Source organism: uncultured Desulfovibrio sp. (assembly GCF_944324935.1).
Classification (GTDB): domain Bacteria; phylum Desulfobacterota; class Desulfovibrionia; order Desulfovibrionales; family Desulfovibrionaceae; genus Desulfovibrio.
Window position 1 is genome coordinate 1 of record NZ_CALUYG010000014.1, and the last position, 57,671, is coordinate 57,671.

41 protein-coding genes (1 of these 41 running past the window's edge) are annotated in these 57,671 nt (G+C 62.2%); 37 read left to right on the plus strand and 4 right to left on the minus strand.

Annotated elements, in window-relative coordinates:
• The first annotated feature begins 240 nt into the window (after window positions 1-240).
• The 28 genes from Q0J54_RS04765 to Q0J54_RS04900 all read left to right on the plus strand — a co-directional run bounded on the left by Q0J54_RS04765 (window position 241) and on the right by Q0J54_RS04900 (window position 37,898).
• Window positions 241-1,638: a DUF6402 family protein gene (locus tag Q0J54_RS04765; RefSeq protein WP_296304286.1), complete on the plus strand. Its 1,398-nt coding sequence runs from the start codon at window positions 241-243 to the stop codon at window positions 1,636-1,638.
• A gap of 401 nt (window positions 1,639-2,039) precedes the next feature.
• Window positions 2,040-2,468: a hypothetical protein gene (locus tag Q0J54_RS04770; protein ID WP_296304287.1), complete on the plus strand. Its 429-nt coding sequence runs from the start codon at window positions 2,040-2,042 to the stop codon at window positions 2,466-2,468.
• 170 nt (window positions 2,469-2,638) lie between these two features.
• Complete coding sequence (locus Q0J54_RS04775) at window positions 2,639-2,959, plus strand: PAAR domain-containing protein (protein ID WP_296304288.1); 321 nt, start codon at window positions 2,639-2,641, stop codon at window positions 2,957-2,959.
• 404 nt (window positions 2,960-3,363) lie between these two features.
• Complete coding sequence (locus tag Q0J54_RS04780; RefSeq protein ID WP_296304289.1) at window positions 3,364-3,624, plus strand: hypothetical protein; 261 nt, start codon at window positions 3,364-3,366, stop codon at window positions 3,622-3,624.
• A 121-nt stretch (window positions 3,625-3,745) separates the two neighbouring features.
• Entirely contained in the window at window positions 3,746-4,654 is a 909-nt protein-coding gene (locus tag Q0J54_RS04785; protein WP_296304290.1) for a tlde1 domain-containing protein, read from the plus strand.
• Window positions 4,644-4,997, plus strand: coding sequence for a hypothetical protein (locus Q0J54_RS04790; RefSeq protein WP_296304291.1), 354 nt, complete (start codon window positions 4,644-4,646; stop codon window positions 4,995-4,997). The genes Q0J54_RS04785 and Q0J54_RS04790 overlap by 11 nt, the downstream gene beginning before the upstream one ends.
• 444 nt (window positions 4,998-5,441) lie before the next feature.
• A complete protein-coding gene (locus Q0J54_RS04795) occupies window positions 5,442-7,475 on the plus strand; it encodes a type VI secretion system Vgr family protein (protein WP_296304292.1) in 2,034 nt (677 codons plus the stop codon).
• A gap of 1 nt (window position 7,476) precedes the next feature.
• Window positions 7,477-8,382 carry a DUF4123 domain-containing protein gene (locus Q0J54_RS04800; RefSeq protein WP_296304293.1) on the plus strand — a complete coding sequence of 302 codons (906 nt, stop codon included), beginning with the start codon at window positions 7,477-7,479 and terminating at the stop codon, window positions 8,380-8,382.
• A complete protein-coding gene (locus Q0J54_RS04805; protein WP_296304294.1) occupies window positions 8,379-11,114 on the plus strand; it encodes a toxin VasX in 2,736 nt (911 codons plus the stop codon). Before Q0J54_RS04800 ends, Q0J54_RS04805 begins: the two co-directional genes overlap by 4 nt.
• A 47-nt stretch (window positions 11,115-11,161) precedes the next feature.
• On the plus strand, window positions 11,162-12,886 hold the full coding sequence (locus Q0J54_RS04810) for a hypothetical protein (RefSeq protein WP_296304295.1): 1,725 nt from the start codon (window positions 11,162-11,164) through the stop codon (window positions 12,884-12,886).
• A gap of 21 nt (window positions 12,887-12,907) precedes the next feature.
• A complete protein-coding gene (locus Q0J54_RS04815; RefSeq protein ID WP_296304296.1) occupies window positions 12,908-14,605 on the plus strand; it encodes a hypothetical protein in 1,698 nt (565 codons plus the stop codon).
• Between the two features lie 663 nt (window positions 14,606-15,268).
• Entirely contained in the window at window positions 15,269-16,807 is a 1,539-nt protein-coding gene (gene tssA / locus Q0J54_RS04820; protein ID WP_296304297.1) for a type VI secretion system protein TssA, read from the plus strand.
• A 16-nt stretch (window positions 16,808-16,823) separates the two neighbouring features.
• Window positions 16,824-17,393, plus strand: a complete 570-nt coding sequence (gene tssB / locus Q0J54_RS04825) for a type VI secretion system contractile sheath small subunit (protein ID WP_296304298.1) — start codon at window positions 16,824-16,826, stop codon at window positions 17,391-17,393.
• A gap of 26 nt (window positions 17,394-17,419) precedes the next feature.
• A complete protein-coding gene (gene tssC, locus Q0J54_RS04830; protein ID WP_296304299.1) occupies window positions 17,420-18,895 on the plus strand; it encodes a type VI secretion system contractile sheath large subunit in 1,476 nt (491 codons plus the stop codon).
• Between the two features lies 1 nt (window position 18,896).
• A complete protein-coding gene (gene tssE / locus Q0J54_RS04835; RefSeq protein ID WP_296304300.1) occupies window positions 18,897-19,289 on the plus strand; it encodes a type VI secretion system baseplate subunit TssE in 393 nt (130 codons plus the stop codon).
• Window positions 19,286-21,046, plus strand: a complete 1,761-nt coding sequence (tssF, locus tag Q0J54_RS04840; protein WP_296304301.1) for a type VI secretion system baseplate subunit TssF — start codon at window positions 19,286-19,288, stop codon at window positions 21,044-21,046. Before tssE ends, tssF (Q0J54_RS04840) begins: the two co-directional genes overlap by 4 nt.
• Window positions 21,046-22,068, plus strand: coding sequence for a type VI secretion system baseplate subunit TssG (gene tssG / locus Q0J54_RS04845; protein WP_296304337.1), 1,023 nt, complete (start codon window positions 21,046-21,048; stop codon window positions 22,066-22,068). The genes tssF (Q0J54_RS04840) and tssG (Q0J54_RS04845) overlap by 1 nt, the downstream gene beginning before the upstream one ends.
• Entirely contained in the window at window positions 22,062-24,725 is a 2,664-nt protein-coding gene (tssH, locus tag Q0J54_RS04850; RefSeq protein WP_296304302.1) for a type VI secretion system ATPase TssH, read from the plus strand. The genes tssG (Q0J54_RS04845) and tssH (Q0J54_RS04850) overlap by 7 nt, the downstream gene beginning before the upstream one ends.
• On the plus strand, window positions 24,722-26,200 hold the full coding sequence (locus Q0J54_RS04855; protein ID WP_296304303.1) for a sigma-54-dependent Fis family transcriptional regulator: 1,479 nt from the start codon (window positions 24,722-24,724) through the stop codon (window positions 26,198-26,200). Before tssH (Q0J54_RS04850) ends, Q0J54_RS04855 begins: the two co-directional genes overlap by 4 nt.
• Before the next feature lie 40 nt (window positions 26,201-26,240).
• Window positions 26,241-27,557, plus strand: a complete 1,317-nt coding sequence (gene tagH, locus Q0J54_RS04860; protein WP_296304304.1) for a type VI secretion system-associated FHA domain protein TagH — start codon at window positions 26,241-26,243, stop codon at window positions 27,555-27,557.
• On the plus strand, window positions 27,554-28,213 hold the full coding sequence (tssJ, locus tag Q0J54_RS04865; RefSeq protein WP_296304305.1) for a type VI secretion system lipoprotein TssJ: 660 nt from the start codon (window positions 27,554-27,556) through the stop codon (window positions 28,211-28,213). The genes tagH and tssJ overlap by 4 nt, the downstream gene beginning before the upstream one ends.
• 9 nt (window positions 28,214-28,222) lie before the next feature.
• The gene (gene tssK / locus Q0J54_RS04870; protein ID WP_296304306.1) at window positions 28,223-29,554 is read left to right on the plus strand and encodes a type VI secretion system baseplate subunit TssK; all 1,332 of its coding nucleotides are present in this window, start codon (window positions 28,223-28,225) and stop codon (window positions 29,552-29,554) included.
• Window positions 29,555-29,557: 3 nt separating this feature from the next.
• Entirely contained in the window at window positions 29,558-30,457 is a 900-nt protein-coding gene (icmH, locus tag Q0J54_RS04875; protein ID WP_296304307.1) for a type IVB secretion system protein IcmH/DotU, read from the plus strand.
• The gene (tssM, locus tag Q0J54_RS04880) at window positions 30,454-33,999 is read left to right on the plus strand and encodes a type VI secretion system membrane subunit TssM (RefSeq protein WP_296304308.1); all 3,546 of its coding nucleotides are present in this window, start codon (window positions 30,454-30,456) and stop codon (window positions 33,997-33,999) included. The genes icmH and tssM overlap by 4 nt, the downstream gene beginning before the upstream one ends.
• Before the next feature lie 322 nt (window positions 34,000-34,321).
• Window positions 34,322-35,248 (plus strand): lytic transglycosylase domain-containing protein, encoded by a 927-nt coding sequence (locus Q0J54_RS04885; RefSeq protein WP_296304309.1) that lies wholly within the window; start codon window positions 34,322-34,324, stop codon window positions 35,246-35,248.
• The gene (locus Q0J54_RS04890) at window positions 35,245-35,988 is read left to right on the plus strand and encodes a PP2C family serine/threonine-protein phosphatase (RefSeq protein WP_296304310.1); all 744 of its coding nucleotides are present in this window, start codon (window positions 35,245-35,247) and stop codon (window positions 35,986-35,988) included. The genes Q0J54_RS04885 and Q0J54_RS04890 overlap by 4 nt, the downstream gene beginning before the upstream one ends.
• A 156-nt stretch (window positions 35,989-36,144) precedes the next feature.
• Complete coding sequence (locus tag Q0J54_RS04895; protein WP_296304311.1) at window positions 36,145-37,119, plus strand: serine/threonine-protein kinase; 975 nt, start codon at window positions 36,145-36,147, stop codon at window positions 37,117-37,119.
• 2 nt (window positions 37,120-37,121) lie between these two features.
• Window positions 37,122-37,898: a hypothetical protein gene (locus Q0J54_RS04900; RefSeq protein WP_296304313.1), complete on the plus strand. Its 777-nt coding sequence runs from the start codon at window positions 37,122-37,124 to the stop codon at window positions 37,896-37,898.
• A gap of 773 nt (window positions 37,899-38,671) precedes the next feature.
• On the opposite strand, the gene Q0J54_RS04905 is transcribed toward Q0J54_RS04900, so the two are convergent.
• Both Q0J54_RS04905 and Q0J54_RS04910 read right to left on the minus strand, forming a co-directional pair.
• A complete protein-coding gene (locus tag Q0J54_RS04905; RefSeq protein WP_296304314.1) occupies window positions 38,672-40,120 on the minus strand; it encodes an N-6 DNA methylase in 1,449 nt (482 codons plus the stop codon).
• Window positions 40,121-40,130: 10 nt separating this feature from the next.
• Window positions 40,131-40,958, minus strand: coding sequence for a hypothetical protein (locus tag Q0J54_RS04910; protein ID WP_296304316.1), 828 nt, complete (start codon window positions 40,956-40,958; stop codon window positions 40,131-40,133).
• Window positions 40,959-41,306: 348 nt separating this feature from the next.
• Between Q0J54_RS04910 and Q0J54_RS04915 the strand changes: the two genes are divergently transcribed.
• Entirely contained in the window at window positions 41,307-42,914 is a 1,608-nt protein-coding gene (locus Q0J54_RS04915) for a hypothetical protein (RefSeq protein WP_296304318.1), read from the plus strand.
• A 50-nt stretch (window positions 42,915-42,964) separates the two neighbouring features.
• On the opposite strand, the gene Q0J54_RS04920 is transcribed toward Q0J54_RS04915, so the two are convergent.
• Window positions 42,965-43,246: a helix-turn-helix transcriptional regulator gene (locus Q0J54_RS04920; RefSeq protein WP_296304321.1), complete on the minus strand. Its 282-nt coding sequence runs from the start codon at window positions 43,244-43,246 to the stop codon at window positions 42,965-42,967.
• A gap of 177 nt (window positions 43,247-43,423) precedes the next feature.
• On the opposite strand from Q0J54_RS04920, the gene Q0J54_RS04925 reads away from it, so the two are divergent.
• Window positions 43,424-45,082 (plus strand): phosphoethanolamine transferase, encoded by a 1,659-nt coding sequence (locus Q0J54_RS04925; protein ID WP_296304323.1) that lies wholly within the window; start codon window positions 43,424-43,426, stop codon window positions 45,080-45,082.
• A gap of 316 nt (window positions 45,083-45,398) precedes the next feature.
• Here Q0J54_RS04925 and Q0J54_RS04930 read toward each other — a convergent pair whose 3' ends face one another.
• Window positions 45,399-45,911, minus strand: coding sequence for an adenine phosphoribosyltransferase (locus Q0J54_RS04930; protein WP_296304325.1), 513 nt, complete (start codon window positions 45,909-45,911; stop codon window positions 45,399-45,401).
• Between the two features lie 329 nt (window positions 45,912-46,240).
• Here Q0J54_RS04930 and tssH (Q0J54_RS04935) point away from each other — a divergent pair, with 329 nt between their 5' ends.
• From tssH (Q0J54_RS04935) to Q0J54_RS04965, 7 genes are all read left to right on the plus strand, one after another.
• On the plus strand, window positions 46,241-48,931 hold the full coding sequence (gene tssH, locus Q0J54_RS04935) for a type VI secretion system ATPase TssH (protein WP_296304327.1): 2,691 nt from the start codon (window positions 46,241-46,243) through the stop codon (window positions 48,929-48,931).
• Window positions 48,928-49,722: a hypothetical protein gene (locus Q0J54_RS04940; RefSeq protein ID WP_296304329.1), complete on the plus strand. Its 795-nt coding sequence runs from the start codon at window positions 48,928-48,930 to the stop codon at window positions 49,720-49,722. Before tssH (Q0J54_RS04935) ends, Q0J54_RS04940 begins: the two co-directional genes overlap by 4 nt.
• A 145-nt stretch (window positions 49,723-49,867) precedes the next feature.
• A complete protein-coding gene (locus Q0J54_RS04945; protein WP_296304331.1) occupies window positions 49,868-53,395 on the plus strand; it encodes a type VI secretion system Vgr family protein in 3,528 nt (1,175 codons plus the stop codon).
• Window positions 53,385-53,975: a hypothetical protein gene (locus tag Q0J54_RS04950; RefSeq protein ID WP_296304332.1), complete on the plus strand. Its 591-nt coding sequence runs from the start codon at window positions 53,385-53,387 to the stop codon at window positions 53,973-53,975. Before Q0J54_RS04945 ends, Q0J54_RS04950 begins: the two co-directional genes overlap by 11 nt.
• A 6-nt stretch (window positions 53,976-53,981) precedes the next feature.
• Window positions 53,982-55,697, plus strand: coding sequence for a type VI secretion system baseplate subunit TssF (gene tssF, locus Q0J54_RS04955; RefSeq protein WP_296304333.1), 1,716 nt, complete (start codon window positions 53,982-53,984; stop codon window positions 55,695-55,697).
• Window positions 55,661-56,671 (plus strand): type VI secretion system baseplate subunit TssG, encoded by a 1,011-nt coding sequence (tssG, locus tag Q0J54_RS04960; RefSeq protein ID WP_296304335.1) that lies wholly within the window; start codon window positions 55,661-55,663, stop codon window positions 56,669-56,671. The genes tssF (Q0J54_RS04955) and tssG (Q0J54_RS04960) overlap by 37 nt, the downstream gene beginning before the upstream one ends.
• Window positions 56,662-57,671, plus strand: part of the annotated coding region (locus tag Q0J54_RS04965) for a DUF2169 domain-containing protein (RefSeq protein ID WP_296304336.1) (this coding region is incomplete at its 3' end). Its footprint extends 821 nt past the window's final position; 1,010 of its 1,831 annotated nt are in view. The genes tssG (Q0J54_RS04960) and Q0J54_RS04965, both read left to right, overlap by 10 nt.

Below are 57,671 nucleotides of genomic sequence, written 5' to 3' on the forward strand. Positions count from 1 at the left end.
GAGTAGACATGGTAACCTCCGTCTCCATACCTACTCTTTTTTGAAGCGTATGGAAATAATGAGTCCTGACCCTAGTGTTCCTGTATCTGCGCGCTCGTAGCTTGCGTCGTATCGCCTTGCTCTTTATGCTGCTTTCCTTATGGCTGATCTTGCTGCCTTGGATGATGGAAGCCTGCTTTTGGACAATTTACTACTTCCGAAACTGATGCCCTTGATTGTGTGTAGACGCCCGACCGCGGCATGACCTATGCGGCCAGCCTGACGGCCATCCCGGAGACGACCCGCTCCGTCCTCCGAAGCATGTCCACCCCTGGCGCGGAAGGCCCGCGCGGCTTCAACGAGCTGCGTATCGAAGACAAGGCAGGCGCGGAGGAGATCTACCTCCATGCGGAAAAGGACGTGGAGGCCCATGTCAAGAACGACTGGCGGGAGCATGTCCTGCGCGACAAAAACCGCACCGTCGATGGGCTGACCCTCATCCACACGCTCAAGGAGACGCACGAGAAGCTGATCAGCCCTCGCAAGACGGAACTGCACGCCAATGACAACCTCGTCGTCCACGCGGCAAGCCATACCGCCGTCAAGAAATGCTGGCTGCGCCGCATCGGTGCGGAAACGCACCTCTACGCCGGAGAGAACGCCGTGTTCGAGGCCAAAGAAACGGCGACCCTCAAAGGCGGCGGATCGTGGATCAACCTCGACGCTTCCGGCGTCGCCGTGGGCGGGGCCCGCATCATGCTGGGCGGCGGCGTCACGGGCGCGGCACGAAAGGCCCCCTCGCCTCAGTTGCCGGAGGTATCCCCGACATATGAAGACGATTTCACCATCCAGTGGGGGGATCGCCCGAAAGATCTTTCCCCCAAGGAGCGCCTGCTCCTCTGCCTGCCGGAAATCGCGGCGGCGGAGGCGGAACGCCAGGACAGGAAGGAAGACAAACAGGGCTGGCTCTACCTGCGCGAAATGTTCTTGCGCTGGTTCTCGAGTCGTACCGACACTGGTATCCAGCCCTACGGCGGATCGCCCTTTTGGATCGACTGGGATTGGGTCATGGCCTACCCCTATGCGCACACGCGCTACAAAGTGTTCACCAATTCTCTGTATGAGGCTACGCCACATATTCTCAATGCGGCTGCCCGGCAAAAGTTGGGGGATATCCTCAAACGGGAGGGATACCTGCGGGATGAGCGCACGAATTTTGACTTTATCTCAACGCCGTGGGAAGATTGGGAGCGTTTATATCACACTCTTATCTCTATACCACGCCGAAGGAAGGTGGACGGTCTCATGGCAGCGCTGGCCGGTTTCACTTTGCGTGCGCTGGCCGCAGGATACACCCAGCCGCTTGGCGGGGGACGTTGGCGCATTACGGTAACAAAAGTATCCGTTTTCGCACATGACAAGTTCAATTTTGCAGACGATGCTGGTCTCGGTAATTTTCTCGGCTATTGGAGCTGCAAGGAACTCAAAGGGGCCCGGGCTGACCCTCTAGTAGAAAAACCGTATAATTATATTGGGCTCACGAACGAGGATTTCCGAGCTTTTCGAGAAAAACGGAAACATGGCGTCGACTTTCTGGTATTATCCAAGGCGCATCCTGTCACGTCTTTTTCTAAAAGGAGCTATGAATACCCATGCTGATACCTCTACGTACCCTTTGGCATGGCGCGGTGAAACTGCTGCTGCTCTGTCCAGCTCTTCTTGCCTCAGCCTGGCTGTATATGCGGGAGGCCAATGGAGAACAAGTAACGATACAGGGTGTTATTAGATTCTGGCCAATCCTGACTTCCGTTCTCACCTCACACATGAAGCTAGTTGCTATACCGTTACTGGGAGGATGTGCGGCCCTACTGTTCGTGTACTTGCGTGCCCATAACCTGCGTCGTATCGCCTTGCTCTTGATGCTGCTTTCCTTATGGCTGATCTTGCTGCCTTGGATGATGCAAGCCTGCTTTTGGTCAATTTACTACTTCCGAAACTGATGCCCTCGATGAAAGGGGTAAGTTTCTTGCCATTGGGCGCGAAGCGGCTGAACGGAAGTTATGATGCCTTTGCGAACAACTTTTTTTCTTATCGTGTGCATGATGCCCTTACTATCCCTTGCGGTCGTCCAGAGCGGCGCGGCGGATCCCGAACCGTCAGCGGTCGCCTGCAAGGAAAAGCAATGTGCCAGCAAACAGCCCATGACGAAAGCGGAAGCAAAAGAGCGCGTTCGGCAACGCCTGTCGCGTGAGATTGATGAAAACACCCCTTCTTTCCGCGTTGGCGAAATTGTTGCCGAAACAGACGATGCTTTTATCATAAGAGGATACTTCTCTTCCAAAGGATCCAACGCTGAGGAAGGTTGTTATTGCGCCGTCCATAAGACGTCGGGAAAATGCGGAATTATATTTCCCCCACCAGGCTTCAGACTTACAAAAGAGCTTTTTATCGACTGTTTTTCTTGGGAAACCTGGCCAATACTGTTCTAGTATGCCTGCCCCTCCCCTTCCGGGGCGTTGCTTGCTGGAGTCTGCTCATGCCGGCTTGCTCGGAGGCTGGCCCACATTTCCGCTTGTATACCTTGAAGAAAAATACTATTATAGCATATCCTATTTTAGACCATCAGCTATGGCCATCCTATCGCGCAAAGGAGCTTCACATGGCAAAACCCGCCTGCCGCCTGGGGGACAGGGCAAACTGCCCCATTGATGTACATGGCAAGACCTGTTGCCCTCATAATGTCACCGGCCCGGCCATTTCGGCTTCACCTGATGTCTTCATCAATGGCAAGCCCGCGCTGCGGGTAGGCGACAAAGGCGTCCATGCCTTGTGCTGCGGCACCAATTCCTGGGAATGTGTCGAGGGCAGCTCCAAGGTGATGGTGAACGGCATCCCGCTGGTTCGCCTGGGCGATGCCACACGCCACTGTGGCGGTATGGGAAAAATGATCGACGCCAGCAGTGACGTCTTTGGAGCTTAGCGGCAACCAGCCGTTTTTGCCGAAACGGTGCTGCGTACCCGGCGGGGTCTGTCCGTCAGGGAGCGTCTGCGCCCTCCCCGTCCTGTGCTTCATCACGCGTATGCGGCGCAGCTGATGCGTGCCATTTTTGCGGTTGTGCCGGTCCAGAGCATGTTCAGTTTGAAACGCTTTGCGTTTCAAACCATACGGCCTGTCGTTTCGTCGGAAAAACGCGGCTTTTCCGCTTACTTTGGGCCGGGCGGCGCGGTGTCGCCACCTCGTATTTTGCGTTTTTCAACAGCAAAATGCTCTATGGCCCTGCTGAAACTGGATGGTGGCAAAATGAGCATGAGGGTCGGTCATCTTTGCGTCGGCATATACGCTTTCGGACGTATCCTCTGGGCCAGCTTTTGCGGGTTTGCGGCATGGTGCTGGGGGGGGTGGTCCTGCTCGACCAGCTCAACCCCTCACGCTATGCCAACTTTGTGGAATATGCCAGAATGTCAGGCTGTGAACCGCCTATCACGTATGAAGCCAGCCTTGCGCTGGGCTGGTTTTTTATGGCGTGGATGCTTCTCGGCTTGCTGCTGTGCCTGCTCACCTTTTCCGGCAGGCGCAAAAGCGTCATCGCCCATGTCCTGCTGACGTTCGCGCTGCTCATGGGCACCCAATACATTTTTCCGTAGCCGCTTGTCATCAAATAAAATTTTTGGAAAACCAGCTTGGGGCCGGCACTTTTCCGCCTATGGCGTCTTCCGTCCGTTTCTGTGACGGCCTGATGCATCCAGCCTCCTTCCTTTCGGAGACATGTTGCGCCCGCGTGCGCTTGCCTTTGATTGTTATTTTTTATATAAAAAAATAATTAAAATGTGCTTTTTTCTGGAAACGAGTAAAGCGGACGGGATGCGTCCGGTAAGCCGGGTACAACAAGTCTATCCGGCAGCGTACGGGAAAGTGTGTCGGCAAGTGAAGCTTTATCGCCGGCGATACACATTTGCGCCGTTGACATCTGAGTACATCATCCCGTCTTGCCGCGCCAATCAAATGTTGTTGACCGGAGGCCGGATCATGTCAACGCCCCTTGATTTTTTTTCACGAGAGCAGATGCTTGCCATTTATTTTCTGGCAAGAAATAGAGGCATGCCCATAGAAAGCATGCGCCTGGACGACGTTATCGCGGAACTCCGGGAAACTGCCTCCGCGGCCCAGAGCGTGATCAGTGAGTTGCGGCCGGATATCATCTTCGGCTATGCACCATCGAAGACGGAAAATGCATCGCTCCTATTTGACGGAAGGAGCCTGCACTGGTGTGACAGCAGCAACCCGATGTCATGGGAAGCCCGCTCAGGGAATGAAAAATATTTCAATGATTTCAGCATAGAAGCGCAAAAAACCAAGAACGCCGGTCCGATTCCTGAAGGCCTGTATATTGTAGCGCAGGACGCTTTGGAAAAACGTTCTTCCCCGCGAGGATGGATTTTACGTTTTTTCTCCAGCCGCTGGGAGTACAATCCCGTTGCTTGGGGGGAGTACCGCATATTTCTTAAACCGGAAAGCGGCACAAACACTTATGGCAGGGACGGATTTTTCATTCATGGCGGGGAATTCTTTGGCTCGAATGGCTGCATCGATCTTGCCGGCAATATGGCTACTTTTGCCGAACGTTTTGAAGAATATGAAAAAGATATGCGCCTTGAGGTGAAATATGCCACGTAAGCACGGCGTCCGGGCACACTGTCTGCCGGTCATATGCGCTCTCGGACGTATCCTCTGGGCCGGCTTTTGCGGGTTTGCGGCATGGGTGCTGGGGGAGGTGGTCCTGCTCGACCAGCTCAACCCCTCACGCTATGCCAACTTTGTGGAACATGCCAGAATGTCAGGCTGTGAACCGCCTATCCCGTATGAAGCCAGCCTTGCGCTGGGCTGGTTTTTTGTGGCGTGGATGCTTCTCGGCTTGCTGCTGTGCCTGCTCTCCTTTTCCGGCAGGCGCAAAAGCGTCATCACCCATGTCCTGCTGACGTTCGCGCTGCTCATGGGCATCCAATACATTTTTCCGTAGCCGCTTGTCATCAAATAGAGCATGCTCAGTTTGAAACGCTTTGCCTTCCAAAACCACACGGCCTGGCGTTTCGTCGAAAAAACGCGGCTTTTCCGCTCACTTTGGGCCGGGCAGCGCGGTGTCGCCGCCTTTCGTTTCACCTTTTTCAAAGGTGAAAGGCTCTGAAAATTTTTGGAAAACCATCCAAGGGCCGGCACTCTTCCGCCTATGGCGCCTTTGGCCCGTTTCCGCAACAGCCTGACGCATCCATCCCCCTCCCTTCCGGCGCATATGGCGGCGCGACTTGCTTTCACGGCAAATTACATATATAAAAATAAATATCAATTTGGCGTTTCCAGTCCCAGGACATTTCCCTGCCCGGGAAGAGGCGGCTGGCTGCAAGCGTACGAGCACACGGCGCTCAGCCGTCGTTTCCTTCCTTTTTTTGCATGAAGGAGACACGACATGCCCTCTCCCGCCGCCCTCCCCCGCTTTGATCTCACCCTTGACGGGCGCGACGATTTTTCCGTCTACGCCTTCAACGGGCGCGAAGCCGTCAGCGAGCCGTATGAATTCCAGCTGGAGCTGGTCCATCGCCATGCCGGCCTGAAACTTGCTCCCTTTATCGGAGCGCCGGCCCGGCTCGTCATACGGGACATATCCGGCACGCCGCGCTATGTGCATGGCCTCGTGCGGGAGATGCGCCGCCTGCACAAGAGCAATGCCTTCACCCACTACCAGTGCATTCTGGTCCCCCGGCTCTGGTTTCTGAGCCAGAACCGTAATCATCGCATCTTCCAGCGGGTGAGCGTACCGGACATCATCCGCCAGCTCCTCGAACAACAGGGCTTCGCGCCGGAGACCTTCGCCTTCAAGTGCTTCGCCAAGTATGCGCCACGCGAGTACTGCGTGCAGTACGGGGAGTCCGACCTCTATTTCATTTCCCGCCTTTGCGAGGAGGAAGGCATATACTACTACTTTGAGCACACGGCGGACGGGCAGTGCCTGTGTTTCTCCGACATGCCCGGCGGACCGGACATCCCCGGCGGCTCCCCCCTGCTCTATCGTTTTGCGGCGGGCATGCGCGGGGATGCGGCCGTCTTTTCCGACGTGCGCTACCATGTGGCGGCCCGGGGCAATGCCGTTGCCTTTCGCGAATGGAATTTTGAAAAGTACTGGACAACGCTCCCCGTCAGCGCGGACGAGCCGGATCAGCAGGCCGCTCCCGTCCCGCCCGGCATGCTGCTGGAAGACTACCGCTACCCCCACCTGTACCAGATCAGCGAAGCGGGCCAGAACTACGCAAAGATCCAGCTCCAGCGCGAGCTGACCTTCAGCCGCTGGATCGAGGGCAACGCGGACGTGGCGCGCCTGCTGCCCGGCTTCACGTTTGCGCTGGCCCGCCATCCCCGCCCTGAACTCAATGACCGCTGGTGGATGACGGCCTGCCTGCACCGGGGCGAGCAGCCGCAGGCGCTGGAACACGAGGCCCCGGAACGGGGCGCGATCTACCACGCCTCCTGCCAGGCCATTCCGGCAACCACCCGTTTCGTGCCGGCCGAGCGGCATCCCAAGGTCCGCATCCCCTGCAAGCAGACAGCGCTTGTGGCCGGGCCCGCGAAGGAGGAGATCCATACGGACAAGTACGGTCGGGTGAAGCTGCGCTTTTTCTGGGATCGCCGGGACACGGGGGACGAGAACGCCTCCTGCTGGGTGCGCGTGGCGCAGGGCTGGGCCGGCCCCGGCTACGGCTGCATGGCCATCCCCCGCATCGGTCAGGAGGTCATCGTCTCCTTTCTGGAGGGCGACCCGGACCGCCCGCTCGTCACCGGCCGGGTCTACAATGGCGCCAATCCCACGCCGTATGAACTGCCGGCCCATAAAACGCGCACGGTCCTGCGCAGCCGCTCCACCCCCGGCCAAGAGGGCCCCGCCGGCTTCAACGAGCTGCATCTGGAGGACGCGCGGGGCAGGGAAAAGATCTTCCTTCAGGCGCAGAAGGACGCGGAGCTGCACGTCAAGAACGACTGGACGGAGCATATCCTCCACGACCGGCATCGCACGGTGGACGGCTCCACCTTTCAGCGCACGGGGGAGGAAACGCGCGAACGCCTGCACGGCCAGCGCCGGACCGAGCTTTTCGCCAACGACAACCTTACCGTGCATGGCGACAGCCACGGCCACATCAGCGGATCATGGCTGGGCGAGGCGGGGCGCGAACTGCATCTTGAGTCCGGCATCAAGATCGTCCTGGAAGCCGGCGCGGAGCTTACGCTCCGGGTCGCCGGGTCGAGCGTGGTGCTGAACGATGACGGCGTCTTCATCAATGGCCCCGCCATCAATCTCAACAGCGGCGGCTCCCCCGGCAGCGCCACCCCGGCCGACCCGCTGCTGCCGAAAGGAAGCCTGCCGGAGCCGCCGCCCCTGCCGCCCTGTCTCCACTGCCTCAAGGCCGCCGCCAAGGGGCAGCGCCCCTTTGTGCTGGATGAGGGAGCATAACATGCCAACGCCGCAACACAACGAAAACAGGGAAGCCTCGGCCATCGAATCGCTGAGATCGGCGCTGTGGGAAGACAAGAAAGCCGAAAACGAGCTGCACTACGCTGTCGTGCTCGATCCCTTGTCCTGGCCAGGATTGCATCAGCGGTTGGCAAGTGAAAGCTCCGCATACCGCATATACTCCGGCAGCATCGATCGGGAGCATGCCGCCATCATGCCACGGTGCGCGCGGCTTGGCCCCGCCTCCGCCCTCACAGACTGGCTTGCGCCCCGTGTAGTCAGCAATGGCGGAGTGTTTTTCGGCTGGGGCACGACATGCGAAAAAGACCCGATGGCTTCTTTGGCCGTCATGCTCGCACGCGCAAACAGAGTATGGCTCCCTGATGGACGCAGCGCCTGGTTTCGCTGGTATGATCCGATAATCCTGTGCGATTTTTTGCCTATAGCGGACGAGGACCAGCAAGCTTTTTTCTTTGGCGACTGGATAGACGACATCCGCATTTTCCATCCCCTCAAGAAGGAATGGATGCGCTTCCCCAGAAAGCAAAAACGGCGGACGACCCGGCCGCTGTGCATTGACGCGGAGCAGTTGGAACGCATGGGCGAAAAAAGTTTTGAGCGCTTTATCCGCCGACTGACGGAGATGCTGCGACCGGAGCAGCCGCGATTGACGCCCGGGATGCTGGAAGATCGCGTACGGCATTCGGTGGCGCTGGCCGAAGATCACGGCATATCCAGCGAAAACGACCTGATCGCATTCGTCCGCCTGGACGTGAAATCCGGCTGGGCCTTGCGCGGCGACAGGGAGGCTCTGGCCCTGTTGCATGTCCCCAATGCCTGCATGATGGAAAAAATGGAAAAGCTTGAATCATTTATCAATAAACAGTACAAGAGGAAATGCCCATGAGCAGGGCGCGCTTTGCCGTACAGGATTGCGAGTACCACCACCTTTATATCGTCAGATATGCGCTGACCCATGAAAAAAACAAGACCTTTGCATCCTATCCCCTTCTCGGAAAAAGAGGAGGCATCATAAAGGACACCGTACCCAACTGTCCGTGGGATTTTCACTATACGCTCCGCGCGCTGCGCAAGGGATTCATCTATGTCTATAATGACGGCGTATGGGGCGAGTTTACTGTGGCCGAGATGGAGGCCGTCCGCCAAACGCCCTTCCGCATCAAGGTCAATCCGGATTGGCGGCAACTCCACATCGCCTACTCGGAACTGAGCTGGAGCGAGGACTACCGGGCCTACCTGCTGTCCCATCCTGAAATAATGGCTCAGCGCATGCAGCTTGTCAAATTGCAGGGCGATCCGAAAGGCAATGAGCATTCCGCCAATGTGGATGATTACTCCGCCCTTGTGGAAGAATATCGGGAAAGACCAGGCTGCCTGAAGTCGCTGAGCGCTTTTTTGCCCCGCCTCTTCCAGCCGCTGGATCTGTCATACAGTGGCGACAAGAGTCGTTATCCAGATGAGGTGGGCCGGCGCTGGCGGTGCAGCGCCATTCCCTTCGGCACATTCGACAAACGGCATCCGCTTGAGGTCATCCCGCAAGAGATGCGCTATGACAGGACACTCCCGGAAGTTGGCAAGAAGCCCTACCAGCAAGACTCGCTCCTGAAACCGGCTGCATGGACATTGCCGCCCGCGCAAAAAAAATCCCCGCCGATCCACCCCTTCATTATTGCCGTCGAGGACCCGCTGGGAGAAGCGCGAGACCTGAACATGGTCTATCAGTACAGCCTCGAAGATATTGAAACATATATGGACTATTACTATTATGCACTCTTGCTGGCAAACTTTTTTGAAGAGCTGCATATTAGTGAAGAAAAAAATAAATTTTCTTCAGATTTTTATAACAACAGGGGGATGGATGAGCGTACACGGAGGCCGCCCCGCGAGATGTTGAGATCCGGCACGCCGCATCAGCGGATTCATTTTTTGCCGGAGAATAGGCTGGATAAGTATGTGCCGGGGCATCCCTGGTTTGCGTTCCTGAAAAAATATGAGCGGGAAACCAGGGAAATGTATGCGGCAATGGCGGCGTATGTAAAACCCTGGACCAAATGGCTCACTGAGGAGGGAGCAGCCACCGTCAGGGCGCTGCGGCCGGACTTTTCCCTCGATCCGCCCCGGGAAGACGCTGACTTCAAAGAACCCTGCGAAGGGATCATGGCCGCCATGCTGCACGGCATGGGGGATATCCCGGAATCGGCTTCCGACTTGGAAAAACTATTTACAAACTTTGGCTGGAATAAATTTTTTCAGCCCTGCCTGCTCACAACGCATGGCGCGACGCAGGACACGGCAGTGCTTCTTGAGGTGCTGGCCAAGGCGGCGGCCGCCCTCATCGCGCAGGACAAGGGCAATGACATCGCTGACTACAAGACGAAGATCCACAACAGGATAGCGGAAAAACTGCCCCGCCTCAGCCCCATCCGCAAGGTCGACCAATTGGAGGACGCGCCCCTCTCCTCCATGAAAGCCGAGGAGATCATCCCCTATATCTCTGAATACACAGTCCCCCAACAGCCTTGGCAGACATACAAGCTCGACGACTTTGAAGTGTACCTGAGCCTGGACAAGTACGCGGAATATTTTTCCGGCGCCTGCGACGTATCAAAGGACATTCTTGTCCCCGTCAGGGAGGGGATGACCATCACTGAACGGCGCATACGGATCATCATGAACAGCGTGGTGGTTCTGTTCTTTGTTTGTAAATCCACAAAGTTGAGCATAGAGCTGGCGGAAAAGGAAGAAAAGAACCCTCTGAAAAAAGTAAAAAAAATCGCGGAGACCTCCAACGCCATCGCGGGACTTTGCGTTGCGGCCGTCGCGTACGGAAATCTCCCCAGGCTGACCATTGCCACGAAGTGTTTCGCTTTTGTTTGTACAGTACTCGAGGGCGTACTGAATATTACTGATAGCTTATGGGAGAAAAAATATGCGTTAGCCCCCATTGATGCTGCCAGTCTTGCCATTTCTGCCGTGGCAACCATGCCAAAGCTACCTCTTCCACCTCACGTCGCACTTATTTTATACATGATTTCAACTTTTCTTTCCATAGTTAAAGAAATTTATGGACAGGAAGAGGCTCTAAGAAAATATCTCTGCGAATCTTTCTGGAAAAAAGGCATGCCGACGCCATTTTCCTATGACAGACTCTTCAGGATGAGAAACGATAACTCCATGAGCATTGCCCTGCCGACAGATAAAGATATACAATTCTTTATTGAGAAAATGAACAAGCCGGTCGCTGTCAGGGGAAAATCCATCGTGATGTATGGATATACCAAACCAGTGAAAATAGTATTTACTATTGATTGCTTTCCTCTGCTCATCAAGAGTGACAGCATCAAAATAAAAATCGAAGAAAGCCTGGGCGATCCGAAAAATTATTGTCAGTTCTCCGCCCTGACTTCAAGGTCGGCAACCTGCACAACAAATAAGGAAGAGGGAACCATACAATTCACCATTTACATACAAGCGGACAATCTTTCAAGGGAATTGAAGGAGAAATATGGTTCAGATAAAGCGCATGCCCTTTATACACGCCTGAGCGTCGAGTATCAGGACATAGTCGACTCATCCGTCAAAACGATCCGCGCGGAGATGCTCAATAACGTCCACTAAACCATCGTCATCCTTGCAAACGTACACCTTTTGCCAAGTGAGGTCCCATGCCCGTCCATCCCCTTTCCTCCCCTTCGCGACAGGCCATGCGCCTGTGGCTGCCGCTCCTGCTGCTCTGCCTTGCGCTGACCGGCTGCGAAATCGAAGAAGACATCTCCGAGATCATGCGCGACCAAAAGGCCAGACTGGCGACGATCACCTATGCCAACGGCGCCACCCGGCTTATCGCCGTGGACGATGCGCTTGAAGGCAAATTGAAGAAAAAGGATCCCTACAGGCTCTATCCCCCCTTCGCGCTTACCGATCCCTTTGCCGGCCAGATCTACTACGGTGCTACCGTGGATGCCTTCCCGGCCAGCCCCTGGTGGTATGCCCTGTATCGCATCGTCAACAGGCCGGACGAATGCGATGACGACTTCTTCACCTCCGTCTTTGCCGCCGAAGATCCCCCCATCCGCTGGGAGGCCGAACCCATCCCCTTCTTCCCGGCCGGCCGCCGGCCCACGGAAGAAGAGATCCAGGCGGAACGAGAGCGTATGCGCGCCTACTGGAAAGCCCAGAGCGTCAAACTCTGGGGCTCGGAGAGCGTCCCCCTGCTCCGCAAGGCGTTTAAGGGATACTTTACCACCTTTTGCGACTTCAACACCACCATCCTGCTTGATACCGGCTGGAAAGAGTCGGAAGAACTGCTCGCCCGCGCCGCAAAACTGGGGGGGGCCGATGCCGCCTACCTGCACATACAGGCCATCCTGTGCCATGTAGCCGCCGCATGGAACCCATGGGGAAAGACTAAATATAAGGAATATTCCCGCAAATTCAAGGGCGGCCTGCTGGGCCGTCTGGAGGAGGTCGCCCAAAGCGGCTCGCCGGAGGCAACGCTCCATCTGGCCAGATGCTTCTATTTCGGGAATATCCGCGGTAACGACGAAAGTCCCAGCAACAAGATGGCCTACCTTCCCCGGGATCTGGCCAGATCCGCCCAGCTTGCCGAACGCAGCCTGCAAATGGGCTGCATCGACAGCCTGCCTTTTCTGAACACCATCTATGCCGATCCCGAAGCGCCCTGCTTCGACCTGCGCAAGGCCCATGCCGCCTTCATCGCTCATGAGGGCCTCAAGCAGCATTACCGCATCTCCCAGCATTATTTTCGTGATGAGAAGGAATCCGAATGGAGGATGGATGATCCCTTCGATGCTCGTTCCGTCCCCGTAAAGCCCGGCATCCTGCGCGGCTATGCGGACAAACTCAGCCCCGAGGAGGTCAGATCCGCCGAGGAAGAGGGACAGGCCCTCATCAAGACCCATCTCCCCGCCCTTGAGGCCAAAAAAAAGGACAAGCTGAAGCGCTATGCCCGCTGGCGCGTCGCCCTCATGCGGGACATCGATAAGGACATGTCCTGGCTGCGCTTCCTCCTCCTGCCCAAAAACATGACCGAGGATCTCCGGGATCGCATGTACGTCTGGGCCGTGGAAAAGGGCCTTGCCGAAAAGACCGGCCCCCGAAAGGAGGACATCAGGCTCAAGCGCGCTTTGACCTGGGACGATTATGTGGCCATGGATCAGGAATACCGCATGCAAAAGTGGAACGACATCTCCTTCCTTTTCCGTTGGCGCTACCCCAAGCCCGGGGAAGTAAAGCCCAACTTTGTCTTGTGGGCCAACTGGACCCCGCAGATGGAACAGGATTTCCGCGACCTTATCCGCGAGGCCGAGCAAGAACTGGCGGCGGAGTCCGCCCCCGCTGACCGGCCCTCCGACAAGGCGTCACAATAAGCTCTTTCCATGAGGTCCCCCATGCCCGTCCATCCCCTTTCCTCCCCTTCGCGGCAGGCCATGCGCCAGTGGCTGCCGCTCCTGCTGCTCTGCCTTGCGCTGACCGGCTGCAAAACCGAAGCGGAAGACATCTCCGAGATCATGCGCGACCAAAACGCCAGGCTGGCGACGATCACCTATGCCAACGGCGCCACCCGGCTTGTCGCCGTGGACGATGCGCTTGAAGGCAAATTGAAGAAAAGGGATCCCTACAGGCTCTATCCCCCCTTCGCGCTTACCGATCCCTTTGTCGGCCAGATCTACTACGGTGCTACCGTGGATGCCTTCCCGGCCAGCCCCTGGTGGTATGCCCTGTATCGCATCGTCAACAGGCCGGACGAATGCGATGACGACTTCTTCACCTCCGTCTTTGCCGCCGAAGATCCCCCCATCCGCTGGGAGGCCGAACCCATCCCCTTCTTCCCGGCCGGCCGCCGGCCCACGGAAGAAGAGATCCAGGCGGAACGAGAGCGTATGCGCGCCTACTGGAAAGCCCAGAGCGTCAAACTCTGGGGCTCGGAGAGCGTCCCCCTGCTCCGCAAGGCGTTTAAGGGATACTTTACCACCTTTTGCGACTTCAACACCACCATCCTGCTTGATACCGGCTGGAAAGAGTCGGAAGAACTGCTCGCCCGCGCCGCAAAACTGGGGGGGGCCGATGCCGCCTACCTGCACATACAGGCCATCCTGTGCCATGTAGCCGCCGCATGGAACCCATGGGGAAAGACTAAATATAAGGAATATTCCCGCAAATTCAAGGGCGGCCTGCTGGGCCGTCTGGAGGAGGTCGCCCAAAGCGGCTCGCCGGAGGCAACGCTCCATCTGGCCAGATGCTTCTATTTCGGGAATATCCGCGGTAACGACGAAAGTCCCAGCAACAAGATGGCCTACCTTCCCCGGGATCTGGCCAGATCCGCCCAGCTTGCCGAACGCAGCCTGCAAATGGGCTGCATCGACAGCCTGCCTTTTCTGAACACCATCTATGCCGATCCCGAAGCGCCCTGCTTCGACCTGCGCAAGGCCCATGCCGCCTTCATCGCCCATGAGGGCCTCAAGCAGCATTACCGCATCTCCGCGCACTACTTTCGCGATGAGCAGAAGTCCGAACTGCGTACTCCCTATGAAGGTTCCACCCCCGTAAAGCCCGTCATCCTGCGCGGCTATGCGGACAAACTCAGCCCCGAGGAGGTCAGGTCCGCCGAGGAAGAGGGACAGGCCCTCATCAAGACCCATCTTCCCGCCCTTGAGGCCAAAAAACGCGACAAGCTGAAGCGCTATGCCCGCTGGCGCGTCGCCCTCATGCGGGACATCGATAAGGACATGTCCTGGCTGCGCTTCCTCCTCCTGCCCAAAAACATGACCGAGGATCTCCGGGACCGCATGTACGTCTGGGCCGTGGAAAAGGGCCTTGCCGAAAAGACCGGCCCACGAAAGGAAGACATCAGGCTCAAGCGCGCCCTGACCTGGGACGATTATGCGGCCATGGATCAGGAATACCGCATGCAAAAGTGGAACGACATTTCCTTCCTTTTACGCTGGCGCTACCCCAAACCCGGGGAAGTAAAGCCCAACTTCGTCCTGTGGGCCAACTGGACCCCGCGGATGGAACAGGATTTCCGCGATCTTATCCGCGAGGCCGAGCAAGAGCTGGCGGCGGAGTCCGCCCCCGCTCAGCGCTGAGCGGCCACCGGCTCTCTCCTCCCTCAAGATGGCGACAAAAAGCGGCTTCAGGCGACCCTGAGGCCACTTTTTTTGCCGCCATACGCATGCCGGACTATTACTCCAGGGCGGATTCGCATTGAAATTGTGTCGAATTTTCATGCTGACGCTGCCCTCATGCTACGGAAAAAGCGTGGTTCTTCCGTGTGTTTGGTTGCGGGCAGTCGCTCTCGCGGCTACCAGAGCAATCCCCATTTTCCATGTGGAATTGCTCTATCAGCGGCAAAGCGGCCTTTCCGCCGCATGGCGACGCTTCCTGAGTATATCGGGTGGTATGCCGTTGCAGATCGCCTCCCTTCCCCGCGCCTCGTCCGCAAAAAATCCCGCTTCCCGCGGATGCTGTCCTCACACTGCCCAGTGAAGAGCGGGCAAAAAAACAGGCAGGCCTCCCGGTCCTGCATGTTTTTGTATCATATTATATTTATTCTATGGTTTATTTTTTCCCCTTCTCCTGCCGCTTCCCTCTTGCAAACAAAAGCATCTTGATATAAATAAAACTATATTTGTGACGGCGCGCCGGCAAGGCCGCATCATCGACGTGACATCCGCGAGGATAGCCTGAACGACGTTGAGCCGGGCGAAAGCGGAAAGGTCATTGCCGCATCCGCGGTAACAGGAAAATCTATGCGCTGGTTTGAAGGGTGGAAAACAACGTTGCCTGACGGCACAGCCTGTGGTGGGGAGGACATCCTCTTCGACCCCGCTTTCGAGGCGCTGCAAGCCGAGGTCAACAAGAACGACGGTCTGCAACCGGACATGCGGACCGACTGGGGACTTGTCCTTGAAATGGCGACAAACCTGCTGTCGACCAGGGTCAAGGACCTCTGGGTCTTTTGCTATGGGTGTCGGGCCGTCTATGAACAGAGCGGCATTTCCGGCCTTTCGGCAGCTATCGAGATCACCACCCAGTACGTCGCGACCTGCTGGGGCGAGCTGTACCCGGCGGCCACACGTCCCGCACGCCGGGCCGCGCCCTTTCTCTGGCTGGTGGGCAAGCTTGAAATCCTCATGCCCGCCGGGAGCTTTCCCGTGGAGCGGCAGGAGGCCTACGAGGCATTGCGGCAGTCCCTGTCGGCCCTGCAGGAGGAACTGGATGCGCGCATGGGAGAAGCCGCCCCCTCATTTCGTAACATCCTGCGTGCCATCCCGGTCAAAAAGGAAACGCCGCCCGCCAGGCCCGCCGCTCCTGCCGTGCCCACACAGGCCCCGGCCCCCGTCCTTCCGCCGGAGAACGCCCGCATGGTGGCCAATCTGGACGGGGACGGCCGTGTCCCTGATTCCATCTTGCCGCAGCTTTTGCGGGCCACCATCGAGCAGACCCAGCAACTGGGCATGCATTACCTCAGTCAGGATATCCGGGACTGGCGCGTCTATCTTCTGCACCGGACGGCACTGTGGACGACGGTCGTCCAGCTGCCGCCCGCCAATGGCGAAAAAGTCACCCAGCTGCGGATGGTTGTGCCGCAGGACAAGGCCCTGGCCTACAGTTCAGCCGTGAGCAGCAAGCAGTATGAAAGCGTGCTCCCCCAGCTGGAGCGCACCATGCGCAAGGCCCCTTTCTGGTTCGACGGCCACCATCTCGTGGTGCAATGCCTTGACGCGCTGGGGATACATGATGCGCGGGACATCGTCTGTCAGATACTGCGATGCTTCCTGCAACGGTATCCCGAGCTGCTCGGCTACAAGTTCCATGACGGAACGCCCTTCGCCTCTCCCGCCACGGTCCAGTGGCTGGAGACCCTGCGCAACAGGATACCCACCGAAGAAGAGAAGAAGGTTTCCCCGCAGCCCGGCGATGCGGAACAGGCGCTGCGGGAAGACAGGCTGCTCAGTCAGGCCGTGGCTGTCGCGGAAGAACAGAATTTCGAGCGTGGTCTTGCCTCGCTCGGGCCCGGGGTCTCCGGCAAAAGCCGGCAGGCGATCCTTCATGGCCTGCTGCTTGCGCGCTACTGCCTGCGAGCGGGGCGTCCCAGGGCGGGCCGGGAGCTTTTGCAGGAGCTGTATGCCCGGCTGGAAGAGTGGGGGTTGCTGGACTGGGAGCCGGAACTGGGCGCGAAGATCCTGGCCCTGCTCGTACAGTCCGGCGGAGGCAAGGGGCAAGAGGCCATGCGACGCCGCCTCTATTCCCTGCGGGCTGAAGCCGCCATCAAATTGTTTGAATGAACAAACGGAGGAATCAATGGCCAAAGACTCGTCCATCGCTCCCAAGGAGCGGATCAACGTGACCTTCCGCCCCGCTACCGGTGGCGCGCAGGAAGAAATAGAACTGCCGCTCAAGGTCATGGTCGTGGGCGATTTTCTGCAGCGCCATGACGGCAGGCCGCTTATCGACAGAAAGCCCGTAAGCGTCAACAAGAACAATTTTGCCGACGTGATGGCAAAACAGAATCTGGAAGTACGGCTTGCGGTGCGTAACAGACTGACGGACAGCGAGGATCCCGGCGACTTGCCGGTCACCCTTTCTTTCCAGAGCCTGCGCGACTTCGAGCCGGAGGGCGTGGCCCGTCAGATCCCCGAGATGAACAGCCTGCTCAAGCTGCGGGACGCGCTGATCTCGCTCAAGGGGCCCCTCGGCAATGCTCCCGCCTTTCGCGCCGCGCTGGAGGACGCCTTGCATGATGAACGCCAGCGCCGCCAGATCATGGAGGAACTCAATCTTTCCCTTTCTGACGGGGAGTCCGGCAAGGGTTCCGCTCAACCGGGCGAGGATGCGTCCGGGGACGCCCCCTCCGGCGATAACGACAAATAACGGACGCCGCCAAGGAGCATGAACGCATGAGCCAGTTGCAGGAGCAAACAAGCCAGTCCACAGGGTCTTCGCTGCTTGATTCCATCATCAGCCAGACCTCTCTGACGCCCGAGGACGAAGGATACGAGGCCGCCCGGCTGGGCATCAGCGCCTTCATCGAGGAGATGCTGAAGCCTGTCCACGCCGGCGAGAAAGTCCGCAAGGCGGCCGTTGACCACATGATCGCGGAGATCGACCGCCGTCTGTCCGCCCAGATGGACGAAGTGCTGCACGACAAGGTCTTTCAGGAAATGGAATCCGCCTGGCGCGGCCTGAAGCTGCTGGTGGACCGTACGGACTTCCGGGAAAACATCACCGTCGAGATGCTCAACATCACCAAGGACGAGCTTCTTGACGACTTTATCGACTCGCCCGAGATCGCCCAGTCCAGCCTGTACAAGCAGATATACACGGCGGAATACGGCCAGTTCGGCGGGCATCCGGTAGGCGCCATCATCGGCAATTACTATTTCACCCCCACCGCCATGGACATGCGCCTGCTCCAGAGCGTGGCCAGCGTGGCCACCATGGCGCACGCCCCCTTCATAGCTGCGGCCGCACCTTCCTTTTTCGGCCTGGGGGACGGCTCCTTCCAGCGCCTGCCCGCGCTCAAGGATCTTCAGGATATCTTCACCAGCCCCGCGTACACGAAGTGGAACGCCTTCCGCGAGTCGGAGGATTCCCGCTATGTGGGCCTGACCGTGCCCCGCTTTCTCCTGCGCCAGCCCTACGACCCGGAGGAAAACCCGGTCCGGGCCTTTGTCTACAAGGAGACCGTGGACGACAACCACACCAATTTCCTCTGGGGCAACACGGCCTTCGCCTTCGCCACGCGCCTTACCGACAGCTTCGCCCGTTACCGCTGGTGCGCCAACATCATCGGCCCCCGCTCCGGCGGCGCGGTGGAGGACCTGCCCATCCACCTCTACGAGAGCCTCGGCGACATCGAGATGAAGATTCCCACCGAAGTCCTCATTTCCGACCGTCGCGAATACGAACTGGCCGAACAGGGCTTCATTGCGCTGACCATGCGCAAGGGCTCGGACAATGCGGCTTTCTTCTCCGCCAACTCCTGCCAGAAGCCCAAGTATTTCGGCATTTCCGAGGAAGGCAAGAACGCCGAGCTCAACTACCGTCTGGGCACGCAGCTGCCTTACCTGTTCATCATTTCCCGCCTTGCCCACTACATCAAGGTGCTGCAGCGCGAAAACATCGGCTCGTGGAAGGAACGCTCGGATCTGGAAAGGGAGCTGAACACCTGGATCCGGCAATACGTCGCCGACCAGGAGAATCCCAGCGCCGATACCCGCAGCCGCCGTCCCCTGCGTGATGCGCGCATCGTGGTCTCGGACGTCGAAGGGGACCCGGGCTGGTATCGCGTCTCCTTGAGCGTGCGCCCGCACTTCAAGTATATGGGAGCCTACTTCACCCTTTCCCTCGTGGGCAAGCTGGAGAAGGAATAGCATGGCGGGGAGTCTGTTTGAACGGCTGACCCTGGGACAGGCCGGGGCGGACATGAGCGAGGACGAATCCATCCGCGGCAATCTGTCCCGCGTCCTCGGCGCGCGTCAGGGGGCCGTCCAGGCCCTGCCTTCTTACGGACTCCCCGACATCAATGATCTCACCCTGTCACGCTGCGAGCTGCAAAGCATGCTCAGCGCCGCCATCGAACGGCTTGTCGCCGATTATGAACCGCGCCTCCGCAATCCCCGCGTCGTCAGTCTGCCCATGCGGGAGGACGCGCCCTTTACGCTGTTCTTTTCCATCCAGGCGGAAAAGATACGGCATGACGGCCGCCTTGAACCCTGGACATGGACGGTATCCGTGGACGAGGGCAAATGCCGGAGCAGGACATGAGCATCAACCACTATTATGAAAGGGAGCTGATCGCCCTGCGGACCCTGGGGCGGGAATTTGCCGCGAGCAACCCCGCTCTTGCGCCTTTTTTCAATACGCCCGGCAGGGACCCGGACGTGGAGCGCATCCTTGAGGGGGTCGCCTTTCTTACCGGCCGCCTGCGCGAAAAGCTGGACGACGAACTGCCGGAGATCACCTATACCCTGTTCAATCTGCTCTGGCCCAACTATCTGCGGCAGCTGCCCGCCTGCAGCGTCATCCAGTTCCAGCCGTCGGAAGGGCTCTCCCGAAGCTCCTTCATCCCCCGGGGGGCCGCTGTGCTGTCGGAAGCCGTGGAGGGCACGCCATGCACGTTTCGCACGGCCTATGACACGGAAGTCATGCCCCTTGAGCTTGCCGAACTTTCCTTCACCACACGGGACGGCGAGTCGGTCATGGCCTTGCGCTTTCGCAGCGAGAGCGCCACGCTGGACCAGATCGCGCCGCGCCGGCTGCGCCTTTTCCTGACCGGCGAGACGAGCATCGTGCATACCCTCTACTACATGCTTGTGCGCCGGCTGCGCTGCCTGCGCGTCCATGCCGTGGACGAGACGGGAAAGGACACGCGCCTTGCGGAATGGGAGCCCAACGTGCGCCCTGTGGGCTTCGCGCATGACGAGGTGCTCTATCCCTATCCGCCCAATTCCTTTCCCGGCTATCGCATCCTGCAGGAATATTTCTGTTTTCCCGAAAAATTCCATTTTCTCGACATCGACTTCGGCGAGAGCTTTACGGGAGACAACCTGAGCCGGGCCGGGAGCTGCCGGGAATTTGTCCTGCACTGCGTGCTGGAAGAGCTGCCGCCGAATTTTGAATCCTACTCCCGGGAAAACGTGCGCCTGTTCTGCACGCCCGTCATCAATCTCTTTGCCCGCTCCGCCTCGCCGCTCACCTGGGATCACAGGCAGACGGAATACCGCATCGTGCCCGACCCGAGGTTCCCCTATCATTATGCGGTTCACAGCGTCACGCATGTGGAAAGCTGGGACACGGCGGGCAAGCGCCACAGGGAGTATCAGCCGTTCGAGTCCTTCGAGCACAAGCGGGGCGGCGGCAAGTCCGCCTATTACCGGCTGCGCGTCCAGCCCTCGGCCACGGACGAAAGCGTGGAAACCTATATTTCCCTCGTTGCCGATGACGATGGCGAATTGCCGCAAAGCGCCACCCTGTCCATGGAGCTTGTCTGCACGAACCGCATGCTGCCCCTGCGGCTGGGCGTGGGCGACATCTGCCGCCCGTCGGACAGCGGCGATGCGGCCATACCCTTCACGAACATCATCCCCGTCACCCCGCCTTTCGCGCCGCCGCTGGAAGGCGACGCCCTCTGGCGTCTCCTCTCCAACATGGCGCTCAACTATCTTCCGCTGACCAACATCAACGCGCTGCGCGGCATCGTGGCCACCTACGATTTCCGCGCCCTGCATGACAGCCGCAGGGCGCGCGTGCTGGAAAGGATACTGGACGGCATGACCGGCATCCGCATGCAGGAGACGGACCGCATCCATGAAGGGCTCCCCCTGCGCGGCGCCATGACGGAACTTTCGCTTATGCTGCGCAGTTTTTCCTGTGAGGGGGAAATGTTCCTGTTCGCCTCCGCGCTCAATGAATTTCTGGCTCTCTACGCCACGGTGAACAGCTTCCACCAGCTCATCGTGCGCGAGGAAAAAAGCGGAGAAAGGTACATATGGCCGCCACGACTGGGCAAGCAGACGCTGTGATGGCGCCGGCGGCCATCCCCGCCCGTCAGCGAAAGGGAAAAACCGCCGTCTACAGCAGGCTTGAGGAATCTCCCGGCAGCTTCGCCTTTGCCCAGGCCGTGCGCATGGTGCGCCGCTATCTGGCCGGCCAGGGGGTCGGCGCGCCGGAAAAGGCCCTGCGCTTTCGCGTCAATCCCAATCTCTCCTTTCCGCCGGGAGACATGGAAAGCCTGACTTTCAGCGGGCAGGGCGAGGACACACGGGCCATACTGACGCTCAACCTCATGGGGCTGCATGGCGCGGCGTCTCCGCTGCCCGTCCATTTTTCCGAACATGTGGCCCAGCACCAGGATGATGCCGATGCGCTGCGGGATTTTTTCGACATCTTCAACCATGAGTTCATCGACATCCTGTATGGCGCATGGTGCAAGTACCGCTATTACCTGCAATATCAGGACGGCGCGACGGATGCGCTCTCGCGACGCTTCCTCGGCTTCATCGGCATGGGCTACGAGCAGCTGCGCGGGAAGGAAGGGCTCAACTGGTCGCGTCTGCTGGCCTATATGGGGCTTATCGCCTTCAAGAGCGATGCGGCCGGCTCGCTGGAAAGCACCCTGCGCCACTATTTTTCCCACGAGGCGGTGCATGTGGTCCAATGCATACGCCGCACCGTGCGCATCCCCGAAGATCAGCTCTGCCGCCTCGGCACAGCCAATTGCCGTCTGGAAGGGGACTGCCTGCTGGGCGAATATGTTGCCGATCAGACGGGCAAGTTCCGCATCCTCATTGCCGACCTCTCGTGGCAGCGATTCAATGCCTTTCTGCCGGATCAGGCCATTTTCGCCGAGCTCGCCATGCTGGTGAAGATGGTCCTGCGCTCCCGCCTGCAATTTGACGTCGAGTTGCGCCTGCGTCCAGAGGAGATCCGTCCTCTCACCATCGGCGATGCCTCGGAAACGCGGCTCGGCTGGTCCTCCTGGCTGGGAGACGGCGGCGACGGCATCGTGATTCTGGAACCGGGCTATCAGGAGAACCTATGGTAAACATGAATCTTTCCGCGTTGATCACAGCTCTCGACGCCACCTGTCGCGATGCGCTGGAGGATGCCGCCGCCCTGTGCGTCAGCCGGGGCGGGCACGAAATCGGTCTGGAAGACTATCTGGAGAAACTGCTCGACACGCGCGAGATGCGCGATCTGGCCGCCCAGTTCGACCTGTCCCTCGACCGTCGCTCCCTGGCCGGCGGCAGACGTCCGCCGGAAAAGCCGCAGGGCCGGTCAGCGCCGGTTTTCGCGCCCCTGCTGATCGGGTTCATCCAGGAGGCCTACCTCATAGCCAGTCTTGAACTGGGCCGCGAACAGATCGACGTTTTTACCCTTGTGCTGGCGCTGCTGGTCAATCCGGCGCGTTACGGCATGCTGCCCTGTTTCCGCGAACTGAGCAACATCCCCGCCGATGCGCTGAAGCGCCTCATGGCGGGCCTGGGCGAGGCCTCCTCCGGCCGGCCGGCCGGGGCTTCCGCACCGCGCGGCGAGAGCTTCTTGCAAAAATACGCGACGGACTTCACGGAAGAAGCGCGCCGGCGGCACATCGACCCCGTCTTCGCCCGCGGCCCGCAGATCCGGCAGATGGTCGACATCCTTACCCGCCGCCGCAAGAACAATCCCATCCTCGTGGGCGATCCGGGCGTGGGCAAGACCGCCGTGGTCGAGGGACTGGCGCTGAAGATCGTTCAGGGCGACATGCCTGATGCCCTGGCGGGGACGCGCCTTGTCGGGCTGGACATGGGACGATTGCAGGCCGGAGCTTCCGTCAAGGGCGAATTTGAAAAACGCCTCAAGGGCGTCATTGACGAGATCAGGTCGTCCGAAACGCCCACCATCCTTTTCATCGATGAAGCGCATACCCTCGTCGGCTCGGGCAATGCCGCGGGCGGTGCCGATGGCGCCAATCTGCTCAAGCCCGCGCTGGCCAGAGGCGAAATGCGGACCATCGCCGCCACCACCTGGAGTGAATACAAAAAATATTTTGAAAAGGATGCGGCGCTGGCCCGGCGCTTCCAGCTCGTTCGTCTTGATCAGCCCACACAGGAGGAGACGCTTGCCATCCTGCGCGGCCTGGTCCCCCATTACGAGCAGGCCCATCACGTCTATATCCGCGATGACGCCGTACGCGGCATAGCGGAACTCTCCACCCGCTACATCAGCGGCCGCCAGCAGCCGGACAAGGCGGTCGACCTGCTGGATACCGCCTGCGCCCGCGTCAAGGTCAGCCTGGGAGCGAAGCCGGCCCTCCTGAGCGCGCTGGAAGAAGAGCTGGCGGTCATCCAGCGCGAATTGCGGGCCCTGGAGCGCGACCAGAGCCACGGCGTCATATCCGGCGATACTGAGGAGAGCGCCGCCCGCCATGCCCGCCTGAGAGGACAGGCCGCCCGGCTGACGGAGCGCATCGAGTCCCTATCTTCCCGCTGGAAGCGGGAAAAAGAGCTGGTAACGGCCATCCTGGCGCGGAGAAAGGCCGTGTTTGAGGCCGCTGAGACGTCGGAGACCGCCGAGCCGGACAGGCCGAAGGAACAGGCCGGAGAGACGCCCGCCGCCCCGGCTGAAGCGGTCTCCCCGGACGAGCTTGCCGCCCGCCTGCGGGACGAGCAGGGCGAGTCCCCTCTGGTCTTTTATGAGGTGACGCCCCAGCTGGTGGCCGAGATCGTGGCCGAATGGACGGGCATCCCGCTGGGCAAGCTGACGGAAGATGCGGCCAGCCGGCTCTCCCATCTCAAAAGCCACCTCATGCGCCGTATCCGCGGGCAGGATCACACCCTGGAGATGCTGGAAAAGGCCGTCCTTACCGCCCGCACCGGCCTGAACAATCCCCATGCGCCCACCGCCATTTTCCTGCTTGTGGGCCCCTCCGGGGTCGGCAAGACGGAGACCGCCCTGGCGATCGCCGATGAGCTTTATGGCGGCGAAGACATGCTGATCAGCATCAATATGTCGGAATTTCAGGAAAAGCACACCATCTCCCGCCTTATCGGCTCGCCCCCGGGCTATGTGGGCTACGGCGAAGGCGGCAGACTCACGGAAGCCGTACGCCGTCAGCCCTATTCCGTCGTGCTGTTCGACGAGGTGGAGAAGGCCCATCCCGATGTCCTCAATCTTTTTTATCAGATGTTCGACAAGGGCGTCCTCGTCGATGGAGAAGGCAGGGAAACGGATTTTCGCAATACGATGATCTTTCTGACCTCGAACCTGGGCAGCGACATCGTGGCGGCCCTGTGCGAAGGGGAGACGCCCCCGGACCCCGCCACGCTGGCGGAGGCCCTGCGCCCTGCCCTGACGCAGTTCTTTCGGCCCGCCCTGCTCGGTCGCATGACCATAGTGCCGTATGTGTCGCTGCGGCCGGACATCATGCGGGAACTTGTGGATATGAAGATCTCCCGCATCGCCGACCGCCTTTTCGCCCAGCACCGTATCCCCCTGCGCTGGAGCGGCGACGTCACCGCCTCCATTGCGGCAAGCTGCACGGTGACGGAGGCCGGCGCGCGCAATATCGATCACATCATCAACGCCTCCCTGCTGCCCAGGGTCGCCTCGGCGCTGCTTGCCGGCAGGGGGCGTCCCGGACATGCGCGGATATGTGTTGACCTGGACCAGGAGCGGGGAGGTTTCGTCTGCTCCATGACGGGAAATGAGGGACGGGAATGAAGCCTCCGCTTCTGCTCTCCCTGTGTCAGCGCCTGCGGGAACAGGCCGGGGATCACGTCGCCATTTCCCGCGTGCTGGCGGAAAGCGTCCGCGAGCTGGAGGGCGCGCTGGCGGCGGGCGTCTATCTGCGGGACTACGCGGGCGAAACGCTGTTCCTTGCCGGCCAGTTCCCCGAAAGCGCCATTGGCGAGGACCCCCCCCGCCTCTCCGCCGAGAACTGGGACGATCCGCTCTGCTACTGCCTGCATACCGGCATGCCCGCCTCCTTCGCGCTGACGGACGAGCTGCCCGAATCTGTACGGAACGTCTCCGCCTCCCCGGACATCCGCTCCTGTGGCGTCTACCCTGTTCCCGAGCTGGGTTCCGGCGGCATGGGGTGCGTGCTGGTTCTGTACCGCAGCCCGTCGCGCACATGCCGGACGGCCTGTCAGTATCTGTGCCTGTACGCCGGCGCGCTGCTCGAACTGGCGCGCGGCCGCAAGCAAAGCGGCTATGCCCTGCAAAGCCTGGAAAGAGAGATCAGACAACTGAAGGCGGACAAGAGCGCCAGACACGACCAGATGCTTGCCGGGAGCGGCCCCGCGGCGCGCAGCCTGTGCGAGGCCGTAGCCCGCGTGGGCGCATCCTCCGCTCCCCTGCTCATCACGGGCGAGACGGGCACGGGCAAAAGCCTGCTGGCCCGCATGGTGCATGACGCCGGCAACCGCCGCAACGGCCCCTTTCTCGCCATCAACTGCGGCGCGCTGACGGCAAGCCTTCTGGAGAGCGAGCTCTTCGGCCATGTCAAGGGCGCGTTCAGCGGAGCCGTCGCCTATCACAAGGGGCTTTTGCGAAGCGCCGACGGCGGGACGGTCTTTCTGGACGAGATCGGCGAAATGCCGCCCTCTCTCCAGGTCGCGTTGCTTCAGGTCCTGCAGGACCACAAGGTACGGCCGGTGGGGGGCGCGACGTTCCACCCCGTCAATATGCGCATCATCGCCGCCACGAACCGCGATCTGGAAGAAGCCATGAACGCGAACGCATTTCGCCGCGATCTCTATCACCGCCTGGCCGTCCTCACGATACACGTCCCTCCCCTGCGGGAACGCCGGGAGGATATCCTCGAACTCGCCTCACTGTTCCTCGAACGCGGCTGCGCCAAAGCCGGCCGGCCCACGCTGCGCCTGTCGCCGGAAGCCTGTCTTCTGCTGCTCGGCTATGGCTATCCCGGCAATATCCGCGAACTGGAAGCCATGATCGAGCAGGCGATCAACGCCACTCCTGCTGATTGCGTCGAACTGGGTGCCGACGATCTCGTCTCCCGGACAGGACGTGCGCTGCATCCCCTCTCCCTGTCGCATTTCCGGGAGATGCAGGAACGGTGGTTCATCCAGCAGACCATGAAACTTTACGATGGAGATATTCAGGCATGTTCCAGGGCCCTTGATGTTCACCCGCGCACCATTCGCCGCCGTTTGTCCTCCCTTCACCCTTGATGAAGGCCTTGCGGCAATGTGGACATAAAGGAGGATATTCATGGAGCTCATGCTGGAAATCATCAGCAGACAAAAATTTTCTCTTCACCAGAGCAATGTGCAGCATGTCTTCCGCGAAGTCGGAGGATACATCGGGCGTGACAAGGAATGCGAATGGGTGCTCCTTGACAAGACGAAGCAGATCTCGCGCCGGCATGCCCTTGTCAGTTTCGAGCATGCCGCGTTCTTCATTGAGGATCTGAGCACCAACGGCATCTACAACGCCCTGGGCAGAGATCGGCTCGCCAAGGGGCAGAAATACCGCATCGAACACGGGAACACCTATGTCATAGGCGAATACAGCATACAGGCCAGAGTCCTGCACGAGCCGGGCTCCTGTCTTTCCGGGCAGAGTCTCCAGAGCGGGGAGATCATCCCCGCCGGCGAGCTCCTGGCGGAGGACCCCCTGATCGCCATGGAGCAACAGGACGAACTCAATGCCCGGGAACGGCTCGGGCTCTATAATGACCTTCTGGGCGCGACGCCTGAAAAAAAGCTGCATCAGGCAGATCATACGGAGGCCTCGCTCGGCGCCATGCCCCAAGTGACGCTCGTCCCGGAGGACTGGAACGAGGAGGATGACGACGCGGCGCCCCTCCCCGCTCCTGCGCCGTCGCCCCGGCCGGATGCGCGCTCCGCCGCTCCCGCCGCCCCGCCTGTTCCGTCTGTCCCGGAGGACGTCCCGCCACCCCCGCTCGCGGATGATCCCGAGGCGCCGTCTCCTGAAGTGGAGGCCTTCTTCCGGGCCCTGGGATTTGCCGCCCCGCCCGCTTCCCGCGAGGAACGGGAGCGCGTCATGCTGCGAACGGCGGAACTGACGGCCGCCGCGGTGGAGGGCATGCTCCAGGCTCTGCGCAACAGAGCCGACAGCAAGAACGAACTGCGGCTGCCCGTGACCACCATGACGCTGGCCAGCAACAATCCCCTGAAATTTTCGCCCACCGGCAAGGTCGCCCTCAATTATCTGCTGGCCCCGCCACAGGACGGCTTCCTGCCGCCGGCCCAGGCCATGCTGAACGGCTTTGACGACCTGCACAGCCATAATCTGGGCCTGATCGCCGGGGCGCGCGCCGTGGCGCAGGCCATACTGACGCGCATCAGCCCCGAGGCCGTCGCTTCCCGCCTGGATGCGACGGGCACGGTGCGTTTCGCCCGCATGCGGCGTTTGTGGAGCGCCTTTGCCAGACTCCACGCGAGCCTGCGGGACGATGACAACGGTTTCGCCTCCTTTTTTCTGGATGATTTTGCCCGAGCCTATGAGATGCAGGTCAGAACGCTCAATCCGGCCTGCCTGAACCGCCAAGGAGACCTTGAATGAACTTCCGCCCCCTCTTCATGCTGCTGGTACTGCCGGCGCTGATGCTGCTGAACGGCTGCTCCTCTCCCCGCATCGGTCTTGAGGTCGCCAGCCTGCCCAACGTGAATCCCGACAGCTCCAGCCGGCCCTCTCCCGTCATCGTCAAGATATACGAGATGCGTAATGATCTGGCGTTCCGGCAGGGAGATTTCCAGACGCTTTTCATGGAACCCATGAAGGTGCTGGGGGCCGATCTGGTGGCCGCGGACGAGCTGACCTTCGTCCCGGGCGAGGCCCGCACCATCGCCTATTCGCCCATGCCGGAAACGCGCCATGTCGGCATACTGGCCGGTTTCCGGCAGATGGAGCGCGCCAGGTGGCGGGCGACGCTCCCCGTCGTGCCCGAGGAGGACAATCTGATCCGCATCGAGCTCAACGACACGTCCCTGCTGGTCATCGAGGCGGACGCCGACTGGTCGTCGGAGGAGCGCGTTCGCAGCTATCAGGAACGCACGGGGAAGGCCGAACGCCCCGGGAAAACCGGCGGCGAAGAACGGCCGGAAGCCAAGCCCGCCCCCACCGAACCCGGGCAGGAGGCGCAGCCGTCGCCCGAACAGGAGGCCCCGTCCGCTCCCGGCACTCCCCTGCCCAGATCCCGGCAAATAAGCGATAAGTGAGGACGCGCCATGTTGACTGAACGTGTCGTCTGGACGGAAGGTCTCCAGCTTTGTCCCGTGCATTTCCAGCAGCAGGACAGGTATACCGAATCCCAGCTGGCGCAGCGGAACCTTTTGCTGCCCCGCTACGGCTGGGGCTTCACCGAATTCGTCATCGACGAGCAGTACCTCAATCTGGGCAAGGTGGTTCTCAGCAAGGCTCAGGGCATCCTGCCTGACGGGAGCCTGTTCGAGATAGGGCATGGTCAGGAGGGCCTGTCGCTCGACGTCGAACCCGGGGTCATGAATCGCCAGGTCGTGCTGGCGCTCCCCATCGCCCTGGAGGGATCGTCGGAGATCCGGGAGGAAAAGAATACGGGCCTTTCGACCCGCTATGTCGCGCATGCGGTGACCGTGCGTTCCAACATCGCGGCGGACACGCGCGAACGCGCCATACAGTGCGCCAGACCCGACCTGAAGCTGATGTTCGCGGACGACGTCAGCCAGAGCGGCTACGTCATCCTGCCGATCCTGCATATCGTGGAATGCCGCCCGGACAAATCCATCCTGGCGGACAAGGATTTTACCCCGACCTTCATGCACATCGGGGCATCGCCGCTGCTGTCCGGCTATCTGCGCGAGATCATCGGCCTCATCAGCCATCGGGCCGATCAGCTCGCCCGCCGCATCAGCAGCGCCGGCAGCACGGGCACGGCCGAGATCGCCGATTTCATGCTTCTCCAGTGCCTGAACAGGGCCGAACCGGTCTTCAAACATCTGGACACCACCCCCAACGTCACCCCGGAGGACTGTTACGTCCAGCTCCTTTCCCTGGTGGGCGAGCTCGCCTCCTATGCCGAGGCGGGCAAACGTCCGGGCGACCTGCCCAGGTACAATCACCGGGCGCAGCACCAGTGTTTCACCGATCTCATGGAGCTGGCGCGCTTTGCGCTCAGCATGGTGCTTGAGCAGCATGCGGTCGAACTGCCCATGCAGCAGCGCAAGTACGGCATCACCGTTTCCCCCATCCACGACCGCAACCTCCTTACCGCCGCCAGCTTCATCCTTGTGGCCGCCGCCGACATGGATCAGGAGGCCTTGCGGACCTCGCTGCCGCGCCAGCTGAAGATCGGCACGGTGGAAAACATCCGCGACCTCGTCAACCGGCAGCTCCCGGGCATCCGCATCGCCGCCCTCGCCGTTGCGCCGCGCCAGATCCCCTTCCATGCCGGCAAAAGCTATTTCCATCTGGAGTTCACGTCGGAAGAGCTGGCGCAAATGGAGCTCTCCGGCGGCTTCGCCTTTTATGTTTCGGGGACCTTCCCGGGACTCCAGCTGCAGTTCTGGGCCATCAAGGAGTAAACCATGAAACAGGCGGACATCGATCAGACCGTCTTCCTGAACAAGGGGGAGCCCGCACCGGAGCTGCCCCCTTCCTTCCGAAGGGTAACGACGCCGGCCATGAAAGAGACGCACAGCGCCATCCCCTATGTGGCGCAACAGACCTCCGTCATCCCCGGCGTGGCCGGTCTCAATCCGCTGGTCAGCGCCGCCTCGGAGCTGCTGCTGGCCATCGTGCGCATCCGCGCAACGCGCCAGCCGTCGTCCTATGCCCCCGGGGAGTCGTCCTTCCCGGAAGGCCACGAGGATATCGAACACCTCCGCGCGGGACTGGAAGCGGAGATCCGCGCCTTTGAAGGGCGCGCTCTGGCTTCTTCCGATATAGAACAGGCCCAGATCATCGCTTCCCGCTATGTGCTGTGCACCGCTGTGGACGAGGCCGTCTCCACGTCGCTGCCCGGGGAAAATGGCGAATGGAGCCGGCATGGCCTGCTTTCCACCTTCCACAATGAAACCTGGGGCGGCGAGAAGTTCTTCCAGATCCTGGATCGCTGCATGCAGCAGCCCGCGCGCAATCTGTATATCCTCGAGCTCATGTATCTTCTCCTGAGCCTCGGCTTTGAAGGGAAATTCGGCGTCCGCGAACGCGGCCCCATCGCCCTCGAAGCCCTGCGCGACAAGGTCTACAAACAGATCCGCCTCCTGCGCGGCGAACCGCCGCAAGACTTGTCCCCGGGGGTGGAGCAGCCCGCGGGGCGGCATCATATCCATGCCTATATCCCGGTATGGCTGGTGCTTGCCGTTTTCCTCTTTGCCATCGGCGTCACCTTTGCCGGTTTTTCCCTCATTCTGGAAAGGCAGACGCTGCCCCTGCTTGACAGCATGTCCGCCCTTTCCGGCTCCCCCCGGGAGGTATTGCCATGAGAGCCTTTTTCCGGGCTGTCGCCAACGCGTTGAGCGTTCCCTGGGTGCTTGCCCTTGCGGTGACGCTCAGCCTTGTCCTGTGCGTCTGGTTTTGCGGGCCCTATGTGGCCATAGCGGACCACAAGATCCTGGAGAGCCTCGTCTCCCGGCTGGTGGCGACCCTGCTGCTGGTTTTCCTCTGGGGCTTGTTCGTCGCCCTGTCCACCTCCCGCCGCAGGAAGCGGGAGCTTGCCGATCCCGACAAGGCGGCCGCCGCCGAACAGGTGAGGCGGCAGCGCCTCACGGTGCGCGAGGAACGCGACTACCTCAGGGACAAAATCCGGCAGGCCCTCCGCATCGTCACGCGCTCCAATTTCTATGGCGGCAAGCGGTCCCGCTATTCCCTGCCCTGGTTTCTGGTCATTGGGCCGGAAAATTGCGGCAAGACCTCGTTCCTGCTCAATTCCGGGCTGCAATTCCCGCTGAATGAACAGGCGGACCGCCATCTCTACCAGCTCAAGGCGACGACGCGCTGCGAAACGATGTTCGCCAATCAGGCCGTGTTCATCGACACGCCCGGGCCCTATACGGACGCGCAGCGGGAAAGCGGGCCGCACGCGCTCTGGCGTCTGCTTCTGAAACGTCTGTTCCAGTCCCGTCCCGCCCGTCCGGCCAACGGCATCATCGTATGCGTCAGCATGCGCGACATGCGGGATGACGACGCGCCCCGACGCGAGCACCTTGCCCGCACCATCCGGGAAAGACTGAGCGAGGCCCTCCAGACGCTGAAAACCCACGTCCCCGTCTTTCTGGTCTTCACGAAATGCGACGTCATCCCCGGCTTTGCCCAATTCTTCGCCCAGTTGCCGCGCGCGGAGCGCGAACAGATTTTCGGCTGTCCCACGGGCGACGGGATCGACATGGACATGAGCAGGCTGCGCGAGGAAACGGGAGAGATGCTCCAGACCCTCAACGCGCAGATCGTCGCCAAAATCCATCAGGAACGCGACCTCGCGGCGCGGGGCGAGATATTCCGCTTCCCGCAGGAACTGGCCGCGCTTGGCCCCACCATCGAGGATTTCATCGCCGAGGCCTTCGGGCCCTCGCGCTATCACCGGCCTGTCATGTTTAGGGGCTTTTTCTTCACCAGCGCCCTGTCCTCGCAAGATGTCCTCAAATCCGCCGCACGCGGCGGCGAACTGGCTTTCCAGACCGGCTTTCAGCCCTCTCAGGGCGATTACGCCAAGGGCTTTTTCATCCACCGCCTCCTCCAGGACTGCGTGATCCCGGAGGCGCGTCTGGCCGGAGCGGACAAGGAACATCCCTGGGCCCTGCGTTTGCGCCGCCACGGGCTGCAACTGGCCGCCGCCGGCCTCTTCCTTTTTCTGGCGACCTTTCTGGGCATCAGCTTCATGAACAACTACATGGGCGTGGAGTCCGTCGCCGGCATCCATGCGGCCTTTGAAAAGCAGCGCGACGCCCTCCCGCTGCCGTCGGACGCCAAGGCCGTGCTGCCGGAACTGGACACGCTGGAAAAGACCCTGCATGTCTTTTCCCCGGAAGAAGACTCCGACATTGCCTACGGCCTCGGCCTCTACCAGGGGGATACCGTGGAGCAGGCCGCGCGGACGGCCTATCTGGACGAGCTCAATGACCGCCTGCTCCCGCAGGTGCGCCGCACGGCCGCGCAGAAGATCGAACAGTCGCTGACCAGCGTCGGGGAGCTGAAACCGGCCCTGCGCGCCTATCTCATGCTCTGCGAGCCCAAACGCCTCAGGCGGGATTTCATGTCCGAATGGCTCGGCCGCCAGTGGTCCGCCCAGTTCATGGGAGATGCGACGACGCAGCGCGAGCTTGCCCGGCATATGGATTACGCCATGCGCCACGGCATCCGCCCTGTCGCCCCTGATGAGGCCCTGCTGGAAAAGGCGCGCCAGGCCCTGCTGAAGATCCCGCTGGCCGAGCTGGCCTATCAGCAGCTTCAGGAAGAAGCGCAGGAAAGCGGCAAGCCGCCCTTCACCTTCCGGGCCAGTCTGGGAGAGAACATGTCGCCCTTTGACGGCGACACCCATCCCATCCCCTATCTTTATACCCGGAAGGGCTATGAGGAGTATTGCGTGGAGCGCTGCCCCGCCATCATCCGCAGCCTGACCGACGACAGCTGGATCTTCGGCTCCAGCCCGCTCACGCTCAGCTCGCTGGACATGGACCGCATCTACAAGGACGTCCGGGCCATGTATTTTCGCGACTATACGCGCTACTGGACGGAAGCCGTGCGCAAACTCGACGTGCCCTCCCCACGGACGCTGTCCGCCGCCGCCAGCACGGCGGAACGGCTGACCTCGGGCATATCCCCGGTGACGCTGGTGCTGCGGGAGGTGCGCGACAATACCGACCTCATCCTTGCCGAGACCGAAGCGGAACCCGTGGCCGACGCCCTGGAAGCGCAGGCCCGGAAAAAGGCTTCCCGCAAGGCCGGGAGCGTCCTCGGCGCACAGGCCGGCAAAGCCGTGACCGGGAGCGCCGCCGACAAGCTGGCCGCCGCCCGCGCCAGGGCGCGGGACGAGGCCCAAAAGGACGCTCGCGCCGTGCGCCAGTATTTCCTCCCGCTTGTCAGCCTCATAGATGCCGACGGCAACGCCGCCCCGGCGCTCAAGGCCGCACACGACGCCATGACGGACACGGGAGCGTACCTGACGAAGCTGCACGGCAGCGATGACCCCGCCCAGCGCATCTTTGCCGCGCTGCTGGAGATTGCGGACGGCAAGGATGAGACCCTGCGGGAACTGGAACATGCGGCAGGAAAGCTGCCTTCGCCCGTGCGGGGCTGGTACGAAAGCGTCTCCTCCGGCGCTTTGCGGCGCATGCTCTACCTTGCCGCGGAGCATATCAACCAGGCTTATACGCAGCGCGTCGTCCAGGTCCATGAGCGCGATCTCAGCCCATACTATCCCTTTGACAGCAAAAGCGGCAGGGACGTCAGCCTTGAGGCCTTCAGCGCCTTCTTCCGCTCCGGCGGCACGCTGGACAGCTTCTACGACGCCTATCTGCGTCCCTTCGTCAATGGCAACGGCACGCTTCGCAGCATCATGGGCAGGACGCTGCCGCTTTCTCCCCAGGCGCTGACCCAGCTTACCCGTGCCAACCGCGTACAAAGCGCCTTCTTCTCCTCCGGCCGGGATCTGGGCATCTCGTTCACGCTGGAGCCCTACGCGCTCGATGCCGCCCTGAAGCGGGTGACGTTCGCCGTGGATAACGAGACCGTAAGCTACTGGCACGGCATGGTGCAGGGGAAAAACTTCTCATGGCCCGGCGACCACAGCCGCGCATGGCTGGAGATGACGGACCTCAACGGCATTGCCAAGCGCGGCGATGCCCGCGGCAGCTGGGCGATCTTCCGCATCCTGCAGACAGGCGTCATCAAGAAGCAGGAAAACAACACCTGTCTCATCGAAATACGGCAAAACGGCAGCTGGGCCCAGTTCCTGATCCAGTTCCGAAACCGCCTCAACCCCTTTGATCCGGCCGTGTGTTCCTTCACCCTGCCGGCCTCGTTGCAGTGATGTCCGGCCCATCCCGTCCGCATATCCCGCAACGGGAACGCCGCCATATGGCGGGGCGGGGATGGACCGCCCGCCGGCGGCTCCGCGCGCCGCGGGGAGTCTTCCGCCCCTCTTGCGGAAGCCTTCCCGCACGCGCCCGGCGGGAACGGCGCGAAGCCCCGGACGGTCTTTGCGCGAAACGCGCCGCAAGGAATGACTGATGTTCGTCCCGTTCCGCGTCCGTTTGCCGCGGCCCTGCCTCCCTCCGCACAGGTCCCCCGTTCCGCTGTGCATGTTCTGCGGGCTTTTGTGGCTTGCCGTCCTCACGGGCTGCACGGCCGGCATGACGCCGGAAGGACGCGGCATACCGGCTTCGCGCGCCGTCACGCTCCGCCGGGAGTATCTTCCTCCCTTCGGCGGTCAGACCATCCGGCCGCCGCAACGCATGGCCGATGTGGCCACGCTCTGGATGCCGCTTACCCGCGAGGAGCAAATCCGGCTTGCCGCCTATGACGACGTCTCTGCCTGCGCGCCCCCGGCGGCGTGCTTTTCCGCCGCCGCGTGGCTGCCGCCCTCGGAACAGGGACTCATGCGGGAATATGTCTACCGCCTCACCGTCAGCCAGAAGACGGTGACCGGCAGGGTGCTGGCCCGGGCGGCCCGTCTGCTGCCCATGATCGCCGCCATCCTGAAGGAACAGTCCCTGCCGCCGGAGCTGGCCGCCCTGCCGCTCGTGGAAAGCGCCTTTGAACCTCAGGCGGTCTCTCCGGCCGGGGCCGCCGGACTATGGCAGCTCATGCCGGCCACGGCCCGACGTTTCGGACTGACGGTCGATGCGTCATGCGACGAGCGCTTCGACCCCCGCCGCTCCACGGAAGCCGCGGCCCGCTACCTGCGCTGGCTCAATGGGCATTTTCGGGACTGGCCGCTGGCGCTTGCCGCCTACAACTGCGGCGAAGGGGCCATGACCGGCTTTCTGCGCCAGTGCGGGGCACGCAGTCTGGGGGAATTGTCCGTTGCCGGTCGCGACATCGTGCCACAGGAGACCCTGTGCTTTGTCCCCAAATTCGTTGCGGCGGCCTCCATCATGCTGGCGGGCGGCCATATATCGCAGGGCAATACGACTGCGCCGGGCCCGTCGCCCCGACCGTCAGACCGGCAGGCGCATCCTGTCTCTTCCCAGAAAAAGGCCCCGCTCCCTGCCCGGCCGTCCGGGAAGGACGGAGCGCCCATCCCAAAGGTTCCCGCCATGCGGAGGATATCCCGATGAACAGCTTTCCCCCATCCCGGCCGGCTCCCTGCGCCGCCCCCCAGCTCAACTCCTGGGGATGGTCGCGGCCGGGAGAACGCGGAACGGAAAATGAAGACGCCTTCCTCAACTGGCCGGAACGCCGTTGCTGGGCCGTGGCGGATGGCGTGGGAAGCAGCGCCTACGGCGGCAATGCCAGTCGTCTGCTTGTGGAAAAACTCATGCACATCCCCGAAGCCGCCTCGCTGGACAGTCACGTCCGCAATGCCCGCGCCTGTCTGGAGGAAGCCAATACGCTCCTTGCCTCGCATGCCTTGTGGCCCGGCACGGCGGCCAGCACCATCGTCGCCCTGCTCGCGCACGGGGAACAGGCCGCCTGCCTCTGGTCGGGCGACAGCCGCTGCTATCTGCTGCGCCGCGACGTTTTGTACCAGTGCACACGCGATCATACGCTGCGTCAGGAAAAGATCGACAAGGGGGAACTCACCGTCCCGGAGGCCTATCGCATGGTGCGGGGAAACATCATCACCCAGGCCATCGGGGCATCCGCCGCCAGGATAGATGAAGTGCGCTTCACCCTTTGTCCCGGTGACCGCCTTCTGCTGTGCTCCGACGGGCTGACCGGCATCCTGGACGAAACGACGCTCGCCGCGCTGCTGCGCCAGGGCACTGCCCGCGCCTGCGCCGAGCGCATCCGGGACAGCCTGTCCTCCTGCTCCCAGCCGGATGACGTGACCCTGATCACCCTTGTCTGGTCATAGCGCATGTTGCCTTTGCAAAAGATGACATGCGCGGTGGCGGCACAGCGCCGCCCGGCCCAAAGCGAGCGGAAAAACCGCGTTTTTTCCGCGAAACGGCAGGCCGTATGGTTTGAAACGCAGTGCGTCTCAAACAGAGGTTGCTCGAGAGGAAACGGCATGCGCACCAGAAAAAAAACCTCCCCCCCACGGCGCGATCAGGAATCGGCACAGGCCGGAGACGGCGTCCGCACGGTGCGCGCCGGCGGGGAACACGCCTCCCTGCGCTTCCTGCCGGAACGCCGGCTCGGCGTCGGGGGGCTGTGCGAAGTCCATGCCGCCAGAGATCTGCTCAGGCTGGAATACGACGACGGCTTTCCGCAGGTCGCCGTAAAATGCCTGCGTGCGGAATTTGCCCATTCGCCCGTGGCGCGCCGCCTTCTGGCCCGGGAATTTTTCGTTGTCCGCCATGTGTCGCATCCCGGCGTGGTGCGCGTCCATGACCTGCACGAGGAAAAAGGCCGGCTGTGCCTCAGCATGGAGCTCCTGTCGGGCCGAACGCTGTACGACCTGCTGGGTCGGCATCAGGCGGGACTGGGGACGGCGGCCATCCCCCTTGCGCGGCAGCTGTTCCGCTCGCTGGCCCTGCTGCATGGTCTGGGCATAGCGCATGGCGACGTGAAGCCAGCCAACCTCATGCTGGAACGGGACGACCGCCTTGTCCTGCTCGATTTCAACACGGCGGAAGTCCTCCCCCAGCCGGGACGCGCTGCCTCCCCCATCAGCCAGAGCCTGCGCTCCCATCTCGGCCTGACGACCTACAGCCTGCTGCACGCGTCGCCGGAACGCCTCGAAGGCGGCCCGCCATCCTTTGCCGACGACGTCTTTTCCGCCTGCTGCACCGTCGTTGAACTGCTCGACGGCGTCCACCCCTTTGCCCGCCGCTCGGCGCTGGAAGCCAGAAACAGCGGCATGCCCCGGCCGCGCCTGTCCATCGGCGGCACGCAGGAAGGCAAACTGCTGCTGCGCGGCCTTGACTTTTCCCCATCACGGCGTCCTCCGGCCCAGGAGCTGGAAGATGCCTTTCTTTCCCGAAATTTTGCCGCCAGGTGTTTCGCCACCCTGCGCGCTCATCTGACAACAAAGGAGTTCTGATCATGCCCCTGACCAAAGCCTTGCTCTGCGTTCTGGGAAAAGCCTCCGCCCGGGAGGAGGAAAGCCAACTGCGACAGGCGGGGTTCGCTACCGCCGTCCTGCGCTGGGAGGAACTTGTCGGCCGGACACAGGACTGGATGCAGCTTTCTGAAATTCTTGATGACCCCGCCGTACAGGCCTGGGTGATGGTCGGCGAGCCGGAGGCCTTCGGCCCGGATGTGCTGAGCATGACGAGCCTGCTTGCGCTTTCGCTGCTGCGGGAGACCCAGCCCGGCATGGCCTTTGTCCTCCACGGTCAGGGCCCAATGCCCGCGCTGCCGCCGCTCATGCGCCATGCGAAAGTTTGCCCGGCACATGCCCCCTTTGCGGCCCAGCTCATGGCCGCCCGGTTCCGGCCGGGCGCGACGCTCGCCACGCCCTTTCCTGTGCGGGCTGTTCTCAGTCCCCTGATCGGCTTGTGGCTGGAGATCGCCCCCGCCGATGGGCGGCAGGAAGGCTTCACCATCGGCGCTCTGGAAGCGGAGATAAGCGCCTTTGGGGTGGGGCCGCGCGGCGCGGTTCCGCAAAAAAGCCGGCTTGACCATCCCGTATCGGGCATACAGGGGACCATGAACGACATCCCCTTCTCCGCCTGTGCGGCCCGCAATGCCATAGGGGAAAACGAGGCCTGCTACTGCAAGGTGGAGGGCATCCCCCGTGGCGTATTTCTCGGCGACTATCTGCCGGAGACGGCGCAGGACGGGGAGGTGGAGCTTATCCCCTTCGCCATCGACCGGTAGCCAGACTCGCGGCGCACGGAAAAGGGGAGTTCCGCCATTGATGGCAGATTGTCAAACGAAAGTTGGCACAAAGAATACCCCGTCTTCCCTTATTTTTCCACAGTTGTCCTGTAACCGGACTTTTTGCGCGGGCGGTGGGTTATGAAGGCCACCGCCCGCGCCATCTCTTGCTCCCAAGGTCCTGACGTTTCGGATGCGGGGGAAATATTGCCGGAGCAGTCCGTTTGTCTGCTCATTGAGCCACCGCTCACCGGACAGCCGCCGTGGCAGATAGCGCGTGTGGCGCAAAAATGCCTGTCTGTCTGTTTGTCGCGTTGCTGTCGATCCCCATAAGGCCCCTTCGTCACCTACCGGGCGGCCTGCGGCCGCCCTCGGGTCGCTGCCGGAGCGGGATCGCCCAACCTTTCCGCAGCGGAGCGGGAAAAGGCGTTCTCGTCATCTTTTCCCCAGGTTCCCCATCTCGCCCCCAACGCGCGTTTGCCGGGGGAACGTCAGGGACACGAGCCCCCCAAGGCAAGCGGAGCGTGTACAGTTTACATGTCTTATCTGGTAAAATCATTTGCAAAATTTGTGTTGACAGACCCTAATTGGGGATATGATCGCCGTTTCGGCTGCGTTCCCCTGAAATGGCCGCCGGGCTGGAGCCAAAACTGGCGGCAATGTTTCTGAGATCTTTTTCCCCACAGGGCCGCTCCGGGTGCTCTGGTCCACGAGGTAAGCGGAGGTAAGCGTCGTCTATTGCCGTCCCTTCCCCCCTGCCGCCTTCCACGCGCTCATGCCAGGTGGCGCATGGCCGCCAGCTTGTCCAGCAGCGCATCCACCCTGCTTTCCACCGCATGCAGGTCGTTCTCTATGGCGGCGCGCCGACCGGCGAGCCGGCGGATGCCTTCACTGGAGCTTGGCGCGGCCTGCACCAAATAGCGGGCGGGCAGCCAGACGTTATGGCGCAGCACTTCCGCGCGCGGCACACGGCGGCTGATGCCGGGCACTTCTTCCCGCCGTTCCCTGTACGCCGCTATCTTTTCCAGCTCCCCGGCATCCAGCTGAACCTGCATCCCGCTCCGGCGGCCCCAGCCTGACAGGTCAAGCATGAAGATGTCCTCCTCCGCCTGTCGGACGCCCCCGGCTTTGCGCCGGCGGTCAAAGAGCAGCAGGGCGCGGGCGGTGGTATCGCCCAGCATGATGTTGCCCGGCAGCAGGATGACGGCATCCAGCAGGTTCCTGCTGACCAGATCGCTCCGGCGAGCGGCGTCCTCATCTTCCCGGAACAACAGGCGCATGTGCGCCAGCAGCACGGCGCGTCCGTTGTCCAGATCGAGCTCGTTGAGATGGCGGTAGACGATGTGCATGGCGTCGTCCCTCGCGGCTGTCCCGGCGCTGATGGCGACATCCTGTCCCGGATCGGGCGAGCCGCAAAGCACCCTGTCGGCAAGGGAAAAAGAGGCTGCATAGTCCGGCATGCCGCGCTCGGGCGGAAGGTCGGCCAGCGGATCGCTTGTGAGGGCGACCACCCCGCTCAGATACGGCAGCAGGATGCCGAGCGGTGAATCCCCGCCCTGCCCGGAACAGCGCAGACGCTCGGCCACCGGCAGCGTGAGGGCTGTCTCCGCCAGCAGGTTACCGTAGCCCATTGAGGGATCACACACCGTTTCTCCGGGCGCGACAGCGGCAAGGCGTATCATCAGGCGGGCGAGCCAGCGCGGCACGATGGGCTGTGGCAGGGATTTGCCGCGCGAAACGGCATGATCGGCCAGTTTGTCCAGCAGCAGATGCGTGGCCAGATCCCGGTCCAGCAGGGGCATGTCCGCAAAGGCGGCGAGCCGGGCGCGCAGGGCTGCCGGGTCGGGGAGGTGGGCCGGGCAGAAAAGGCAGTCCCGCCGGCGGCCCAGCGCCGTGCGGATCAGGACGGCCAGCAGGGGCCATTCGGCCTCCTCCCACGGTTCGTGCGGTTCGGCATCGGCGTTGCGCGCGGGAGCGGAAGCCTGCCGCGTGTCGATCTGCCGGATGAGCTTGTGGAAAAAACCGGGCGGGCAGAGCTGCGAGAGCGCAAAAAAGCCTAGCGTGGCCTCCACTTCCCTCAGGTAGGCATAGGCCTCCCCGAACCGGCGTGTGCAGGGATGCGCGTCGAACCAGTCATGCGCCGTGGCGCAGCATGCGCTGACGCTCCGCTGCCACTGGCGGTATTCCTCACTGCCGGGGAGAGTGACGAAAGGGGTGTCCATACGCGGCTCCTTACGGGCAGATGCCGGTATCGTCGGCAAGATCGGCCATGAGCGTTTCCAGCTCAGCCGCGGCCGTGCGGGCATCCGGCCTGAACGGCGGTTCCGGCGCGACGTCGCTGCACGAAACGTCTCCTTCTTCCTCCTGCTCGCACAGGGACGGCATGTCCGGCGCATCCTGCGACCGTTCATAAAAGGCCGTATCGATGTGCCGGGCATGGTGGAGCAGCGCATCTTCCACCATCGTCCGCCGGTCCTCGATGAGCTGCCGGCGGTAGCGGAGCTCCTGATGCAGCAGGGCCGCCGTCTCCATGATCAGCGCCTGAGCTTCACGCGGCGGCAGGGGTATGGGCAGGTCGCTCAGGTCGCCCTTGCGAAGCACCTCGGCATTGTCGCCGGTGCTGCGCGAGCGCAACTGGCTTTGCGTCCGGGGATGGTTGAGCAGCCAGTGCAGGTAGGCCGCCGAAGCGGCTGGCGACGTGGGAGGAAGGTCGAGCTTTTTGCGGATGGATGCCTCCAGCACCTGCCGCGGCCGTATGATGATGATGGGAGCGGCCGCCACAAGGCGCTTCACCCCCGACGGCAGTTTGGGAGGCGCATCCAGCAGCGTGGCGTCGTTGACCATGCTCCGGGAACGAAAAAGGATGTCATGCCGGCGAAGATGAAAATGCGGCTTGACGTCCGTCAGATGCACGCGGGTCAGCTTGTCCGTGTGCAGCGTCTCGCCGCTGAGGTCGGAAAGTTGCACGATCGCCGTTTCCCCTTGCGGGTCCGGAACGACGCGGGTGCGAAAGGGATAGCCGACACGGAGCTCGGCCAGAGCCTGGAGAGGGACTTCCATTGAGCAGCCTCACAAAATAATAATGGCAATTATAGAAAAATTTTCTCCCGGGCACAAGCGCTTTCCTTTTCACCACCTTTTCCCTTCACTGCCAGCCGCCGCACAGGCCGTGGACAGGTATGCCTCTTCGAGACTATCGTATAACATATTAAATTTACTTGCTATATTTTTTATAAAAAATAGTATTAATAAAACTATTAAAAATATTCATTATGTAGAAATAAAATTACTTTACACAGTCTCGCTGTTTGGCTAGGTTTGCTTCGTGAACAGCAGCGACGCGTCACGGTCGCTGGCCCGTCATGGGCGACATTTATTTTTATAAATAATATTACAACAGGAGGACATATGGCATCCATCTCCACGAACACCTCCGGCGAACGTCGCATCGGCTTCCTGACCACGCCGCACCCCGTCCCTGCCGCCACGCCGCAGCGAGCCCACGACCCTGCCGCCCTGCTCCAGTTCGACGACGGCGAGGTCGTCAATTTCGAGGACGCCCGCCATAATTGCCTCGTGCTGGGCACGACCGGCAGCGGCAAGACCGCCTCCATCATCCTGCCCGCGGCGGAACGGCTCATCGCGGCGGGCTTCGGGGGCTTCGTCGTGGACATCAAGGGCAATTTCACCGATCAGATCCGTGCCATTGCCCGCGCTCACGGTCGGAAACGGGACATCCTCGAACTGGGGACCAGCCCGCAGGCCCGCAAGGTCAACCTTCTTGCCGGCGCGTCCGCCCAGCGCATGCACGACATCCTCCAGCAATTCATGTCATGCAGCGCCGCGCCGGATGATCACAACAGAGCTTTCCACCTGCGCGGCCTGCGCTGTGTCGTCGATGCCCTGCTCATGCTGCACATGATGGCCGAACGGGGAAAGCTGCCCATGCATCTGTGCGTTTTGGAGCGTCTGATGAATGATGAGGAATACGCGCGTGACTGCTTGAAGCGTTTTTGCCGGAGCATCCAGGACGAGGACGACCCCGAGGCACATGATCTGGTGAAGCGCATCAAGGGTGATCAGTTCCACTTCATCTCGGAAGGAGTGCCCAAGGATATGCACACCACATGGCAGGAGCAGGTCGGGTATCGGCTTGGCGTCATCCGAACGACCCTGCAACTGCTGCATCAGTCGCGCAATCTCATGGATCAATTCTTTGCGCCCGGCAAGCCGGCGCCAAACATGGCCCGGGCCATTCACCGACAGCGCAAGATCGTCGTCCTGCGCCTTGCGGCGGACTGCGGGGAACTGGGCGCCGTGCTGGCCCGCACGCTGCTACGGGACTATTACGCCTCCGTTTACGCGCATGGCCTCCAGCTCCCCGAGGGCCAGTACACCTTCTGCATCACTGATGAAGCGCAGGACTTCATTTCAGTGAACAGGCTGGATCAGTACAACGACAACTCCTTTCTGGCCCGCAACCGCGAGTTCCGCAATATCAGCATCATGGGCACACAGTCCGTGGCGGCGCTGGTGGCCCGCACCCACGATGCCGAAGCCGTGGAGGCCATGCTGAACAATTTCAATGTGCGCGTGTTCTTTTATTCGGATGATCCGCTGACCCAGCGGCTGGCGGATATGCACGACCAGACGCCGCTGACCGCCTACAGAAGGGGCGAGGGGCTGCTCGTCAGGATTGATGCCGCAGCCGGGCGGCGTGTCGTGGGGCGGGTCAGCGTGCAAGCCATGCACGATGCCTTGCAGGGGATCCTGACGGCCCACAGAGGCCGCTGTGTCAGCGCGGCCCTGCCCTGCCGCGCCCCTTCCCGGCGGCAGATGCTGCACAAGGCGCAACGGGAACGCGCGCTGGAAGAAGCCTACCTGCACATGACGCCGCAGCCGAGGCAGCGCCTGGTCTTTCCCCGCCAGGGGCCGTTCCCCGCGCAGGCGGAAGCGGAAAGCAGGTTTGCGGCGCACCTGGTGGAGCAACTGCCCTTCGGCCCCAATAACGAGTAGGGAGGATCGCGCGGCGCGTCCGCCATGCGGGGGGCGCGTCGCTGACGGGATCAGCGGGGGCGGGGGGAGCGCGTCTGTTCCGGCTCCTCCAGCCCCTGTTCCCGCAGCCGGGCGGCATAGAGGGCAAACAGCTCCCCGGGAGCGATGGCAAGCGCATCCGCCAGCCGGATCAATGTCCGCGCGCGCGGCTCGAAGACGCCGTGTTCCAGATAACTCAGGTAGCGCTCGCTGATGCCGGAGGTGCGGGCAAGGGCATACTGGCTTATGCCGCGTTCCTTACGCAGGGACACCAGCATGTCGCCAAAAGGGCATGGCGGGGAATTCTTGCTCATCTTACGATGCTAGCCCAGTTCGGCCAAAAAAATTACCCGCTAAATTCAGCGGTTATGTTACACGTCAACACCCTGAAATGCTTGACTTGACACGCCCCCTCTCCTTCCTGTACCTGCTGAATTCAGCGGGTATATATGATCCCGTATCCACCCCCACAAGCTCCCGGGAGAGTACACATGAGATTCCCCTCCATAAGGCAGGTCCTGCACCAAACAGGCATGGGCAAAATACTGTCCGTCACGCTATTCTGTCTGTATTTTACGTTCTGCATCACGTTGATCTCGGCCTTTTCGTATCCCAATTACGCCATAAAATATCTTTTGACAGCGATCTGCCCTGCAAGTTTGTTCATCCTCGTCCTTTCCATCGCTCGGGGCAGGCTGTTCACGACGCTTGTCGTGATCCAAGCGGCATATCTTTCGTTTATCAATATTTTTTTGATCTATCATACCGCCCTGAATGGTGTTCCTGTCGCGAATGAAGGCTTCTTCGTTATTTTTGAAGCCTTCTCGCAAGAGAATATTCATGAAAATTGGGGATGGATAAAATCAAACTTTTCCATTATGGGGATAGCGCTTATCATCCTCTCCATTTCAGTATTTATTATTGTCACAAAAAAAAGCTTGCGATACAGCAGACAGAGGGTGAATATCCCCTTTGTAGTCTGCATCACTGCGCTCCTGCTTGCTGTCGGCCTCTATAAATATAAGGATATTGCGGAATTGCTGAGCAAATATCAGCAATCGGCGATCCCTATACACTATGTCAGATACCAAAATGTCATTGCGTCGATGAAAGACATCAAAAAGTATACGGACAGCATAGCATTCACCGCCGCCTGCCGTGATATGGACAAAAATCCGTTATACATAATCGTTATCGGTGAGTCCGCCACGCGTCACCACTGGGGACTCTATGGATATGAACGGGATACGACGCCGCTGATCAGCAAAAAAAATAATGTATTCGTCTTCAAGGATGCCGTCGCAACATCTTCCGCCACACTCATGTCATTGACCAGCAGCCTTGCCGTGGACACTGCCGATGGCAAAAAAATTTCCCTTGCGGATTTTTTTGTGGCAGCGGGATTCCGCACGGAGCTTTACTCCAACCAGCCCGCAGGCGGACGCCATGATACTGCTCTTGGCTATCTGTTCAACAATATCGAATGGAAATACCACGCATCAAAATTTGGACAGTATGCCCAATATGATCAAATCATTGTTGCAAAAGCGATCGACGCCATAAAAAAGAATGATGTGCCGACGGCGATATTCATCCATTTGCTTGGATCGCATGTCGACTTTTGCGACAGATACCCAAAAGAGTTCGCCCGATTCACATCAGACGATGTCATCCGCGACAAGCCGTATATCCCACAAGGAAAAAGAATATCTGCCGCACAGCGCATCAACTGCTACGATAATTCGATATATTATACCGATCATCTTCTTGATAGGATCATAGATGCCGCGAAGGATAGCGGACGATACGGCTTTGTGCTGTATTTTTCCGATCATGGGGAAGAAAATTTTGAGTTCAGGGACCATTTTGGGCGCGGTGGACTCAATTCGACGATAGTTTACGATATTCCCATGATCATATGGACATCAGAAGATTTTTTGCGTGAGCATGCTGAGATGCTGACTCCCGCCATATTGCGGCAGCCTGTCTGGATGAAGAACCTCCTCCCTTCGCTTGCCGATCTTGCCGGGATACGTTCCGAGCATATCGACATAAGCAAAAGCTTTTTCCGGCCGCATGCCGCCGGAGAAGTACGCCTGTGTGACGACAAGCCCTATGAGTCTCTGGCAGGCCATGCGCGCATGCCCTGAACGCTTTTCGCGTATCCCGTGTGCGGGCAAATGTGCGTGGTGTCCTGACGCACCATCCTTTCCCCTATGCGCCCGTGCCGGGAAGGAGGCGGAGCATGCGCCATGCGCCCTCCAGCAAGTATGCAGAGCGCATGCAGATATGCTCAACAAGCGAAAATCATGGGAAAAGCGGATAACAGGCCCTGGCGGTGCAGGGAGCGTGCGGCGCGCCGGCAATCCCGGAGTGCGGCGGGAGAGGACGCCGAAGGCGATGAGGCGGCGGGCGGCCTCATCCTGAGCGGGAGCGTTTGCGGCGATCGCCGCCGAAGGAGGGAGCCTACACGTGCAGGAGCACGGACAGGGGCACGCCATCCAGCACGCGACGGCCGTTGAGGGCGTCCAGCTCCATGAGCATGCAGCAGCCGGCAACGGTGGCGCCGCTCTGACGCACCAGCTCCAGCATGGCCCCGATGGTGCCTCCCGTGGCCAGCACATCATCCACGATCAGCACGCGATCCTCCTTGTGCAGGGCATCCTTGTGCAGACAGAGCGCGTTGGAGCCGTATTCAAGGTCGTAGCTGACGGAAAAAACGGCGCGCGGCAGCTTGCCGGGCTTGCGGACGGGAGCCAGGCCGATGCCGAGACGCAGGGCCAGGGGCGCCGCCAGCAGGAAACCCCGGGCCTCGGGAGCCATGATCATGGTGGGGCGCAGGGGGCGTGCCGCGTCGGCCATCCGTTCGATAACGCCGCCAAAGGCTTCGGGGGAAGCCAGCAGCGGCGTGATGTCGTAAAAGAGGATGCCGGGCTTGGGATAATCGGGAACCTGTCGGATGAAAGCGCTGATGTCCATGACGATCCTTGCGTGCGGGAAAGGGGTCGATAGCGGGCCGGCGACAAAGACGGCGCATCGTTTCCACCATAGCATGGCGCGGCCCGGCCGTAAAGCCGTCATCGCCGTTCGGCCCGGCGCTCCCCTTCCGTGATGCGGCCCCGCCGCATGGCGGCACGCCGGCTTTCCGTATCACTTTGAGACTTGACAGCCATCGGGAAGAGTTCCTACAGAGGAAGAAAGAGCGGACTCGCGGCTGGCGCAACGGGACGGCCCGGACAGACAGGCGCACGCCTGGATGCTGCCCGTGTGCGCTGCCTCACGGATCAGGTCGGCAGCAAGGAGTTTCCATGATCGGCGTTGATATGAAAGGGCTTATCGACAGGTGCGATACGCTGTGCACGCAGGCCTTGCATGCCGCGGCGGGCCTTACCGTCAACCGTGAGCAGTATGAGGTGACGGTCGAACACTTCCTGCTCTCCTGCCTTGAGGAGGAACGCAGCGACGCAGCCCTGATCCTGACGCGTTCCGGCATCGAAAAGGCCGTTCTCCAGCGGGAGTTGCAACGCAGCCTTTCCCTCCTGCGCAGCGGCAATACCGGGCGTCCCGTCTTCTCGCCGACGTTGCAGGACGTGCTGGAGGCCGGCTGGCTGGTATCCTCCGTCGATCTGGGCGCAACGGCCATCCGCTCCGGCGGCGTGCTGCTGGCCTTTCTCCGGCGGCCGGGTTTTTACGCTCAGGGCGATTATCCCGCCCTGCTCCGCGACCTTGACGGGGACGCCCTCCTGCGGGAGTTCGCCCGCCTGACCGCGGATTCCTGCGAAGCGGACGCCTGCCTGCCCGCGGGACATGCGGACGCTGCCGCCCGGAGCGAGGCCGCGCAGGGCGGCGAGAGCTTTCTTGCCCGCTTTTGCGAGGACTTCACCGCCAAGGCCCGCGCCGGGAAGCTGGACCCCGTCTTTGGCCGGGATCAGGAGATACGGCAGATGGTGGACATCCTTGCCCGGCGGCGCAAGAACAATCCCATCCTCGTGGGCGATCCCGGCGTGGGCAAGACGGCCGTCATGGAAGGACTTGCCCTGCGCATCAGTGAAGGCGACGTGCCGGAGACCCTGCGCGACACGACCCTGCTGGGGCTGGACATCGGTCTGCTGGAAGCGGGCGCGTCCGTCAAGGGAGAATTCGAACGCCGCCTCAAGGGCGTGCTGGACGAGATCCGAGCGTCGGAAAAGTCCATCATCCTGTTCATCGACGAAGCCCATCTGCTCGTCGGCGCGGGCAACGGGGCCGGCGGGGCGGACGCCGCCAACCTTATGAAACCCGCGCTGGCCCGTGGCGAGATCCGTACGTGTGCCGCCACCACCTGGAAGGAATACAAGAAATATTTTGAAAAGGATGCCGCGCTGGCCCGCCGCTTCCAGCTCGTCCGGCTGGATGAGCCCTCGGTGGAAACGACGGCCCTCATCCTGCGCGGCCTGCGCGCCGGCTACGAAGCCTCCCACAAGGTGCTGGTGCGCGACGAGGCCCTGCAGGCGGCCGCCGATTACGCGGGGCGCTACATCAGCGGCCGTTTCCTGCCGGACAAGGCCGTTGACCTGCTCGATACGGCCTGCGCCCGCGTCAAGGTCTCCCTCGTGGCCAGGCCGGGCCCGCTGGAAGATGCCCAGCGCCGGGCACAGGCCTGCCGCCGCCAGCTCGACGCCCTTGAGCGCGATGCCGCCGAGGGCGCCAGCGTGGATGCCGATCGCTGCGCCGCCCTGCGCGAGGCCATAGCGGCGGCCACGACGGAAGCCGCGGCGCTGGAGGCCCGCTGGCAGGAGGAGAAGGATCTGGCCCAGGCCGTTCTGGATGCCCGCGCCGCCCTGAGCGCCGCCCGCGCCGCCGAGGCGACGGGATCTTCGGACGACGGCCCGACGACGGACGGGGATGCCGCCTCCGCCGGCGAGGCCCTGCGGGCCGCCCGCGAGGCGCTGGCCGCCCGTCAGGCCGGCTCGCCGCTGGTCAGCGTGGAAGTGACGGCCGACGTGGTGGCGCAGGTGGTCTCCGACTGGACGGGCATCCCCGTGGGCAAGGTTGCACGGGATCAGGCCGCCCAGATCGCCGACCTCGACCGCACGCTCTCCGCCCGCATCCAGGGGCAGACGGCGGCGCTGCGGGCCGTGGTGGAAGGCATACAGGCAGGCAAGGCCGGTCTGCGCGCGCCGGAACAGCCGCTGGGGGTCTTCCTGCTGGTGGGGCCGTCCGGCGTGGGCAAGACGGAGACCGGTCTGGCCCTGGCCGATGCCCTTTTCGGGGACGAGCGCTCCGTCATCACGGTCAACATGAGCGAATTTCAGGAAAAGCATACGGTCTCCCGCCTTGTGGGCTCCCCGCCCGGCTATGTGGGCTACGGCGAAGGCGGCCTGCTGACCGAGGCCGTGCGCCGGCGGCCCTATTCCGTCGTGCTGCTGGACGAGGTGGAAAAGGCGCATCCCGATGTCATGCAGCTGTTCTATCAGGTCTTCGACAAGGGGACGCTGACCGACGGCGAAGGGACCGAAGTCAGCTTCCGCAATACGGTCATCATGCTGACCTCCAACCTCGGCTCGGAGATCACGCAGGCCCTCTGCGAGGACCCGGACGATCCCCCGGCGGCCGATGTCGTGTCCGCGGCCCTGCGACCGCTGCTTTCCCGACACTTTCAACCGGCGCTGCTGGCCCGCATGCGCGTGGTCCCCTATGTCAGTCTGGGGCCTGCGGCCCTCGAGTCCATCGCCGCCCTCAAGCTGGGGGCGCTGGCCCGCCGTCTGGCGGCCAACAACGGCATGCGCTGCGCCTGGAGCGACGAGGTCCCCCGCTGGCTGGCCTCCCGCTGCACGGAGACCGAGACAGGCGCCCGCAACATCGACTATGTGCTCGCCGGCACCGTCCTGCCCCGCCTGGCCCGCAGCATCCTGGCGCACATGGCCGAGGAGCGCCCGCCGCAGCATGTGCGGCTGGACATCCAGGAGAATGAACTCGTCATGCTGTTTGCGGACGCCGCACAGGAGGCTTCGGCATGAGCAAGCGTCCCGCCGTCCTGCTGACCCTGCTGGAAGAGAATCCCGCGCTGGCCAGCACGCTGGGTGAGGAGCTTTCCCGTCTCGGCGCCGACTGCCGGGCCCATTTCTGGACGCACGACCAGGATGTGCAGGCCCTGGCCCCCCTGCTGGCCGAGGTCTGCCAGCCCGATCACGGGGCTTGGCTCATCGCCGGTGAAGCCCGTACCTTTGCCCGGCCGGACATGCTGCGTGGCCTTGCGCTGGCCGCCCTGGCCGCCCGGGCCACGCGGCAGCAGACAGGAGGGACCGCCCTGCCGATACTGCTTGCGCCGTCCGGCGGCGATCTGCCCCCCCTGCCCACGCCCCTGCAAGACGCCGACATCGTGGTGCGGGGGATCGGCGCCAAGACCATCGCCCGCCTGTTCACGCCGGGCACGGTCGGCACGCCGCCCTACCGGCTTGCGCTCCATGCCCGGCCCGGCCTCGGCCTCTGGCTGGAATGCGGCCCCACTGACGACCCGTGGGAGGGGGTATTGCTCGGCGCGAGCGGCTGCGCGCCGGATGCGCACGGCGTCGGCCCGGCCGGCGTCATCCCGCAGCGCTGCACCCTGCATCACTCCTTGCGGGGGGTGCGGCTCACCGCGGGAGGAAGGGAATTTACCGCCTGGGGCACAGGCAATCACCTTTCTCCGGCGGAAAGTTATTTCGTCCGGCTGGACGGCCTGCCCGATGCCCTGGTGTTCGGTCCGCTGCCAGGCGAGGACGCGGCGGAACTCTTCGTGCTTTCGCTCCACCCGCAGCAGGAGGCATGAGCCGGCATCGCATGCCGTCCATGCCGCCCGCCGCTTGCGCCCCGCCGTCGTCCCGCGGGCCGGCTGACCCAATGTGCCGCCCTTGTTCCTGACCATCGCGTCCGGTCGGGGCGTTTCCTCTCGTGTCCGACCTCAAGGATCCCACATGGCCTCCCCTCTCACTGAGCGTTTTCGTTTTTTCTCTCCGGCACAGGACAAGGAACCTTTCCACGTCATCGGCTTTCGCGGCGAAGAGGGGCTGCACCGGCTCTTCGACTTCCAGATCGATCTTGTCTGCGCCGATGCCGCCGTGGATACCGGGGCGCTGCTGGCCTCTCCCTGCCGCTTTGAGGTGATGCGGGATGGCGACGCCGATCCCGCCGTCTTTTCCGGCTATCCCGCGGCGGTGGAGCAGCGGGGCTTTTTCAACGGCTATGCCTACTATGCCGTACGGCTGCGCCCGACCTTCTGGAAATTGAGTCAGATACGACAAAGCGCCATTTTTCTGGACAAAAAGCTGGAAGACGTGCTGCGCGAGCTGATGGCCTCGCAGCCCTTTTTCAGCTTCCCTCATGAATTCCGCCTGACGGCCCAGGACTATCCCGTGCCCGAATTCGCCATGCAGTATCAGGAAACGCTCTATGACTACATGTGCTGGCGCATGGAGGAGCAGGGGGCCTATTTTTATTTTGAGGAAAAGAACGGCACGGATACGGTCATTTTTGCCGATGCGCCGCAGTCCCATTCCACGGCTGATGCGCCGCGGCTTTCCTACTCGCCCGCGTCCGGGCTGGAAGGCGATCTGCGGGAGGAGGTCATCGTCTCCTTTGCGCTGACCCAGACGCCGCTGCCGCGCCGGGTGGTGCTGCGCAGTTACGACTGGCGCAATCCCAACAAGCCGGTGGTGGGCATGGCTGATGTGGACGCCAACGGCCTTGGCGACGTCTACCTGAGCAACGAATATGTGGAAAACGACAATGAGGCCAATCGTCTGGCCGCCATCCGCGCGCAGGAGCTCCGCTGCCGGGGCCGCCTCTTCCATGGCGCAAGCTCAGCGCCTGTCTTGCGGCCGGGCCGCATCTTCCGGCTGGAGCGTCATTACGGCGAGCCGTTCAATCGTGACTATCTGGTGACGACAATCACCCATGAAGGCCGGCAGGACGCCTTCCTGTCCCTGGGTCTGGGCATCCCCCTGCGCGAGCCTGGCGAACGCCTCTACTACCGCAATACCTTTACCTGCATGGAAGCGGACGTGCCCTACCGCCCGGCGCGCACGGCGCCGCGCACCCACATCCCCGGCGTGCTGCGGGCCTTTGTGGCCGGGGACAGCAGCGGGGCACGGGCGGAGATGGACGAATACGGCCGCTACAAGCTTACCTTCCCCTTCGACGTGTCCGGCCGGTCGGGCGGTAACGCAAGCTGCTGGATACGTCGCGCCCAGGCGCAGGTGGGCAAGGACAGCGGCCTCGGCCTGCCCCTGCTGCCGGGGACGGAAGTGCTCGTCTCCTTCGTGGACGGCAATCCCGATCTGCCGGTCATCGGCGGCGCGCTGGCCAACGGCGAGACGGGCAGCATCTCCGGCGCGGGCAACGCCAACTTCCAGGGCCTGCGCAGCCCCGGCGGCAACCAGATCACCATCAATGATACGGACAAGAAGCAGGGCATATCCCTCTCCACGCCGACGGGCAGCGGACTGACCATCGCCGCCGGCTCCACGGAAAGCGCCCTGCTCCACTCCGGGCAATTGGCCGAGGCGGCGGGGACAGGCTTTACGCAGCTGGCCAGCTTCGGCCTGTCCCAGTTCAGTGGCTTCAAGACCAGCAGCGGAGCATACCGCTTTGACCATAAAGCCTACTGGCCTGCCTTCATCGCGGCACTGAGCAGCACCGCCTCGTCCGTCATGGACACCCTGGCCGACGGCGCCTGCAAGAAGGACGAGAACAAACTGAAATGGGAGGCCAGCGGCGTCAAGACGCTTGCCACGGCGCTAAATGCGCTTGGCGACCTGCTCGTGGGGCTTGATACCCCTCCGCTGGCCTACGGCGGGGCCATGCTGGCGCAGGATGACCTTGCCAAGACCCTGTTGCAGGTCTCCCCCAGCAGCGGCGAGATGCTTTCCGCCGCGCTGCCCTATTTCAGCGCGCGGCTGGGCTCCCTGGCCAGCAATAGCGTAGAAGTCGCCAAGAAGAGCAAGGCCGCCGACGCGAGCGACGAAAAAAGAGATTCCTACATCGATGCCCTGAGAAGCGCCATGGCGGCGCTTTACGCAGCGGACCAAACTACCTATGCGACGTATGAACAGCCGGATACGTCCGAAGCCTGCAGCAAATACGAGACCGTGGACGGCCAGCTTGAGACGGCCATCGGGACCTGCGCTCCCCGGCCTGGCGACACGGAAGATGAAGCGGCAAAGAAAAGCGGCACAAAGGAAAATCTGGAAAACTGCCGCCAAACGCTTAAAAGTACCTACGCAAACTTCTGCACCGATGAAAATATCAAGGAAGAAGGCGAAAACTATTACGATAACCAAAAAAATACGGCGGGGCGCTCCTATCTCGTGGAAACGGCCGGAGGGCTCATCCCTGAGATCGTTTCGCTCATCCTGTTCTACAGGGGGTATCTCAAGAAAAAGCGCCTCGGCGGTATCCTGCTGCGCGCCAAGGACCGCAACATCACCATGACGGCACAGGATGCCATCGCCATGCATGCCCAGCGCGGCATGCTGCGCAACACGCGCGATCTGCCGCGCGCTGACGCCACATTGACGACAGAGGCCATGGGGGCACAAGAACAATACGCGGCTTCGGACAGATCTACCGAGGATATCGGTGTGATCTCCCCCTATGGGCAGGGAATGGACGGGGCGAACAGCTGGGGCGTGCAGGTCGCCACGAACGCCCATGCCACGGACTTCATGCGGGAAATAGACGCGCTGAGCTGGCACATCAAGACAGATGATACGCCGCAACGCGGCGACTACATCCGCAAACGGGCCACCTTCCTTGCCGACACCACGGAACTGGAGTTCAGGCGCAACCGCTGGTCCTACCAGCGCAGCGAGGAAAATGCCCGCATCACGGCCGACAGGCAGCTCACCTTTACCAGCGGGCCCGCCACCGTCACCTTGCGGAAAACGACAAACGCGAAAAAGATCGCCCTGCTGCTGGGAACGCGGGATCAACAGAGTCAGATCGTCCTGCGCAGCCAAACGCAGGCCAAGAACGCCGCCGTCACGCAGGCGGCCTTCGCCCCCTCCTGCCTTTCCGTGACCTGCAAGCCCGCCAACGGGCAAAAGCCGACGGCGCGTCTTGCCATGAAGGACAGCCTTGCGGCGCTCACCGTACCGGAGGCGTTTTTGCTCCTCTCGAATGGACAGGCCGCTCTTTCCGGAAAAAAATCCAGAGTCGTCTGTTCCGACGCGGGCATTTCCCTGGAACCCCAGACGGGCAAGGTTACGCTGGCGGATATAGAGGTCTCCGGCAACCAGATCGCCGGTACAAAGGACGGCATTTTGACGCTCGGCAACGGAGCCATCAAGATAACGGGCGTCAGCGCAACCATCACCGCGCGGGGCGAAGAGTCCGCCCGGGAGACGGCGCAGCTTGAGAGCCAGCAGGATACGGAGTTTTCGGAAAGCGACATGGCCAATGCCATGCAGGCATTGTTTGGGGAGGAGATGTCGCATGGAACATAAATCCCGCTTTTGCGGCATGATGTGCGTACTTTGGCTCTCCACCGCCCTGCCCGTCCAGGCGGCGGACGCACCACCGCCCGCGCCAGCCGTTTTCGGCATCCGGCTGGGCGATCAGGCGTCCGCCGTGCATGCCCGCATGCGCGAGGCCGGCTACCATTCGCGGGAGATGCTCCTGGACGGGGGCTGCGTCGTGGAGCGCTTCGAACACGTCTCGCCGGATGTGGCCATGCGCCGGACGGACATCCGGCTGTGCGGCCCTGAACGCCGCGTCGCCGCCTGGGAGATCGAAGGCCCCGCGGGGGAGGCCTTTTATACCGCGGCCAGAAAGCGCTTCGGCCTGGGGCCCATGCAGCGGCAGGGCGACCCCGTGGGGGCGGGCTTCGGCAACTACGCGCGTCAGTTCGCCGGGGGCGTGCGCCTGACCATGACCAACACGCGCGGCACGGCACGGCTGCGGCTGGAAGATCCCGCCGCCCTGCACAAAAGCGCCGTCGCGCAACAACAGGACGAGCAGCATCTCGACGAGACCGCCGCCGCACAGGAACGGGCGCGGCGCACGCAACAGGAAGCCTTTTTTTGAGACAGCATGGATACCTACTACCAGAAAGAACTCTCCGTCCTGCGTGAGGACGCCCAGGCCTTCGGACGGCGCTACCCCGCGCTTGCCCCCATGATGCAGCCCGGCTCGGACCCCGATGTGGAGCGCATCCTCGAGGGCGTGGCCTATCTCTGCGGGCGCATCCGGCAACGGCTGGACCAGACGGCCCCGGAACTGCTGCAAACCCTGTTGCGGCTGACCTTTCCCCATGCCGTCCTGCCGACCCCGTCCACGACGCTCATGGCCTTCGCCCCCCGTGCGGATGTGCGCGAGCTCCTGTCCCTGCGTCGCGGGACGGAACTCGCTTCCCGCCCCGTCAACGGCGTTCCCTGCCTCTATACGCTGGATGACGATGCGGCGTTGCTGCCCATGCAGGTCCTCAACATCGCCTTTGACCGGCATAATGACACCACCGGCATCCTGTCCCTGCATCTGCGCAGCGCCATCCCCCTTGCCGCGCTGGGGTCGACGCCCCTGCGCCTGCATCTGGCGGCCCCCTATGCCGAAGCCGTGCAGCAGTATTATGCGCTGCGGCAGGGGCTGGTCAGCATGGAGATTCTGGCCGGCAAGCGCTCCTGGCATCTCGACGCCAGCGCCCTGAAGCCGGCCGTCCTTCCCGCCCACGACCGGCGTCTTGCGGCCGGACGGGGACTGGCCCGGGCCTACATGACGCTGCACCGCTACTTCCTCCAGCCACAGCAGCTGCTTTTCTTCCAGCTCCACGGTCTGGATCGCCTGCCGCTGCCCGACGAAGCCGGAGGATACGAACTGCGCTTCCATCTGCGGGGGGAGGCCGTCCGCGGCGTGACGTTCCGGGACGACGCCTTCCTGCTCAACGTCTTTCCCGCCAGCAACATTTGCCGTGTCGCCTCCGAGCCGGTCAACATCACCCATATGCAGGAGGAATACGTCCTGCGCCCACAGGACGGCGTGCGCCGCTCGCTGGACATCCTTTCCGTGGAACAGGCGACGGCCCTCTTTGCCGGCGGCCGCACGGAGGAGTTCACGACGTTCGAAAACAGCGATCCGCAGCAAGACGGCGGGGTCTATCAGCTGCGCTGCCGGCCATCCCCCGTCAGCGGACAGCCGGAACACCTGATCATGCCCCTGTACCGCTCCGACAAGGTCCTGAGCACGCAGCCGTACACGCTGGCCCTGCGTCTGCGCTGCTGCAATACGACCCAGCCGGCCCAGCTGCAAGTGGGAGACATCTGCGAAAGCACGGACAGCTCCCCGGCGCTGGCGACCTTCCGCAACATACTCGCCCCCACGCCTACCCTGCCCCGGCCCGCCGACGAATCGCTGCTCTGGCGTTTTGTCGGGCATATCAATGCCAACCTGCTCTCGCTGGCCTCGCCCCGGGCGCTGCGCGATCTGCTCGCGCTCTATCTGCCGCCGCCGGAGAGCGCTCAGGAACTTTTTCTGGCCAACCGCCGCCGCTGCGATGCCATCAGCGAATTCTCCTCCGTGCCGACCGAACGCCTTTTTCGTGGCCGGCTCTTCCGGGGCTATGAGCTGCGCCTTGCCCTGCGGCGGGAAGGATTCACCTCGGCAGGGGACGCCTACCTGTTCTGCGGGGCGCTGGACGACCTGCTCGCCGAATTTTCCCTGCTCAACAACTATACCCAGCTGCATGCCAGGCTGGCGAACGAATACGGATCATGGTCATGGACGCCGCATCTGGGCACACGCCCGCTGATCTGATCGCCCTGCTGCGCGAGCATGCGCCGGAGATCACGCTCGGGCAGGCGCTGCGCCTGCTGGAACGCGCCCATGCCGACGCCCCGCATCTGCCGCCGTTCGCCCGGGATGTGCAGATCCGGCCGCATCTTTCCCTGGCCTTTCCCGCGGCGGACATCGTGGACGTGCAGACGCCGGAAGGCGATCAGCCCGTCCCCCCGCCGGCATGGCGGCTGACGACCACCCTGCTGGGGCTGTACGGCACCATGGGGCCGCTGCCGACCTTCTATACCGAAGAGCTCCTGGAGGAAGCCCGCAATGATGAAAGCGTAAGCCGGGATTTCCTCGATATCCTCAACAACCGCCTCTACCATCTGCTGTATGCGGCGGAGCGCCAGAACCGCCTGCCGCGACGTCTGGCGGAAAACCGGGATCTTCCGGCGGCGCATCTGCTCCACTGCCTCATGAGCCGCCCGGAACACGGCCCGGACATGCCGCCCGTGGCCATGACGGAGCTGCTCGTCTGCCGTCACCGTTCGGCCTTGCGTCTGCAACGCTCGCTTGTCGCCCTGCTGCGGCGTGCTGACGTCCGCGTGGAGGAATGCGTGGAACGGCGCGTCGCCATCGCCCCGGAACAGCGGTGCCGTCCGGGTATGGTCAATGCCGCGCTGGGGAAAACGGCCGTGCTCGGCAGCGAAGTACGCGACAGCACGGGCCTGTTCCGCATCCACTTCATGGCCGTCCGTGCGGAGGATATCAACGACTTCTTGCCCGGCGGCCGCTCATGCCGGCGCATCCTGGAACATGTGCGGGGCTATGTGCGGCATTCGCTGGACTGCGAACTCGTGCTGCATCCTTCCCCCGGACCGGCCGAACGGGTCGCGCTGGGGCGCAACAGCCGCCTTGGCTTCTTTCTTGGCGAGACGCGCCGACGCGCGACGGTCACGGTACGGCAGGCTCGCGCAACAGATCGAAAGGACCTTGCCTCATGGACATAGAAAAGCCGGATACGCTGTATTGCGCCGCACAGCCGCTGGACTGGCGAGGCGCGCCGCATCACGCCTTAAGCGCCCTGCTGGGCATCGATCTGCGTACAGGGGAAGCCCTGGCCGCCGAGGCCGCGCTGGCCGCCGCCATGTCCGCCCTGCCGCCGGGCTGCCGGCTTGATGCGGGCATCCCCAAGCAGGACGCGGAATGGCTGCTGGCCGGGGCGGTGACGCCGCGAACCCGCGACGGCAGCGTGGTGGAGATCCGGGTGGGCAGGAGCCGGCGTCGCTTTTTGGTCATGCCGTCGCCGGAGGGAGGCCCCGTGCCCCTGAGCTGGGAAATGACGGCCTTTGACCCGGCAGGCAATCCCCTGGGCGACAAGCGTGCGCCGCTCGTCCTCGATCCCGCTCTGGCGCACGGCGCGCCCGCCTGCCCGCTGCCGCTGGGCCCGTGGCCCTGCCGCATGAAAAACATGGGCACATACGATGGCCGCTGGCTGCAAACACGCTGGCCCGGACTGCCCGATGACGCGGACTGGCATTTTTTCAACGAGGCCCAGCCTCAGCAGCGTCTGCCCGACGGCCTGCGCGGGGATGAGGAGATCTTTCTCTCCGCCTTCGGACCGGAGATCCCCGAACACAACATCCGTCTGCCCGGCGCGCGTCTGCGGCTGGATGTGCTGCGCGCGGGCGAAAGCGACTGGAAAGCCCATGCCGTCGCCGCGGACACGCTCTGGCTTTTCCCCGGGGAGCACACGGCGCTCCTCTGCTGGCATGCCCTTGTCCCCTGCGCGGACGAAAAGCCGTCCGACATTGCCGCCGTACGCTTCCGGCTGCACCCCGAAACCCTGACAAGCCCGCCGCCCGCGCCGGCCGGGGACTTGCCCAAGGCCACGCCGCCGGCTCCCGCTCCCTCCCCGGTCGTCCCCCGGCCGGAAGCGGCTGCGGCAACAGCCGCGGCCGCCACTGCCGCCGGCATGACCGCCTCCACGGCGTCCGCCACGGCCGCCGC

Coding starts and splice junctions, on each gene's coding strand:
- Q0J54_RS04805 (WP_296304294.1), top strand. CDS start 8,379: ATGAGCAGGGCGCGCTTTGCCGTACAGGATTGCGAGTACCACCACCTT.
- tssC (WP_296304299.1), top strand. CDS start 17,420: ATGAGCCAGTTGCAGGAGCAAACAAGCCAGTCCACAGGGTCTTCGCTG.
- tssA (WP_296304297.1), top strand. CDS start 15,269: ATGCGCTGGTTTGAAGGGTGGAAAACAACGTTGCCTGACGGCACAGCC.
- tagH (WP_296304304.1), top strand. CDS start 26,241: ATGGAGCTCATGCTGGAAATCATCAGCAGACAAAAATTTTCTCTTCAC.
- tssG (WP_296304337.1), top strand. CDS start 21,046: ATGGCGCCGGCGGCCATCCCCGCCCGTCAGCGAAAGGGAAAAACCGCC.
- tssH (WP_296304327.1), top strand. CDS start 46,241: ATGATCGGCGTTGATATGAAAGGGCTTATCGACAGGTGCGATACGCTG.
- Q0J54_RS04940 (WP_296304329.1), top strand. CDS start 48,928: ATGAGCAAGCGTCCCGCCGTCCTGCTGACCCTGCTGGAAGAGAATCCC.
- Q0J54_RS04900 (WP_296304313.1), top strand. CDS start 37,122: ATGCCCCTGACCAAAGCCTTGCTCTGCGTTCTGGGAAAAGCCTCCGCC.
- tssK (WP_296304306.1), top strand. CDS start 28,223: ATGTTGACTGAACGTGTCGTCTGGACGGAAGGTCTCCAGCTTTGTCCC.
- Q0J54_RS04890 (WP_296304310.1), top strand. CDS start 35,245: ATGAACAGCTTTCCCCCATCCCGGCCGGCTCCCTGCGCCGCCCCCCAG.
- Q0J54_RS04790 (WP_296304291.1), top strand. CDS start 4,644: ATGCCACGTAAGCACGGCGTCCGGGCACACTGTCTGCCGGTCATATGC.
- Q0J54_RS04905 (WP_296304314.1), bottom strand. CDS start 40,120: ATGGACACCCCTTTCGTCACTCTCCCCGGCAGTGAGGAATACCGCCAG.
- Q0J54_RS04855 (WP_296304303.1), top strand. CDS start 24,722: ATGAAGCCTCCGCTTCTGCTCTCCCTGTGTCAGCGCCTGCGGGAACAG.
- tssE (WP_296304300.1), top strand. CDS start 18,897: ATGGCGGGGAGTCTGTTTGAACGGCTGACCCTGGGACAGGCCGGGGCG.
- Q0J54_RS04775 (WP_296304288.1), top strand. CDS start 2,639: ATGGCAAAACCCGCCTGCCGCCTGGGGGACAGGGCAAACTGCCCCATT.
- tssF (WP_296304301.1), top strand. CDS start 19,286: ATGAGCATCAACCACTATTATGAAAGGGAGCTGATCGCCCTGCGGACC.
- Q0J54_RS04780 (WP_296304289.1), top strand. CDS start 3,364: ATGGTGCTGGGGGGGGTGGTCCTGCTCGACCAGCTCAACCCCTCACGC.
- Q0J54_RS04800 (WP_296304293.1), top strand. CDS start 7,477: ATGCCAACGCCGCAACACAACGAAAACAGGGAAGCCTCGGCCATCGAA.
- Q0J54_RS04810 (WP_296304295.1), top strand. CDS start 11,162: ATGCCCGTCCATCCCCTTTCCTCCCCTTCGCGACAGGCCATGCGCCTG.
- Q0J54_RS04785 (WP_296304290.1), top strand. CDS start 3,746: ATGTTGCGCCCGCGTGCGCTTGCCTTTGATTGTTATTTTTTATATAAA.
- Q0J54_RS04795 (WP_296304292.1), top strand. CDS start 5,442: ATGCCCTCTCCCGCCGCCCTCCCCCGCTTTGATCTCACCCTTGACGGG.
- Q0J54_RS04770 (WP_296304287.1), top strand. CDS start 2,040: ATGATGCCTTTGCGAACAACTTTTTTTCTTATCGTGTGCATGATGCCC.
- tssG (WP_296304335.1), top strand. CDS start 55,661: ATGGACGCCGCATCTGGGCACACGCCCGCTGATCTGATCGCCCTGCTG.
- tssH (WP_296304302.1), top strand. CDS start 22,062: ATGGTAAACATGAATCTTTCCGCGTTGATCACAGCTCTCGACGCCACC.
- Q0J54_RS04765 (WP_296304286.1), top strand. CDS start 241: ATGACCTATGCGGCCAGCCTGACGGCCATCCCGGAGACGACCCGCTCC.
- tssB (WP_296304298.1), top strand. CDS start 16,824: ATGGCCAAAGACTCGTCCATCGCTCCCAAGGAGCGGATCAACGTGACC.
- icmH (WP_296304307.1), top strand. CDS start 29,558: ATGAAACAGGCGGACATCGATCAGACCGTCTTCCTGAACAAGGGGGAG.
- Q0J54_RS04950 (WP_296304332.1), top strand. CDS start 53,385: ATGGAACATAAATCCCGCTTTTGCGGCATGATGTGCGTACTTTGGCTC.
- tssF (WP_296304333.1), top strand. CDS start 53,982: ATGGATACCTACTACCAGAAAGAACTCTCCGTCCTGCGTGAGGACGCC.
- tssM (WP_296304308.1), top strand. CDS start 30,454: ATGAGAGCCTTTTTCCGGGCTGTCGCCAACGCGTTGAGCGTTCCCTGG.
- Q0J54_RS04910 (WP_296304316.1), bottom strand. CDS start 40,958: ATGGAAGTCCCTCTCCAGGCTCTGGCCGAGCTCCGTGTCGGCTATCCC.
- Q0J54_RS04945 (WP_296304331.1), top strand. CDS start 49,868: ATGGCCTCCCCTCTCACTGAGCGTTTTCGTTTTTTCTCTCCGGCACAG.
- Q0J54_RS04895 (WP_296304311.1), top strand. CDS start 36,145: ATGCGCACCAGAAAAAAAACCTCCCCCCCACGGCGCGATCAGGAATCG.
- Q0J54_RS04920 (WP_296304321.1), bottom strand. CDS start 43,246: ATGAGCAAGAATTCCCCGCCATGCCCTTTTGGCGACATGCTGGTGTCC.
- tssJ (WP_296304305.1), top strand. CDS start 27,554: ATGAACTTCCGCCCCCTCTTCATGCTGCTGGTACTGCCGGCGCTGATG.
- Q0J54_RS04915 (WP_296304318.1), top strand. CDS start 41,307: ATGGCATCCATCTCCACGAACACCTCCGGCGAACGTCGCATCGGCTTC.
- Q0J54_RS04885 (WP_296304309.1), top strand. CDS start 34,322: ATGACGCCGGAAGGACGCGGCATACCGGCTTCGCGCGCCGTCACGCTC.
- Q0J54_RS04925 (WP_296304323.1), top strand. CDS start 43,424: ATGAGATTCCCCTCCATAAGGCAGGTCCTGCACCAAACAGGCATGGGC.
- Q0J54_RS04815 (WP_296304296.1), top strand. CDS start 12,908: ATGCCCGTCCATCCCCTTTCCTCCCCTTCGCGGCAGGCCATGCGCCAG.
- Q0J54_RS04930 (WP_296304325.1), bottom strand. CDS start 45,911: ATGGACATCAGCGCTTTCATCCGACAGGTTCCCGATTATCCCAAGCCC.